Annotated in this window: 36 protein-coding genes and 1 pseudogene; 24 read left to right on the top strand and 13 right to left on the bottom strand. The window is 35.0% G+C overall.

All coding sequences use genetic code 11. The annotated features are described in order from the left end of the window. Positions 1–27: 27 nt before the first annotated feature. Complete coding sequence (locus AC1DVP_RS17075; RefSeq protein WP_477184695.1) at positions 28–390, bottom strand: hypothetical protein; 363 nt, start codon at positions 388–390, stop codon at positions 28–30. A gap of 341 nt (positions 391–731) precedes the next feature. Further along, complete coding sequence (locus tag AC1DVP_RS17070) at positions 732–1,229, bottom strand: hypothetical protein (protein ID WP_477184694.1); 498 nt, start codon at positions 1,227–1,229, stop codon at positions 732–734. A gap of 665 nt (positions 1,230–1,894) precedes the next feature. Between AC1DVP_RS17070 and trhA the strand changes: the two genes are divergently transcribed. After that, positions 1,895–2,527: a PAQR family membrane homeostasis protein TrhA gene (gene trhA, locus AC1DVP_RS17065; protein WP_477184693.1), complete on the top strand. Its 633-nt coding sequence runs from the start codon at positions 1,895–1,897 to the stop codon at positions 2,525–2,527. A gap of 194 nt (positions 2,528–2,721) precedes the next feature. Continuing rightward, positions 2,722–4,149: a C40 family peptidase gene (locus tag AC1DVP_RS17060; RefSeq protein ID WP_477184692.1), complete on the top strand. Its 1,428-nt coding sequence runs from the start codon at positions 2,722–2,724 to the stop codon at positions 4,147–4,149. A gap of 103 nt (positions 4,150–4,252) precedes the next feature. On the opposite strand, the gene AC1DVP_RS17055 is transcribed toward AC1DVP_RS17060, so the two are convergent. Beyond that, positions 4,253–5,434: a TIGR03118 family protein gene (locus AC1DVP_RS17055; RefSeq protein ID WP_477184691.1), complete on the bottom strand. Its 1,182-nt coding sequence runs from the start codon at positions 5,432–5,434 to the stop codon at positions 4,253–4,255. 577 nt (positions 5,435–6,011) lie between these two features. Here AC1DVP_RS17055 and AC1DVP_RS17050 point away from each other — a divergent pair. After that, complete coding sequence (locus tag AC1DVP_RS17050) at positions 6,012–7,421, top strand: APC family permease (RefSeq protein ID WP_477184690.1); 1,410 nt, start codon at positions 6,012–6,014, stop codon at positions 7,419–7,421. Between the two features lie 155 nt (positions 7,422–7,576). Here AC1DVP_RS17050 and ald read toward each other — a convergent pair whose 3' ends face one another. Further along, positions 7,577–8,701 carry an alanine dehydrogenase gene (gene ald, locus AC1DVP_RS17045; protein WP_477184689.1) on the bottom strand — a complete coding sequence of 375 codons (1,125 nt, stop codon included), beginning with the start codon at positions 8,699–8,701 and terminating at the stop codon, positions 7,577–7,579. A gap of 210 nt (positions 8,702–8,911) precedes the next feature. Here ald and AC1DVP_RS17040 point away from each other — a divergent pair, with 210 nt between their 5' ends. Then, positions 8,912–9,370, top strand: a complete 459-nt coding sequence (locus AC1DVP_RS17040; RefSeq protein ID WP_477184688.1) for an Lrp/AsnC family transcriptional regulator — start codon at positions 8,912–8,914, stop codon at positions 9,368–9,370. A gap of 52 nt (positions 9,371–9,422) precedes the next feature. On the opposite strand, the gene AC1DVP_RS17035 is transcribed toward AC1DVP_RS17040, so the two are convergent. The 3 genes from AC1DVP_RS17035 to AC1DVP_RS17025 form a co-directional block, all read right to left on the bottom strand. Further along, positions 9,423–9,812, bottom strand: a complete 390-nt coding sequence (locus AC1DVP_RS17035) for a DUF1801 domain-containing protein (RefSeq protein ID WP_477184687.1) — start codon at positions 9,810–9,812, stop codon at positions 9,423–9,425. A 280-nt stretch (positions 9,813–10,092) separates the two neighbouring features. Continuing rightward, positions 10,093–11,541 (bottom strand): glyceraldehyde-3-phosphate dehydrogenase, encoded by a 1,449-nt coding sequence (locus AC1DVP_RS17030; protein WP_477184686.1) that lies wholly within the window; start codon positions 11,539–11,541, stop codon positions 10,093–10,095. A gap of 189 nt (positions 11,542–11,730) precedes the next feature. Then, positions 11,731–13,131 carry a trypsin-like peptidase domain-containing protein gene (locus AC1DVP_RS17025; protein ID WP_477184685.1) on the bottom strand — a complete coding sequence of 467 codons (1,401 nt, stop codon included), beginning with the start codon at positions 13,129–13,131 and terminating at the stop codon, positions 11,731–11,733. A gap of 140 nt (positions 13,132–13,271) precedes the next feature. Between AC1DVP_RS17025 and dapF the strand changes: the two genes are divergently transcribed. From dapF to AC1DVP_RS17000, 5 genes are all read left to right on the top strand, one after another. Further along, entirely contained in the window at positions 13,272–14,054 is a 783-nt protein-coding gene (gene dapF / locus AC1DVP_RS17020) for a diaminopimelate epimerase (RefSeq protein ID WP_477184684.1), read from the top strand. Between the two features lie 36 nt (positions 14,055–14,090). Beyond that, on the top strand, positions 14,091–14,765 hold the full coding sequence (locus AC1DVP_RS17015; protein WP_477184683.1) for an SDR family NAD(P)-dependent oxidoreductase: 675 nt from the start codon (positions 14,091–14,093) through the stop codon (positions 14,763–14,765). A 66-nt stretch (positions 14,766–14,831) separates the two neighbouring features. Beyond that, positions 14,832–15,365, top strand: a complete 534-nt coding sequence (locus tag AC1DVP_RS17010; protein WP_477184682.1) for a GNAT family N-acetyltransferase — start codon at positions 14,832–14,834, stop codon at positions 15,363–15,365. 11 nt (positions 15,366–15,376) lie between these two features. Then, positions 15,377–16,417, top strand: coding sequence for an endolytic transglycosylase MltG (gene mltG / locus AC1DVP_RS17005; protein WP_477184681.1), 1,041 nt, complete (start codon positions 15,377–15,379; stop codon positions 16,415–16,417). A 582-nt stretch (positions 16,418–16,999) separates the two neighbouring features. Beyond that, entirely contained in the window at positions 17,000–17,635 is a 636-nt protein-coding gene (locus tag AC1DVP_RS17000; RefSeq protein ID WP_477184680.1) for a peptidoglycan-binding protein LysM, read from the top strand. A 59-nt stretch (positions 17,636–17,694) separates the two neighbouring features. Here the strand turns inward: AC1DVP_RS17000 and AC1DVP_RS16995 are convergent, their stop codons facing one another. From AC1DVP_RS16995 to udk, 5 genes are all read right to left on the bottom strand, one after another. Then, positions 17,695–18,228: a hypothetical protein gene (locus AC1DVP_RS16995; RefSeq protein ID WP_477184679.1), complete on the bottom strand. Its 534-nt coding sequence runs from the start codon at positions 18,226–18,228 to the stop codon at positions 17,695–17,697. A 484-nt stretch (positions 18,229–18,712) separates the two neighbouring features. Further along, positions 18,713–20,839 (bottom strand): methylmalonyl-CoA mutase, encoded by a 2,127-nt coding sequence (scpA, locus tag AC1DVP_RS16990; protein ID WP_477184678.1) that lies wholly within the window; start codon positions 20,837–20,839, stop codon positions 18,713–18,715. 85 nt (positions 20,840–20,924) lie between these two features. Beyond that, on the bottom strand, positions 20,925–22,289 hold the full coding sequence (locus AC1DVP_RS16985) for a methylmalonyl-CoA mutase subunit beta (protein ID WP_477184677.1): 1,365 nt from the start codon (positions 22,287–22,289) through the stop codon (positions 20,925–20,927). A gap of 33 nt (positions 22,290–22,322) precedes the next feature. Beyond that, positions 22,323–22,646 carry an FtsB family cell division protein gene (locus tag AC1DVP_RS16980; protein WP_100431766.1) on the bottom strand — a complete coding sequence of 108 codons (324 nt, stop codon included), beginning with the start codon at positions 22,644–22,646 and terminating at the stop codon, positions 22,323–22,325. A gap of 114 nt (positions 22,647–22,760) precedes the next feature. Continuing rightward, on the bottom strand, positions 22,761–23,369 hold the full coding sequence (udk, locus tag AC1DVP_RS16975; protein ID WP_477184676.1) for a uridine kinase: 609 nt from the start codon (positions 23,367–23,369) through the stop codon (positions 22,761–22,763). Between the two features lie 891 nt (positions 23,370–24,260). Here udk and AC1DVP_RS16970 point away from each other — a divergent pair. The 14 genes from AC1DVP_RS16970 (at position 24,261) to AC1DVP_RS16905 (ending at position 54,142) form a co-directional block, all read left to right on the top strand. Continuing rightward, positions 24,261–25,322 (top strand): cellulase family glycosylhydrolase, encoded by a 1,062-nt coding sequence (locus tag AC1DVP_RS16970; RefSeq protein ID WP_477184675.1) that lies wholly within the window; start codon positions 24,261–24,263, stop codon positions 25,320–25,322. A gap of 733 nt (positions 25,323–26,055) precedes the next feature. Next, positions 26,056–29,169, top strand: a complete 3,114-nt coding sequence (lacZ, locus tag AC1DVP_RS16965) for a beta-galactosidase, LacZ type (protein ID WP_477184674.1) — start codon at positions 26,056–26,058, stop codon at positions 29,167–29,169. A gap of 199 nt (positions 29,170–29,368) precedes the next feature. Next, positions 29,369–33,463 carry a hybrid sensor histidine kinase/response regulator transcription factor gene (locus AC1DVP_RS16960; RefSeq protein WP_477184673.1) on the top strand — a complete coding sequence of 1,365 codons (4,095 nt, stop codon included), beginning with the start codon at positions 29,369–29,371 and terminating at the stop codon, positions 33,461–33,463. A 92-nt stretch (positions 33,464–33,555) separates the two neighbouring features. Beyond that, positions 33,556–34,710, top strand: a complete 1,155-nt coding sequence (locus tag AC1DVP_RS16955) for a glycoside hydrolase family 88/105 protein (protein WP_477184672.1) — start codon at positions 33,556–33,558, stop codon at positions 34,708–34,710. Positions 34,711–35,105: 395 nt separating this feature from the next. Further along, the gene (locus tag AC1DVP_RS16950; RefSeq protein WP_477184671.1) at positions 35,106–38,432 is read left to right on the top strand and encodes a SusC/RagA family TonB-linked outer membrane protein; all 3,327 of its coding nucleotides are present in this window, start codon (positions 35,106–35,108) and stop codon (positions 38,430–38,432) included. Positions 38,433–38,443: 11 nt separating this feature from the next. Next, positions 38,444–40,426: a RagB/SusD family nutrient uptake outer membrane protein gene (locus AC1DVP_RS16945; RefSeq protein WP_477184670.1), complete on the top strand. Its 1,983-nt coding sequence runs from the start codon at positions 38,444–38,446 to the stop codon at positions 40,424–40,426. A gap of 429 nt (positions 40,427–40,855) precedes the next feature. Beyond that, positions 40,856–44,746, top strand: a complete 3,891-nt coding sequence (locus AC1DVP_RS16940; protein ID WP_477184669.1) for a glycosyl hydrolase — start codon at positions 40,856–40,858, stop codon at positions 44,744–44,746. Positions 44,747–44,881: 135 nt separating this feature from the next. Next, positions 44,882–45,733, top strand: coding sequence for a glycoside hydrolase family 16 protein (locus AC1DVP_RS16935; RefSeq protein WP_477184668.1), 852 nt, complete (start codon positions 44,882–44,884; stop codon positions 45,731–45,733). A gap of 1 nt (position 45,734) precedes the next feature. After that, positions 45,735–46,853, top strand: a complete 1,119-nt coding sequence (locus AC1DVP_RS16930; protein WP_477184667.1) for a glycoside hydrolase family 43 protein — start codon at positions 45,735–45,737, stop codon at positions 46,851–46,853. A gap of 239 nt (positions 46,854–47,092) precedes the next feature. Beyond that, positions 47,093–49,114 carry a DUF2264 domain-containing protein gene (locus AC1DVP_RS16925; protein ID WP_477184666.1) on the top strand — a complete coding sequence of 674 codons (2,022 nt, stop codon included), beginning with the start codon at positions 47,093–47,095 and terminating at the stop codon, positions 49,112–49,114. 94 nt (positions 49,115–49,208) lie between these two features. Next, entirely contained in the window at positions 49,209–50,405 is a 1,197-nt protein-coding gene (locus AC1DVP_RS16920; RefSeq protein WP_477184665.1) for a DUF4861 family protein, read from the top strand. Positions 50,406–51,001: 596 nt separating this feature from the next. Beyond that, the gene (locus AC1DVP_RS16915; RefSeq protein ID WP_477184664.1) at positions 51,002–51,670 is read left to right on the top strand and encodes a response regulator; all 669 of its coding nucleotides are present in this window, start codon (positions 51,002–51,004) and stop codon (positions 51,668–51,670) included. A gap of 363 nt (positions 51,671–52,033) precedes the next feature. After that, positions 52,034–52,660 carry a Crp/Fnr family transcriptional regulator gene (locus AC1DVP_RS16910; protein ID WP_477184663.1) on the top strand — a complete coding sequence of 209 codons (627 nt, stop codon included), beginning with the start codon at positions 52,034–52,036 and terminating at the stop codon, positions 52,658–52,660. A gap of 813 nt (positions 52,661–53,473) precedes the next feature. Further along, positions 53,474–54,142 carry a response regulator gene (locus AC1DVP_RS16905; RefSeq protein ID WP_477184662.1) on the top strand — a complete coding sequence of 223 codons (669 nt, stop codon included), beginning with the start codon at positions 53,474–53,476 and terminating at the stop codon, positions 54,140–54,142. A 375-nt stretch (positions 54,143–54,517) separates the two neighbouring features. Here the strand turns inward: AC1DVP_RS16905 and tnpA are convergent. Beyond that, positions 54,518–54,733 (bottom strand): annotated as a pseudogene (gene tnpA / locus AC1DVP_RS16900) (IS200/IS605 family transposase); the annotation flags it as partial. 698 nt (positions 54,734–55,431) lie between these two features. Between tnpA and AC1DVP_RS16895 the strand changes: the two are divergent. Then, positions 55,432–57,671, top strand: a 2,240-nt coding sequence (locus AC1DVP_RS16895) for an Ig-like domain-containing protein (protein ID WP_477184661.1), incomplete at its 3' end; no start/stop codon positions are given.

Here is a 57,671-nt window from a genome sequence, read left to right as displayed (position 1 = left end):
TGATTTTCTCACGATTTCAATTCGTTATTATTTTTTAATCAATTCCCGTAGGGTCTCCATCTGGATTTCCATTTTTTGTATGATGGCCTCTTTCTGGGCAAGTTCTTCTTTTAGGGCTTTTTCGCGAATGGTTTCAAAACGATAGGGCAGGTATTCGCCCAATTGAGCGATAAAATTGTGTTTCAATGCCAGGCTTAGTTTCCATAAAACGGCAAACTGCAGCGTATCTCTTTTGCAATAGGCTGTCAGCCCTTTGGGGCGTATGTTCAGTGCTCTGGCTACATCTGCTTTGGTTACAAGCTGCTGTGAAATGTGGTAATTGATAAAATTCCCCACCTGCGGGTACTGATCGCCCCTGTCGAGGCTGTGTTTTTTATTGTTGTCTGTCATAATAGTCTTTTTTTAAATAGTTTATACCCAATAAAAGTGACAACGCTTCCCATTATGCACCCCTATACTACCTAAAAGCAGTACCTATACTGCTATTTATGGGGTATATGGGTACTATAAAGCAGGGGTGTTACTACCTTAAAAGAGGGGATATACTCCCTAAAGGAGGTATGTTTGCACCTTATTTGTAGGAGGTTAAGGGTGTTTTTATGGGTGTACTGTTACCCTAAAACACCCCTATTGGTACTATAAAACATCCTGTATAGGTCTTTTTTTGATTCACTATTTCGGTAAAAAAAGCCCCATAGCATAATGGGGCCAGTTTAGCATGGCAACGGCTGTTATTGCACGGGTGCAGGAGGTGCTGCAATTGTTCCTGTACTGCTATTGCTTGGGAAACGTTTTTTGAGCTGATCGACTATGCTGTCGGCACCCTGAACTCCGGCATCGGCTGCCGAACCAAAGGTTTTGTACAGCGCGAGTGCCACATTGTAGGCCTCACTTCCTGCCAGCATTTTAGTGTCTTCAATGCGCTCACAAAGCTGGTTTGCCAATCCCGAGATTTCATCCAGCTGGATAAAAAGCGTTAAATCACTTTGCATATTCGCCACCGAAAGATAGGACGGAACAAGCGTGGGGTTGTTTACCGCCGCATTAATGGCATCTTCGGTAAACGCCTTGTTGCTTACATCAATAGAATTTAATGATTTTCTCTCATCGGCAGTTAAACCCACAAGAAAAGGAAGATTGGTTAGAATAGTTTGGAAAGCGGCTTTGACTGCCGTTACCTGTGCTGCCGTAGCAGTTGCGTTTACGCGATTGTTAAGCAAATTTGACATAAATGGTTGTTTTAATGGTTGTTGCAATAATAGATTGCAAACCAAAGCTAAACTATTCCTGCTTTTTTGCATAGCTTTTTTCTTTCTTTATTTCTGTATTTTGTTAAAAATATAAGTAAAGSGCTACTATGTTATTTTAAAGTTGTGGGGTTTTTATCATTGTAGTTGGGGTTGCAAGTCAAATTCTTGCAAAGACGCAAAGGCGCAAAGAAAACAGCCCTAACCTTTGCGTGTCTGCAGCTTTGCGAGAGTTTATTTCATATACAATAGCAGAGGAGAGATTTTTACCAAAAGCCAGGGCATTCGTTTTTAAATTTTTAAATACAATAGTTATCAAAATGTAAAAATGGCACACGGATGACACAGATTGAACGGATTTCACACAGATTACAACTAAATTTTTAGCAGATTTATTGAAAAAATTCGTTTTAATCTGTTTTATCCGTAAGATCTGTGGCTAATTGAATTGTTCGGCAGATGGCAAAGTAATATTTATTTTCTAAAAGCGAATGCCCTGACAAGAAGCTCGGAAAATGTATCTTACTATAAAAAAATGTATGGTGTAAACGGAACAGAATTTTAAAAAGCTTATGCCTATGTATGGTCTAAATCAAATGATGAAACCGTATCTTTAATGAAATAAAAATTATTAAATCAGAATGTAAATGAAAGGAAGAATCCAAACCCGCAATGAAGAATTAGCAAATGGAATTTCACATATAATGGGAGTGCTTTTTTGTTTAATTGGAATGCCCTTTCTCATTGCGAAAGCATCCGAACGGCACAATTTAATTACTGAATCATCCGTTATTATTTTTGGAATAGGAATGTTGTTAGTGTATTCGTTTTCATCCTTGTATCATTTGGCGCAAAAAGAGAAAACAAAGCAATTGTTTAAAATTGCAGATCACATTAGTATCTATTACCTCATTGCGGGGACTTACTCGCCATTGATGGTTATTTATTTAAAAAAAGAAACAGCTTTAGTTTTTCTTGGTATAATGTGGTTAATAGTTTTGGTGGGTACTTTTTTGAAGATTTTTTACGTTAATCGATTTAAGATTGTTTCAGTTGTGTTTTATTTATTGATGGGCTGGATGATCGTTTTTGTGATAAAGCCTTTGTTGGGAGTTATTCCTTTGTCAGTATTTTTGTGGATTCTTGCTGGCGGATTGAGTTATACAGTTGGAGTTTATTTTTATATAAGAGGAGATAGAAATTACTTTCATACTATTTGGCATTTCTTTGTGCTTTTGGGAACAGTATTTCATTATTTGGCGATTCTGGAAAGTTTGTGAATCTATAATAAAAGGTTAATATTAACGATGAAAGGGATGAAATTTTTATTTTCTTAAGAATTTTAGTTTTGATTTCTGCTTTAATAAACTATATTTGTAATTCTTCAAAATTTTTTTTGAAACACAAACTCGCAAATACAATAACCCCCTCATAAAAATGCGTGTATTGTTAAAAAATGAGGAATAAATAAAAAATGATGAAGTATTACAGATTAATTATTTTAACACTTTTTTTATGCAGTATCAGTGTTTTTTCGCAAGATAATAATATCAAACACAGCATAGTAAAAGGGGAAACAATTTCTAGTATTGCCCAAAAGTACAATGTTTCAATTGCATCTATTTACAAACTAAATCCTAAAGCAAAAAAAACATTACAGCTTAATCAGGTTTTGCTGATTCCAAATTCTGAATCAAAAAAAATGAATGATTTAGTAACTGTTGATTCTGAAAAGACAACAGAAATCGGTCACCAAGTATTACCCAAAGAAACACTCTACGGAATTACAAAACAATTCAAAACTACTGCTGAGTTACTCTATAAAGCAAATCCTAAATTAGAATCGGAAGGATTGAAAATTGGTCAGACAATTGTTATCCTTTCGAGCCTGACCCAAAAAGAAATAGCAGATTTATCCAATTCAAAGAATCAAGAGATTGTTGAGACAGCTGCAGAGCAGGCAATTCCTTTGTCACATCAAGTGAAATCTAAAGAGTCTTTGTATGTTATTGCGAAGATGTATGGTATTTCGTTAAAAGAATTACAGAAGGCCAATCCTCAAATTGGAAAGAAGGGATTGAGTATTGGACAGACGATTACAATTCCAAGTAATGGAAAGAAACCTGAAATTGAAATTGTTGCTGAAGAAATAAAGTCAGAAACAAAAGAAATTTCAATTGCAGTTTCTAAAAATAGAGAGACTATTCCTGCTATTGTTACCGAAAACACAAATAAGGAGAAAACGGATAATATAGATTCTTCAATTTCGACTTCTGAAATTATTCATGAGGTTTTACCCAAAGAAACTAAATACGGAATTGCCAAGAAGTATGGCATTACTGTTGCCGATTTAGAAAAGCAAAATCCAGTCATTGAGCAAAAATTACAGGTCGGTTCAAAGCTGAGTATTCAAATACCAAATAATACGCTGATACAGCCGCGTAAAGTAGAAATTGCAGAATCTCAAACTATAAAACCTAAGGATACCCTAAATTCATCATTAAGTATTGCAAATGTGGATTTGATTAATCTGATAATCCAATCAGCATCAGACAAAATAGGAACCAGATACAGAAGTGGCGGTACTACAACTGCCGGATTCGACTGTTCGGGTTTTATGTATTCTACTTTTGGCGCATTTGACATAAAATTGCCAAGGTCATCTATTGAACAATCTGCTATTGGTGAAAAAATTGATGATGTGAAGGCACAAAAAGGAGATTTGATTTTCTTTAAAACGAATGGAAGGCACCATATTAATCATGTCGGAATGGTTATAGAAGTTACTGAAGATGAAATAAAATTTATTCATTCTTCAACACATTCAGGAGTTATTATTTCTTCTACCAAAGAGCCTTATTATGAGCGTAACTTTGCTCAAATAAATCGTGTTGTGAAATAATCTTTTTAAAATAAAATAAAACTCCTAAGAAAAATTAGGAGTTTTTGTTTTTAGAGAAATAATAATTTTTACCGTAATAAATTCCCAAATATTATGATTTCAGCTACTTTTTTGATGCCATAATATATCCAAATAATCCGTGCTCTTCGTCATCGGGACCAGCTGTGAAATAAAGTCTGTTGCGAGATGCCTCATAAGCAGTGTTTCCTTGGGGTGGGTATGAAATTTGCCATAACCCTTCAATTTCCAGTGGAGAACCATTTTTTTGGAATTGGCCAATAAATTTTCCTTTGCCGTCATAGGCATTAATGCGTCCGTCTCCAAAATTTCCTACAAGTATTGTTACTTGTGACGGAGGCGAATCTGGAGTTGTTTCAAATCCAACGGTAAATTTCATAAGTTCAATTCCCCAAGGAGAATTAAGAGTTCCCTCTGAAGCAAATCGTTGAATAAGCTGGCCGCCAGTATCGAAAATATTAACATAACCGTTGCCAGGGCCAGCTTCATCATCTTCATTGTTCGGAGCCAGTTGTTTGGCGTAGGTAACAAATAGTTTATCTCCGATTTTTTTTATGTTAAACGGTGCAAATCCGGCAGGGATTGTAGCATCCATAAACATATTATTTCCGACGAAATTAAAATTTTGGTCGAACATATCCACTTTTCCATTGTGAAAATCGGTTGCATAAAGAAACCATGCACCATTGTTGCTTACCAGTTCTACGCCTTTGTAAACAGCTCCTTCTGCCGATCTGTCGGCAACTGTTACGGCAGTATTTCCGTTAGACCATGCAGCTACAGTTCCGTTTTCGGTAACAAAAATAAAACGGCTCACTCTTCCATTCGATGGTATGACAAAGGAAGTTGTTGAATTGAAAACTTGCCCTGTAGGATTGCCTAAGCCGGTTCCAAACGGTACAGTAACAGGAGGACGAAGAGTGTTCCCGTTCTGGTCATAAATAGTAGATACGCCGGTCTCTGCTGCTGAAACCCATACACCACCACCAGTTGAAAATGCAATACCCCACGCATTCACAAGATTTGGGTCAATCATTTGCGCATTGTATTCCTCAACATCTGAGACTAGATTTACTTGAGTGTAATTGATGTTGGTTTTGAATTTTTTTCCAGTACCATTTGTGTTTATTTCGGAATCCATATTGGATTCATAATTCTCGCATCCTGAAAATGCTAGAAACGACATAAATGTAATCAAGGCAGCGTAAATTCTGTTTTTGGAATTTATACCTACTTTGAGATCGCTTTTAGATAGTTTGTTTTCCATGTCATTGTTTTTTTAAAGTTTATAAATGGTTTTGATACTCATCCTTTAATGAAAATTTTTATTTTGGAGTGTACCTTTTATAAAGCATTAGTGCATGGAACCGTATTGTATTTCATTATAAGGTGTATAGTCTTTACTCTTTTATCAATTTGTTTCTTAAAGAATGATTAGAAAACTGTAATAATAAGATGTAAATTTCTTTTGTTAACTAAGCTCGATTTGGGGTTTTTCAAGAGTCTTTTAGTTTTCTGCTATTGTCGGTATAGCATCCGTTGAGACGGCAAATTTCAGGCTGAGTTTGTTTTTGGCTCAGTCCAGTTTTTTTTTAAATTTTGGAACATAAATTTACGAAATAATTTCAATAAATTGTTGGTTAAGTTGTTTGTTTTTAGTTGTTTACTAGTTATTTGAAGTGTTTTGATGTTTTTGTTTATTTTATGTCAGAATAGTTTTAATTGGTAAATGTTTTGTTTCTTAAGTTGATTGTTATTGATTTTTAGAATATCATCTTTTTCTCAATATTAGTCAGTTTATAAAAAAAGTATATCTTTAGCCAACCAAAACTAAACCAATAATTATGGAAGAAAACAAACCAGGAGAATTTAAAAGAGAACTCGGATTACTAGACGGAACCATGCTTGTTGTGGGATCGATGATAGGTTCTGGAATATTTATTGTGAGTGCCGATATTGCCAGGCAAGTGGGGTCAGCAGGTTGGCTAGTGTTGATATGGCTGATTTCAGGTTTGATTACAATGATAGCCGCCGTGAGTTACGGGGAGTTGAGCGCAATGTTTCCAAATGCCGGAGGACAATATGTTTATCTTAAAGAGGCTTATAATAAATTAATCGCTTTCTTGTATGGCTGGAGTTTCTTTGCTGTAATACAAACGGGTACTATTGCTGCTGTTGGTGTTGGATTCTCAAAGTTTGCAGCTTATTTATATCCGCCTTTGAGCGATGAGAATGTTTTGTATGAATTGGGGTCATTCAAATTGAATGCGGCTCAAATTGTTTCTATAATTACGATTGTCTTATTGACGTATATTAATAGCCGTGGAGTAAAGAACAGTAAAATTCTTCAGACGGTTTTGACGATAATTAAAATTTTGTCGTTGTTTGGATTGATTGTCTTTGGATTTATATTAGCAGCAAAAGCTGATATTTGGAATTCCAACTGGACTGATGCTTGGAGTTCTAGAGCTTTTGATACAGAAAGCGGTTCTTGGATGCCTATCGGAGGAACAGCTCTATTGACAGGAATCTCTGCTGCAATGGTTGGTTCTTTGTTTTCAAGCGATGCTTGGGTTGGAGTGACGTTTATTGCAGGAGAAATTAAAAATCCAAAACGAAATGTTGGCTTGAGTTTGTTCTTAGGAACATTAATTGTGACGATCATTTATATTTTGACCAACTTAATGTACCTAGCTGTAATCCCGATGCAGGAAATTGCAACGGCAAAATCAGACAGGGTTGCGGTTGTTGCTTCTCAATATACTTTTGGAGATATGGGAACCATTATCATTGCCTTGATGATTATGATTTCGACTTTTGCCTGTAATAACGGATTGATTATGGCGGGAGCGAGAGTGTATTATACGATGGCAAAAGATGGTTTGTTTTTAAAGAAAGCGGCAACTCTTAACAATGCCAGCGTACCAGAATGGGCTCTGTGGGTTCAGTGTGTTTGGGCATCGGCATTATGTTTGACTGGGAAATATGGTGATTTGTTGGATTTTGTAATTATCATCGTATTGATTTTTTATATACTTACTATTTACGGGATTTTTATTCTGAGAAAGAAAATGCCGGAAGCGGAGAGACCATATAAAGCTTTTGGATATCCATTTTTACCACTTGTATATATTATTGTAGCTATTGCAATTTGCATTGGATTATTGCTTACTAAGTTTTCGACTTGCGGCTGGGGAGTATTGATAATGCTTACAGGGATTCCAGTGTATTATTTGACTAAACCAAAAGAGTAGGAGTTCTCAGTGTTCAGTTTTTAGTGAGCAGTTGTAAAAAGTTTAAGGAAAAATTCGTCTCGATTCACGAGGCGGATTTTTTTGTTTATAAAAACAGAAAACCCGTTTTGATAAACAAAACGGGTTTTTCTAGTGTAGTAAGCACTTATTTAATATTAACAAACTGCGTTTTCTAATACTAATTCTTCATTAAAAGGAAGGTTCCAAGCATCGGCAACTCCTTTGTAAAGAATTTTTCCGTTAGCAATATTTAATCCTTTTTTTAATTCTTCGTTTTCAGCACAAGCTTTTTTCCATCCTTTATTTGCCAATTGTACAGCATAAGGCAAAGTAGCATTCGTAAGTGCTAATGTAGAAGTATATGGTACTGCACCCGGCATATTTGCCACGCAGTAATGTACGATATCGTCAATAATAAATGTTGGGTTTTCGTGTGTGGTTGGAGTACAAGTCTCAATACAGCCACCTTGATCTACAGCTACGTCAACAAGAACTGTTCCCGGACGCATTAATTTCAGCATATCACGTTTAATTAAATGCGGGGCTTTTGCACCTGGAATTAATACAGCGCCAATGATTAAATCAGTATCTAAAATTGCTTTTTTGATGTTATAGTCGTTAGACATTAAAGTTGTAACATTGGCTGGCATAATATCATCCAATTGACGTAAACGTGGCAAGCTTACATCCATGATAGTTACTTGAGCTCCTAAACCTGCTGCCATTTTTGCGGCTTGAGTTCCTACGATTCCGCCACCAAGTACTAATACTTTTGCAGGAGGAACACCCGGAACACCTCCAAGAAGAATTCCTCTTCCTTTTAATGGTTTTTCTAAGTATTTTGCACCTTCTTGAATAGACATACGGCCTGCTACTTCAGACATTGGAACAAGTAATGGCAAGCTACGGTCTGTTTTTTCAACAGTTTCGTATGCCAAACAGATAGCTTGACGTTCAATCATAGCATGAGTTAATGGCTCTGATGATGCAAAGTGGAAATAAGTAAAAAGCAATTGGTCTTTCTTGATTAAATTGTATTCAGATGCGATCGGCTCTTTTACTTTGATAATCATATCAGCAATACTATATACCTCTTCAATAGTTGGTAAGATTATAGCACCGGCTGCAGTATATTCTTCATCTGCAAAACCGCTTCCTTCACCTGCAGTTGCTTGAACATAAACGCTATGGCCGTTGTTTTTCATCTCTTCAACACCTGCTGGAGTAAGAGCAACACGATTTTCGTTATTCTTAATTTCTTTTGGTACACCGATTATCATAACTGTTGTATTTAGTGATTGACTTAAATTCAATTACAAATTTAGGGGATAAAGAAAAAATTTGTTCATACTAAATTAAAATAGGAAAAAATTGTTTTTATTTGTTAATTTAGCACAAAATAATTCTTTATTTCAAGTATTTTTGATTTCAAAAGAGAAAATTAATCGGATTTATTTGTTATAAATAAATTTATTTAACTGCATTTTGTTATGATTTTAGATGAAAACGACAGAAAAATATTGCGTCTCCTGCAGGAGGATGCTCATTTGACTTTAAAAGACATTTCGAATAAAATAAATCTTTCGCTCACACCAGTTCATGATCGTGTTAAACGACTTGAAAAAGAGGGTATTATAGAACGATATGTCTCTATTTTGAATAAAAAAAAGCTAGGGAAAAACCTCACTGTTTATTGTCAGGTGACTTTGGTAAAACAAACTTTTGATATTTCGGATAGCTTCAATAGGGCAATATTGAGTTTGCCTGAAGTGGTGGAGTGTAATTTTGTTTCGGGAAGTTTTGATTACATGCTCAAAATCGTACTGCCAGACATGGAAAGTTACCATCATTTTCACCAAATGAAATTGTCTATTTTGCCCGAAGTATCTTTGATTAATAGTTTTTTTATTATTTCGGAAGTGAAGAGTACAACGGTTTTGCCTATTTAAAAGGTTTGAATGCAATGAAGTTTGAGATTTTGAGAAGTTTTTTGCTAATCTTTTATTTTAATCGTTCAAGCTGTCCTTTGCGCTTTACTATGTTTTTATAATCCCATTGAATTTCTCTTGATTTTTTTAGCCAACGGGACAAATCGGTCAGATCGATTTGATCAGCCGAAGTATAGCGAATATCAGCTGCTTTAAATTTTCCTTCTTTTTGAAGATTTTTTTCTTCAAAAGTTTCTCCGCTCCAAAATAAAAGGCGTATGCTGTCTTTGAGTTTTCCGTAACCTACAATTGGATTGCCATCTAAAAACCAAACAGGGATAGCGTGCCAAATTTTGTTTTCCGCTTCGGTTAATTCGCTGTTGATTGCCGATGCAAGCAGGTCACAAATTGCTTTGTCTGCTGAAGCTTGTTTGTCGTTATATGTTTGTATTTCTGGGTTCATTTTTTGTCGGTAAAATATAGATGGAACGTAAACGAAGTTAAGAAAAATAGTAATTCCATTTTAATAAAAATACTGTAAATATTTCAAAATGTGAGTGTTATGTTTTTTTTTGTATTCACAGTTTGATTTTTATGTGAATAGATACATAAATATTATATACAAAAAAACTGCCAAGTTGCTGGAACGAGGCAGCTTTATGCATTCAGGCTGGGATGATTTTATTATCTAAAAAACTAAAATTAAAACTAAAAGAGCATTTCCCAACCTGTAAGATATTATGCTAGTAATACGTAAAACGTCTTACTTTGGCAATGTATTTGGCAAGGCGAATCACTTGGTGGCTATAGCCGTATTCGTTGTCGTACCAAATGTAAAGTACTATGTTTTTTCCGTCTTTGGAAACGATTGTTGCGTTGCTGTCGTAAATGGAAGGAGCAGAGGTTCCCACAATATCAGAAGAAACCAATTCATTATTTAAGGAATATTTGATTTGCTCTACCAATTCTCCTTCTAGCGCATATTTTTTCATGATGGTATTGATGGCTTCTACTGAAGTTACTGTGTTTACTTCCAGATTGAGCACAACCAATGAGCCATTTGGAACTGGGACGCGTATTGCATTGGAAGTTAATTTGCCTTCCAATGATGGCAATGCTTTAGCTACTGCGATGCCTGCACCTGTTTCGGTGATGACCATGTTGAGTGCCGCTGCTCTTCCGCGGCGGTATTTGCTGTGCATGTTATCGACCAGATTTTGATCATTGGTATAGGCATGAATGGTTTCTAAGTGTCCTTTTACAACACCCAAAGTGTCTTCAATGGCTTTTAGGATTGGAGTAATCGCATTGGTAGTGCAGGAAGCAGCCGAGAAAATGTCTATTTCGTCTGGATTATATTCTTTTTGATTGACTCCATGAACGATGTTTGGAACTCCTTTTCCAGGAGCAGTAAGCAAGACTTTGCTTGTTCCTTTTGAAACTAAGTGACGGCTCAAGGCTTCTTTGGTAGTGAAAGCACCTGTGTTGTCAATGACAAGGGCGTTTTCAATTCCGAATTTAGTATAGTTGATTTCTTCGGGAGTGCTGGCGGTGATGATATGAACGGTAGTGCCATTGATGATTAAGGCATTGTTGGCAGCATCGACAACAACCGATCCTTGAAAATCTCCGTGTATGGAATCGTAACGCAATAAAGAAGCTCTTTTCTCTAAACTGGAAGCATCGTTTTCATCTCTAGTCACGATGGCTCTCAAGCGCATTTGATCTCCTTTGCCTGTTTTGGACATTAGCTCTCGTGCTAATAATCGTCCAATACGGCCAAATCCATAAAGCACAACATCTTTAGGCTTAATTTCTTTGGATGATTTAGCTTTTTTTAATTTATGCAAAACAAAATGCCTTACATCTGGATATTTTTCGTCTTCTAGTCGGTATTCATAAGTCAGTTTGCCGATATCTAATTTTGATGGAGGCAAATCTAAAGTTAAAATAACATTGGCAATTTCTACTGAGTCTGAAACTGAAATTGGCTTGCCTACAAATTTGGCTGCGTATTCGTGCAAGTTGATAATCTCACTTACATTTCGGTCTATTAACTGATTGCGGAACAAAACCAGCTCGATGGATTTGTCATACCATAAATCGCTGATGATTTTAATTAATTCTACACCTGAACGTCTTCTGTCGGCTTGAAACGAAACCTCTTTTTCGTATAAATCCATTTTAGTCATGTTGAAAATTTGTATTGTTAGACCAGTTTTTTTTAAAATAACAAAAACATTATTAATTGTTATTAATTTTTAAAATTTGGTGCAAAAATACTTATTTCAATCGATTTCGTAACTTTTTTTAATCTTTTTTTGAATAAAAAAAGCCGGTATGCAATTGCAAGCCGGCTTTAGGTTTCGTGTTTTAACGTTTTAGATAATTATTCGAATAACTTCTCCATTTTTATTTATCATTTCGATACGAGTACTTTGTTTTTCGTCTTTATTATTCAAAAGTTTAGAAACCGTTTCTATATTCGTTGCTTTGACATTATCAATGCTCAAAATGATATTTCCGGTAAGTTCGTCACTATATTGTGCTAAGTTTTCATTGTTTATGGATTTGATTTTCACACCATAATCAATTTTGAATTTCTTTTTGTCATCAGCGTCAATATTTTCAACTTCAATCCCTTTGAATTCAGTTGTAAAAGATTCATTTTTACTCAATACAACAGGCACAACTAAATTTTTTCCATCTCTAATGATAGTAACCTGTACTTTATCGTTTGGTCTTTTGGTATTTACATAACCCGAAAGATCTGCAAAAGTGGTAATATCCTGATTGTCTAATTTGATGATGATGTCTCCTTTTTGCAATTTGGCTTTTTCGGCACCTGAGTTTTTGGATACTTTCTTAATGTAAAAACCTTGTGTTTGTGCAACTCCCAGTTCTTTGGATGCTGTACTGTTTAATTCACCGCCTTCGACTCCTAGAATTCCTCTTTGTACATTTCCGAATTCCATTATGTCCTCGATTATTTTTCGGGCATTATTGGAAGGAATGGCAAAAGAATAGCCAACATAAGAACCTGTCATTGACGAAATCATTGTGTTGATTCCTATCAATTCTCCACGGGTGTTTACCAATGCGCCTCCGCTGTTGCCTGGGTTTACAGCAGCGTCAGTCTGTATGAAAGACTGAATTCCTCTAGCATCCAGATTTCTTGCTTTGGCCGAAACAATTCCTGCTGTTACGGTTGATGTCAGGTTGTATGGATTTCCTACGGCCAGTACCCATTCGCCTATCTTAACCGAATCAGAATTGGCAAATGTGGAATAAGGCAGTTTTTCATCCGCATTAATTTTTAGCAGGGCAATGTCCATTTTTGAATCGGTTCCAATGAGTTTTGCCTTGTAGGTTTGCTTATTGTTCAAAGTGATTTCAATATCGGTAGCATCTTTTACTACATGATTGTTGGTCACAATATAACCATCTTCAGAAATAATAACGCCCGATCCGGTTCCAACTTGTTCCTGCTGTTGTTGTCCTCCATATCCGTAAAAGAATTCCATTATGGGATTTGAAATGGTTCTTACCGATACATTTTTTACGTGCACTACCGTGTGGATGGTTTTTTCTGCCGCAATAGTAAAATCGGTATTTTCGGGAGTTAAACCAACTGTCCTTCCGTAAGATTCAGGAGCAAGAGTAGTAATACCATGTTTGTTGGACGAAAAATAACCATTGTTGTCAAATAATAATTTGTATGCGCCAAGGGTTGTTGCGCCACTCAACAAGGATACCAAGAATAATTTTGAAATTTGTTTCATAATAAAAACATGTTTTATTTAGTTATTTGATAACGAATTTAGCAGAATTTTTTTTTCGAACAATATGGTTTAACGCTCTTTAACAATGATTAACAATTCATTAATAGTTTGTACTTTTGTGTGATAAAATGGAAATAAAAATGCAATTAGAATTTTACAAATACCAAGGTGCTGGAAACGATTTTGTTATGATTGACAATCGTTCTGGATTTTTCCCAAAAGAGAATACACAGCTGATTGCCCATTTGTGCGACAGACGTTTTGGGATAGGAGGTGACGGACTTATTTTGCTAGAAAACGACTCGGAAACTGATTTTAAAATGGTGTATTACAACTCCGATGGAAATCAAAGTTCAATGTGTGGGAATGGAGGTCGTTGTTTGGTCGCTTTCGCCAAAGATATGGAAGTGATTGAAAACGAAACTACTTTCATTGCGACAGATGGTTTGCATCATGCTTCATTTGAAGATAATGGATTGGTTTCATTGCAGATGATTGATGTCTCCGCAATAGATATTAAAAAGGATTATTCGTTCCTGAACACCGGTTCACCTCATCATGTGCAAATGGTTGAAGATTTGGAACATTATAATGTAAAAGAAAATGGTGCATCGATTCGTTATGGCGAATTATATGGTAAGCCGGGGAGTAACGTTAATTTTGTAAAAAAAATAGACGATACCACCTTTAGGCTTCGTACCTATGAAAGAGGGGTTGAAGATGAAACATTAGCTTGCGGAACTGGAGCCACTGCAGTCGCAATAGCTATGAATGCTACTGGTCAAACCGAAGCCACTTCCATTAATGTAAATGTTGAGGGAGGCAAACTGGTCGTTTCATTTGATAAAAATGAAAATGGTTTTACAAATGTTTTCCTAAAAGGCCCTGCAGAATTTGTATTTAAGGGGATGATTGAGGTTTAAGATTTCTATATTTTAAATTTAAAGGCTTAACCATAAATGACAAAAAATCAAAAAACAGTTTTAATAACTGGTGCGAATTCAGGTATTGGAAATGCATTGGCACAAAAACTAATAGAAGAAGGGTATTTTGTTATTGGAACTTCCCGCAGCGGTAAAATTGAGAATATAAATTCAGAAAATATTTTTGTAGTTGAACTGGATGTTACAAAAGAGGAATCCATTATTAATGCTAATTCGGTAATTAGAAGTAAATTTAAAACAGTTGATATTTTAGTAAATAATGCTGGAATTGCACTAGATTTGGATACTGCTTCCGTAAATATGGATTTTTTAAAAGCAACTTTTGAAACTAATGTTTTCGGGCTGGTGAATTTTACCGAAACGATTTTGGACTGCTTAAGCGATGGCGGGCAAATTATTAATATTTCTTCTATTATGGGGACTTTGGATAGAGCTGCTAAAACTGATGCTACAGCCTACAGAATGTCCAAAACTGCTGTGAATATGTACACGAAGACGCTCTCGGCACGATTATCAAATCGGATAAAAGTGGTTTCGATTCATCCGGGTTGGGTGAAAACCAAATTAACAACTGATTCTGCACCATTAACTCCTGAGTTTTCAGCTGAAGGAATTTTTTCTTTATTGGAAAAAGATCTGCCAACTGGAACTTTTTGGAATGCCGAAACGCAAGAGGTAATGGTTTGGTAGTTTTAAATAAACTAACTTTTATTACTTCAATCTCTATATTCAATAATTTTAATTTATATTTTCTAAATGAAAACATTAAAAGGTGAGACTATTTATCTCCGAGCACTTGAGCCCAATGATTTGGAGTTTGTTTATGCCATGGAGAATGATCAGAGTATTTGGGAGGTGAGTAATACCCAAACGCCCTATAGCCGTTTTTTGGTGAAGCAGTATTTAGAAAATGCACATCAGGATATTTATGAAGCTAAACAGCTGAGATTGGCAATTTGTCAAGATGAAGATTTTCCGGCTTTGGGGTTAATTGATCTTTTTGATTTTGATCCAAAGAATAATAGGGCAGGTATTGGGATTGTGATTCAGGGCGAAGAGAATAGAAATCAGAACATTGGATCTGAAGCATTGGACTTGCTCATTAGGTATGCTTTTTATAATCTTAATTTACATCAATTATATGCAAATATTGGAACAGAAAATAAGGCAAGTATCGCTCTTTTTACTAAATTTGGTTTCCAAAAAATAGGCGTAAAGAAAGATTGGACTTTGCTAAACGGAATCTACAAGGACGAAGCGGTTTTTCAATTAATTAATAATCAATTTTAAATTTTTTTATTTTGAATCTAAAGAAAATAGTATCATTAGTATCTGTTGTATTAATATCATTGTTAATTGTTTACGGGTTTGTTTTGATGTATCAGATTTTTAGCAGTAACACAAAGTTTGAAGAAAAAGAGCTGTATGTCTATGTGCCTACGGGTTCCAATTATGAGCAGGCAAAACAAATAATCAGTCCCTATGTAAAAGATATCAGCCGTTTTGAAATGGTCGCTGAGAAAACCAGTTATCCTGAGAATGTAAAACCTGGCCGTTTTTTACTTAAAAAAGGGATGAATAGTTATGAGTTGGTCAAAGCGATGAAATTTAATGATCCAGTGAGTTTAGCTTTTAATAATCAGGAGCGCTTGGAGAATTTTGCTGGACGAGTTGGTTCTCAAATTGAACCGGACAGCTTGGAATTATTAAATACGTTTAAAGATTCTGTCTTTTTGAAAGAAAATGGTTTTACCGATGAAAATGTATTGGTTATGTTTATTCCTAACACTTATGAAATTTATTGGAATACTTCGGCAGTGAAGTTTCGTGATAAAATGATCAAGGAATACAATAATTTTTGGAATAAGGAAAGAACGGCCAAAGCAGCTGCGCAAGGCTTAACACCTATTCAAGCTACTATTTTGGCTTCAATCGTTCATAAAGAATCGGTTAAGAAAGATGAAAGACCTAGAATTGCCGGTGTTTATTTGAACCGATTAAAATTAGATATGCCATTGCAGGCTGATCCAACGGTTATTTTTGCAATGAAAAAGAAATCTAATGATTTTAATCAAGTAATAAAAAGAGTTTTCTATAATGATTTGATTATGAAATCGCCTTATAATACGTATGTTACTATTGGACTTCCTCCAGGGCCAATTGCAATGCCCGATATTACGGCACTTGAAGCTGTATTAAATCCTGAAAAGAATAATTATATTTATTTCTGTGCCAGTGTTGACCGCTTTGGGTATCATGAATTTGCAGCGACTTTAGCCGAACATAATGCTAATGCAAAAAAATATTCGGATTGGATTAACAGCCAGGGTGTACAGCGTTAGGGTTCATAACCTTAAAAGTATATTTAGAAAAGCTTCAAAATTGTTTGTGACAGTTTTGAAGCTTTTTTTCTTCTAAATCCCCCTTTTGCGAAATTTTATTTTACCAAAAATACAGTTGTGAAATCAGTATTGTATAATGGACGGAACCGGCCTCTTTTGATTTAGAAAAACAAGACTTTTTTTGCCTTAATTTTTGTTGATTCCGAACGTAAATTGTCAGCTGTGACCTTTGCAGCCATGCCTTAAAATGGATTAATTAATTGAAAATTCTTGCTTTTTTAGCTAAAACGATATCGTAAAATTAAAAATTAGTACTAATTTGTGCCTAATTTTGTGTTTTCAAGACGTTTTTGCTTTTTATAAGCAAGAATAAACTGATTTAATTTGACTGATTTTTTGATGTTTTAATGCTTTTTTTGAAATTTTGTTAACAGCAGAACGACCGCAGACTTAGTTACTTACGGGGTTTTTGTAAGAGCAGTTGATAAGTTTAAAGGATTGATTTTCAGCTTTGTTTTTTTAAGTCGTATCTTTGGGCATAGAAATTTCAATAACGTGACAGGTTTTGAAGAAAACTACTTTATGATAAAAAAATGGTATTTTTACACAACTTTAATTGTTGTAGTAGCTTTTTTAAGCTTAGGTTTTAAACCATCCAAATTAGAATCTACCCCATGGTTTCTAATTAACGAATCAGATGATACATCCTACTTGCTACCATCATTAAATGTGACAGATTATACCAATTCTGAAATTCCCTATACTGGAACTTTCTTTATTGGTTATAAAGAAGCAATCGGCTTCAAAGAGTCACAGGGAAAATACAGAAAAATCAATTCTCTTGGTTATTTAGGAAAATACCAATTTGGTATTGAAACTTTAAAATCTATCGGTATTCACGATAGCACAGCTTTCATTAACAGTCCCAAAATGCAGGAAAAAGCTTTTATAGCTTTGCTGTCTAAAAACAAATGGGAACTTAGGTACATTATTGAAAGATACGAGGGAACCGTTTTGAATGGAATCCGTATTACTGAGTCTGGAATTTTGGCGGCAGCACACCTTGCAGGTGCGGGCACTGTTAAAAAGTTTTTCAGATACAAAGGGAAACGTTGTTTTAGAGATGCTTATGGAACTTCATTGAGAAGTTATCTGAGAAAATTTGGAGGTTATGACACTTCTTTTATTGAGGCAGATAGTACAGCAAGTGTTGAGTAAATTCCCGTAATTGCAATTAATAGGCGGTTTGAAATGAATTTCAAACCGCCTATTAAATTTTAATTTGCAATAATTTCGCCATTAGAATGTACTTTTAATTTAATAACTTCATTGTTCTTTTTGAGTTTTAAATTATACTCTTTTTTTGTAATATCTCCGTTTTCCTGTGTGTAGAGATATTTGTCGTTTACAATCTGCCAGCCAGGATATGCTTTGTAAACTGAATAAATAACAGGAGGGGGAAGCATTGTGTTGTTGTATTTTTCAACCACACTAGTGAGTTTTCCTTTGGAATCATAAGTGGCGGTCAAGATACCTTTTTTTATTTCCAGTATAACAAGATAGCGATCAAAACCTTCGAAGTCTTTACCTAAATTGTAGGCAATAAATTCACTTTGAAGCTTTCTGACACTTGGATCCGGATTTTTGTCTGGGAGATAATACGAAAAATCTTTTCCTGCATTTTTGATTACAATTTCGGGAAGATCTATCGTATTTATAATCCCTTCATTGTTATCTCCAGTCATCTTATTTTGAGAATAGATGGGGGTGTATATTCCCAAAATGAGTGCTATAATAATGAGTGTTTTCATAATACTTTTTTTAATTAAAATTATATTTGAAAATTGCGTTGCAAAACAAACAGTAAGGCTTCTTCAGTATTACTTCCCCTTTTTATTTTTTCAAATCCTAACTTTAAAAGTAATTTAATTATAAAGTACTGATTGTTAATTATTTAATTAATATATGTTAATTTGTAACTGTTTTTTATTCAGATTGATACTTCTAAATTTTAAAGGTAAAGCCATATATCTCTGTTTTTTACATTATTCCATTAAAGTAGGATTATTTGGGATTATAATATGGAGCAATAATTAGCGAGCTTTGACTGATGCAGATTGTTTTAAATTTAAACCATTGCCCAACTATTTTTTGGAACAATAAAATTTGAACTTTTGGGTATATGAATGTTCTGATCTTCACTTTTCAAAAGGGAAATCACAAAAAGGCACAAGGATTTAAAGTCAATTTTTCTGAATCTTGCAGTTTGCTTTTGTGCCATCTAGCGAAATAGCTTTAATCGATTAGGATTTCTAATATTTTGATAGCCGCTTCACTAATTTTGGTACCAGGCCCAAAAACAGCTACTGCTCCAGCATCAAATAAAAATTGGTAATCTTGTGCTGGGATTACTCCTCCAACGATGACCATAATGTCTTCTCTGCCGTATTTTTTTAATTCTTCGATTACTTGAGGAACTAATGTTTTATGTCCAGCGGCCAGTGAGGACACGCCAAGAATATGCACATCGTTTTCGACGGCTTGTTTGGCCGCTTCAGCTGGGGTTTGAAATAGCGGACCTATATCCACGTCAAAACCGACATCGGCATAGCCTGTTGCAACTACTTTGGCTCCGCGGTCATGGCCATCCTGTCCCATTTTGGCAATCATTATTCTAGGACGGCGTCCTTCCTGTTTGGCAAAAAGATCTGCCAGCTGTTTTGCTTTTTCAAAGCTTTTGTCGTCTTTCATTTCTTTGCTATATACGCCGCTAAAAGATTTAATCTGTGCTTTATACCTTCCAAAAACAGTTTCCAGAGCATGGCTGATTTCTCCTAATGTACAGCGGTTTCTGGCGGCTTCAACAGCAATTTCCAATAAATTTCCTTGGGCTGTTTGAGCACAGGCGATTAATTTTTGGAGGGATTCCTGAACTTTGCTTGAGTCCCTAGTCGTTTTTATTTGGTCTAATTGTTCCAGTTGCTGCTGTCGAACCATTTGGTTGTCTACATCCAGAATCTGTAATGGGTCTTCTTTTTCTAATCGGTATTTGTTCACTCCAACGATGATATCCTGACCACTGTCTATTCTGGCTTGTTTGCGTGCAGCGGCTTCTTCAATTCGGATTTTAGGAATGCCCGTTTCAATGGCTTTGGTCATTCCGCCTAATTCTTCCACTTCTTCAATAAGTTTCCAGGCTTTTTCGACAATTTCATTGGTCAAGCTTTCTACATAATAACTTCCTGCCCAAGGATCTACTGTTTTGGTGATTTTGGTTTCTTCCTGCAGATAGATTTGGGTATTTCGGGCAATCCTTGCCGAGAAGTCGGTAGGCAAGGCAATTGCTTCGTCTAGTGCATTGGTATGTAAAGATTGTGTTCCTCCAAATACTGCAGCAGTGGCTTCAATGCATGTTCGAGCTACATTATTGAAAGGATCTTGTTCTGTTAAGCTCCAGCCCGATGTTTGGCAATGGGTTCTAAGTACCAATGATTTTTCATCTTTTGGGTTAAATTGTTTTAACAGCTTTGCCCAAATCATTCTCCCTGCTCTCATTTTTGCAATTTCCATGAAATGGTTCATTCCAACTGCCCAAAAGAAGGATAGGCGAGGAGCAAAATCATCAATTTTCATTCCCGTTGCCAATCCTGTTCTAATGTATTCCAATCCATCTGCCAATGTGTAGGCTAATTCGATATCAGCCGTTGCTCCAGCTTCCTGCATGTGGTAGCCAGAGATGGAAATAGAATTGAATTTTGGCATTTTATCGCTGGTAAATTCAAATATATCAGCAATGATTTTCATCGAAGGAGCTGGAGGATAGATGTAAGTGTTGCGCACCATGAATTCTTTTAGAATATCATTCTGAATGGTTCCGGAAAGCTGCTCGGGCATAACACCTTGTTCTTCTGCGGCAACAATATAAAAAGCCATAATTGGCAACACAGCACCATTCATCGTCATAGAAACTGACATCTCGTCCAATGGAATCTGGTCGAACAATACTTTCATGTCTTCAACAGAGTCTATAGCTACTCCCGCTTTTCCAACATCGCCAACTACACGGTCGTGATCAGAATCATACCCTCTATGAGTTGGCAGATCAAAAGCGATGGAAAGCCCTTTTTGTCCAGCTGCAAGATTCCGTCTGTAAAAAGCATTGCTTTCCTGTGCTGTAGAAAATCCTGCATATTGACGGATTGTCCAAGGTTTTCGAACATACATAGATGCGTAAGGACCGCGTAAATTGGGTGCAAAGCCAGCTGCAAAATCAAGGTGCTCGAGAGTTTCTATATCTTTTTGAGAATAAGTCTTTTGAAGCTCAATTCCTTCAGCAGTTAGGAAATTCTCAGTCTGCAGTCTGCAGTCTGCAGTCTGAAAATCTTCTTTAAGCGTTATATGTTGTAAATCTTTTCTTTTCATTTTTTTGACTTTCATCGTTTCAGTCAGAAACCAAATTGATTTTTATTGTTTATTGAAAAACTGAATATTGAATGCATGAATTTTATTACTCATTTGCTAGACGCTCCTGTTCCAATTTTTCTGCCAATCGTTTTTCAATAATTGGTGTAATCAATGTTTTTCGGGGTTTGATTTTTACAAAAGGAAATAATTCTAAATCCTGTTTCATTTTGTCATTTTTGTTGGGATATTTATTGGTACCCAACAGCGTTTCTTTGCCTGAATCAAAAAGAGCTTGTTCTGCATCAGCACTTTCTTGGATTTTTCTTTTGATAACGCCGTCATTCAGCTGTTTCAGGAATCCGCCTTTGGCTTCAATATCTTTAAATAATACCAATGCTTTTTCTGCCAATTGATTAGTTAAGCTTTCAATATAATAACTGCCCTCTGCCGGATTATCTACTTTGTCAAAATAACTTTCGTTTTTTAGAATCAACAATTGATTTCGGGCAATTCTGTCTCCAAATTCATTGTCTTTGTGGTATAATGCATCATAAGGCAGATTTGCAATAGCATCGGCACCGCCAAGAATCGCGCTCATGCATTCTGTTGTGGTGCGAAGCATATTGACATTATAATCGTAAATGGTTTTGTTGCGTTTTGTGGGAGTCACTATTATGTGGCAATCTAAATTGTGATCATATTCATCAGCTATTTTTTTAAACAGTATTCGGAATGCTCTCAATTTTGCGATTTCAAAGAAATAGTTGGTTCCTACTGCTATTTGAAAAACAATAGGCTGGCTAATTGTATCTATTCGGTTGAAATATTCATTCGCGTGAGCAAGGCTGTAAGCAATCTGCTGTACTATATTTGCTCCAGCATTTTGGTACAAACCGCTATTAATGCTGATAAATGAAAGCGATGAAGTTTCTTTGGCAAGTATATTTAGTGTTTCAAAGTTGTTTTTTTCTGGTGTATGAAACCAATTTCCGTCTTTGGCTAATTGCCCTATTGGATCTAACAGGCAAAAGACAGCTGCTTTTTTATCTTTTGCAAATGCATCAATTTTTTTAACGAAATCGATTGAAATGAATTGGAAATAAAAGTAAACGGCAATTTCTTCCAAAGGAAGTCTTTCTAATAATTTTGCAATGTTTATATTTTTATCTGGAATGGTAAAACGAAGGCTTTCGGCTCCACGATTAATGGCATCCAGAGCTTTTTCAATGGATTTATCAAGATCAAAAACAAATATATTTTGGCAAATTCTGAATTGAGATGCTTTTGTAGAAACGGCATGCTTTTTAGTGAAATCTTCTTTATCATAAAATGGCTTCACTTTGATGTCTTCAGGAGAATTCCAGATTAAGGTTTCATTATAATCGGCTCCTTTGAGTTCAAATTGAATTTTTTGTTTCCAAAGTTTTGCAGAAACCGGGCTGAAATCATCGAATAAATTCTTGGCCATTTTAAGTGTAATTAGATTTAATATGCGGCAGGATTATTTTTTATTCACGGTATCACCGTCAAATTGGATGATATAAATATCTTCACTATCTTTTTTCATATAGTATTTTTCACGAGCATATTTCTCTATCTGCAAGGGATTTTTTAACTGTTTGATGTTTTCTTCATCTTTCCTGATTTCTTCTTGATAATAAGTAGCATTATCCTCCAGTTCGTCAATTTGCTTGTCTAAAAAGCGATGCTCAAAATAGGAGTAATTATCAAGGAAAACCATCCAGACTAAAAATGATAATGAGACCCAAACGTACTTGTTGCTCAAAATTTTAAACCAATAGCTGTTTTTAAAAGGGTTCTTCATTGGGTTTTTTGCCTAATTTTAATAGAAAATCGAGATTTTGTTTCGGATTACTTTAATTTTTACTAAAAAGTAAAAATCTGTTGCGTTTTAATCTGCAATAAAATTACAATAAAATTATAAAATACGCTGATTAATTACAGCACGAACCACATCGATTGCTACAGTGTTAAATTTATCATTTGGAATAATAATATCGGCAAAAGCTTTTGTAGGTTCTATGAATTGTTCATGCATAGGTTTTAGGGTGCTTTGATAGCGGTTCAGAACTTCATTCATATCCCTTCCGCGTTCGGCAATGTCTCTTTTCATACGGCGGATTAAGCGTTCGTCAGAGTCAGCGTGAACAAATATTTTTATGTCAAAAAGGTTTCTTAATTCGGGATTGGTCAAAATTAATATGCCTTCCACAATCATTACTTTTCTTGGATGCGTAACAACGATATCATCTGTTCTGTTGTGCTGTACAAAAGAATATACTGGCTGGTTGATTGTGTTTCCGGCCTTTAATTCTTTGAGATGCGCTACCAGCAATTCAAAATCAATAGCTCTTGGATGGTCAAAATTGATATGGGATCGGTCTTCGTAACTCAGATCGTGAGTTTGTTTGTAGTAGGAGTCTTGAGCAATAATACCAACTTCGGCTTCGGGCAGTTCATTCATGATTTGATGTACTACTGTTGTCTTTCCAGACCCTGTTCCTCCTGCGATTCCTATGATGAGCATAACTAAATTGTTTGTTTATGCTGCAAAAATAGAAATAATTATATTGATATGAGAATAGTTTTTAGTCATTCGTTTTTTGGTTTCGGGTTTTATCAGTTAGAGTCGATAATAAGTAACTTTTTTTTAGTTTTTAAAAGGGCATTGCTAAATTTCTTTATTTTCTAGGTTTTTTCGAGCAGTTGAGTTAATCAGACCACCAAATTTGTTCCCTTCAAAAACGGTCTAAATTTTAATAATTTAAGTTTTTGGAATGGTTCTCTTTCCCATGTGAAAATTAATATTTTAACGAGTATAAATTTTCTTTTTTGAAATTTTAGTGATGTTGATTATATTGTGTATTAATATAATTATTATATATTGACTGTTAAAATGTATAATTTTTTATGTATTGTGTTTTTTTATTGATAAAAAAATATAAAATTACCAATATGACCTTCTTTTTTTTCCAATTTGCCCCTGATGAATCATTTCGGTTAAACATTACTTTGTATTTGCAATTATGACTAATGCTGTATTGTTATTATAGGGTTGGCTAAATTGCTTTTTTTGCCGAAAAACCATCAATAACGAGCATTATTTTAACTGATGTATGGAGTATTAACAGATTCTTAGTATTTGGCTGCAGCTACAATTCTATCGATAATTTTTAACCAAAATAATACAGCCTATGAATAGACCTTATGATTAATTGAAAAAATGCATTATACTATAGGGAGTCTTTTTAGCTAATTTTTGAAAAAGAAATTACAAATGAAAAAAGAGTCTGAATATTTTAATGCATTATTTAAACTCTTATGCTAATACTATTAAAAATAGATTTTTACGGTATTGATATAGGAGATTGTACAGGATACAGAATATTAATTTAACAATTTAAACTATTTTATGTCAATGAAAAAAAAATATGTACTTATGTTAGGCATCATTTTATGTGCCTGCTCAAAAGATGAGGTTGTGGAAGCTAATCAGGCAAATGCAGCAGACAATACACTTGAAATTGAGAATACGGCCGTAAGCAGTCATTCTTTAACTGCCAAGGTTGGAGCTGCATCGATTGCAGGGTTAAATTGGGCTGACGGGCGTGATAATTTTGTGGATGGCTGGGTTATTATCTCGGGATTGGAAGCAGGAGACACTTATGCTACAGTTGTTGCCAAAACAGATGCTGTTTTAAATGGTTTTACAAGTAAAATAAGTGGAGTTAATACGATACGCATCCCAATTAATCCACCATCAGTTGCAGAGAGTTGGTGGGCTAGTTATCAAGGAGTAATAGATAAAGCGACAAGTAAAGGCTGGAAAGTTATTATTGCCTGTTGGGAGTCTTCATCCTCAAAGGATGGCATCATTGACAATACAACAGCTTTTTGGAGTATGTGGAATACAGTAATAACTAAATATCAAAGCAACGGGAATGTATATTTTGAACCATTCAACGAGCCTCATGGCTATACTTTATCCCAGCTAACAGGTATTTATGCTCAATTTCTTTCTAATTATTCAGCTGTTCCAAAAGGAAGAATAATCTTGGATGGAATAGGATACTCTGAGAATGTTACGGGAGTCGGAGCAGATAGCCGTTTTAATGGCTGTTTACTTGGACTGCATAATTATGCCTATTGGGCCACCAGATCTGTCACTCAATGGAGAGCGGATTGGCGCAGTCGAATAGGAAGTTATGGCAGCCGCACAGTGATTACTGAATTTGGTGCCACGATGAACTCAGGTAAAGATTATCAAAATGGAAGTCAGTCCGATAATGAAATTGCTTATATAGTGGCAACCAGCGATGTATGCAGAACTGATAATATTGCCAGTGTTTATTGGCCAGGTTTAAGAGATGGTGACTCCTATAGCTTATTTAACAGAGGTGGCAGCGGAACCAACATTTCCATTAACACAGTTAACAGTTCCGGCGTATTCCGCGTAAGATACGGTTGGGGTGAGAATTAATTAAAAATTTATAATGGAAGAAGGTCAGTGATGACCTTCTTTTTTATATCCGATCCCTGTGAGAACGAGCGGGGAATTTCAAAGAAATGCACAACATAATACAACAAATAAAATCAGGAATACGAACGATTCAAACACATGTAAATCGAGGGCATCTACAAAAGTATTCAGATGAATGCTTTTTCTGCTTGAATCGTTCTTATCCATATGGAAAGGTAGTGTATCACTAATTGTGTAAGGAAAAAAGTTATTTCTGAAAAATATTTTTGAGTTATGAGAGGCTCAAATATTTTTCGAAATAACTTTTTTCCTTTTTTATACATTACGCAGTTATGATTGACAAAGACGAATTATCAAATAACAGCACTCTAAAATCAAGCTGCCCACAAAAAGATATACACTATTTGGGGCTTTTACTCGTCGTAGACGAGTACCAGATTCTGTATATGAAATAATTTTTTCTTTGCTCATTTTTGAATTTAAGAATTTTAAAACAATGTAAATTTCACCGTTTTACGGTGCTTTTTTGCGCTTGATATTGATATACCCCTTTTATTTTATTGTAAAGCCCCTCATATCTTATGTGATGTTATCTAAATTTGTATGGCAGTTTTTATTTTGGATTTTACTTGTTTTCATTTGAGGGAATATATTTCTAATAATTATGGATCAAGTTAATTTGGAATAAAATCTGAGCATTAAATTTTAAAACCCGATTTTTAAAAATAATTAAATGAAAAAAATTGTATTAGCACTTGCTTTGTTTTTAAGTCTCCAAAATAATTTTGCCCAGAATAACGAATGGGAAAATCCTCAAATTTTGGACAGAGGAAAAGAAGCGGGCAGAAGCTCTTTTCTTTTATTCAGTAATGAAGCTGAGTTGAAAGGCAATAATCCTCAAAAATCAGAACTGTATCAGAGTTTGAACGGAAACTGGAAATTTAATATTGTTAAAAATCCATCTCAAAGACCAATGGAATTTTTTGCCGCAAATTTGGATGATAAGAACTGGAAAAACATTCAAGTGCCTTCTAATTGGGAAATGCAGGGTTATGACATTCCAATTTATACCAATATTACTTATCCATTTCCTAAAAATCCTCCTTTTATAAATGGCGATTATAATCCTGTTGGGACTTACAGACGCACTTTTGAAGTAGCAGATTCATGGAAGGACAAAGAAATTATACTTCATTTTGCTTCTATTTCAGGTTATGCCAGAGTATTCCTGAACGGAAAAGAAGTGGGAATGACAAAGGCATCTAAAACGCCAGCCGAATTTAATATTACTTCTTTTTTGCAAAAAGGAAATAATTTGATTGCTGTACAGGTATTCCGCTGGCATGACGGAAGTTACTTAGAAGATCAGGATTTTTGGAGATTAAGCGGGATTGAGCGCGATGTTTATTTGCAGGCAATGCCTAAAACTGCAATTTGGGATTATTTTGTAAAGAGCGAATTAGATAATCTATATAAAAACGGGATTTTTAATCTTGATGTTACTTTAAAGTATTTCGAAAACAATAAAATTAAAAATCCGGCTGTAAAGGTTGAATTGTTTGACAATGAAGGAAACACTGTTTTCTCAGAAAATAAAAAAGTAAACGCAAAAGAACAAAAAATCAGTTTTGAAAAAACAATCGAAAATGTAAAACAATGGAATGCCGAAATACCAAATTTGTACCGATATACCATTACATTACTGGACAATAAAGGAAAAATTCTGGAAATTATTTCTAAAAAAACAGGTTTTAGAAAAGTTGAAATCAAAGATGCCAGATTGTTAGTGAATGGCAAGGCGGTTATGGTAAAAGGAGTTAATATTCATGAGCATGATGATGAAAAAGGGCATGTTCCAAATGAAAAACTTACGATGAAAGATCTTCAGTTAATGAAAGAACATAATATTAACGCTATCAGAATGAGCCATTATCCGCATGATACTCATATTTATGATTTATGTGATGAATATGGTTTTTATGTGGTGGATGAAGCTAATATCGAGAGTCACGCAATGGGTGCTGAGTGGCAAAACAGGTTTGATAAAACAAAACATCCGTCTTATTTACCGGAATGGGCGCCGGCGCATCTAGACCGTATCCATAGAATGTTTGCAATAGATAAAAATCATCCGTCAATTATCATCTGGTCTTTAGGAAACGAGTGCGGAAACGGTCCTGTTTTTTATGATGCCTACGATTGGTTGAAAAAAGAAGATACTACTCGTCCGGTTCAGTTTGAGCAGGCTGGAGAGAATAGAAATACTGATATTGTAGCTCCTATGTATCCAGGAATTAAAAGCATGAAGGATTACGCTGATTCTGATAAAACTCGTCCTTATATAATGTGCGAGTATGCACATGCTATGGGAAACAGCAGTGGGAATTTTCAGGAATATTGGGATATTATCAATAGCAGTAAACGTATGCAGGGCGGTTTTATCTGGGATTGGGTAGATCAGGGAATTAAAACTAAAAATGACAAAGGGGAAGTTTTTTGGGCATACGGAGGCGATTTGGGAGGTGCTGATCTGCAAAATGACGAAAATGGCTGTGCTGACGGACTTATATTTTCGGACAGAACTCCAAAACCAGCTTTAGAGGAAGTGAAAAAAGTATATCAAAACATTCAATTTCAGCTGAATAATGAAACTGATTTAGTGGTAACCAATCATTTTAATTTTACCAACCTTTCTAATTATACATTTAAATGGGAATTGATTAAAAACGGGTCAAAAGCCAAGTCTGGTGAATTTAGTTTAGATGTGAACCCGGAAGAAAGCAAAAATGCTGTTTTGGATATAGGACAGCTTGATGATAATTCAGAATATTTTTTAAATGTTTTCGCAGTTTCAAAATATGATGCTCCTTTGGTTGCGAAGGGATTTGAGTTTGCCAGAGCACAATTTTCAATAGGAAAAGGGAATTATTTTATAAATAATACCATAGCAAAAAGTGGGTCTAAATTAAAATATTCCGTTAAAAACAATGTAATTTCTTTTGAAACGGAGGGTATTGCAGGAGAATTTGATCTGCAAAAAGGAGTAATATTGAAATATAGTTTGAAAAATGGGACTGCTATTTTTACCAATTTTCCAACACCGTATTTCTGGCGCGCGCCAACGGATAATGATTTTGGAAACGAAATGCCGAAAAAATTAGCGATTTGGAAAGAAGCAACAAAAAATGTAGCTGTTGTAAGTGTTAATTTGGATAAAAATACTGCCGAAGGGTTACTTATAAAAGTGGCTTATAAGTTAGCCGAAGCTGATGTTCCTTACACTGTAGATTATTTGATTCAGAATAATGGTTCCATAAAAGTTGTTGCAGCTATTGATTTAACTGGAAAAGATTTACCTGAACTGCCTCGTTTCGGAATGCGCGCAAAATTAAGCGGAGCGTTTGAAAATTTAAATTATTACGGAAGAGGACCTTGGGAAAATTATTCGGATAGAAATTCGGCTTCATTTATTGGAGAATATTCAGATAAAGTAATGAATCAGTATGCCAGAAATTATATCCGCCCTCAGGAGTCAGGTTATAAAACAGATATTCGCTGGCTGACTTTAAAAAATGCAAATGGGCAAGGTTTAAAAATTGAAGGACTGCAGCCGATTGGTTTTAGTGCATTGAACATTTCGACAGAAGATTTGGATCCGGGAAAAAATAAGGCGCAGCGTCATCCTTCAGATTTAAATTTAAACTCAAAAGAAGCAGTTTACCTGCATGTAGATTACAAACAAAGAGGTCTTGGCGGAGATGACAGCTGGGGAAGACCACCTCATGATCCTTATCGATTATTGGATAAGAAGTATTCTTATTCTTATATAATTTCTTTAGTTAATTAGTTACTGGTTTTTGTGTGTTTTTAAAAACCTATGATCTTCTTCATAGGTTTTTTCTAATTTCAGAGGTTAATTTTATAAGAGCAATTTGAGCCTCGATTAATAGCGGATTTAGTAATATCTTAGCCGTTTTAGACTTTTAAAAAAATTAAAAGAATAGATTTATAAAAAACTTTATATTCAATCGCAAACACAATATATTTTGAAAAATAGAATCCTTTTATTTTTAATACTTTTTGTTTGTTTTTCGGCCAAACCTCAGGCTTCAGGTTCATCTATTTCTAAATATGGACAAAAAAAATATGATGTTGGATACATTGGTATTAAGGATGGACTTGCTAATAATGCCGTTACTTCTGTTTACAAAGACAAACGGGGTTTGATGTGGTTTGGCACTTATGACGGAATAAGCAGGTACGATGGATATAGTTTTTTAAGTTTCAGAAATGAGCCTAATGATGCCAATTCGTTAATTAATAACAGGGTTGTAAGTATTTGTGGGACTCAAAATGAAATTTGGATTGGCACAAAAGGAGGAATAAGCGTTTATAATTATTTGAGCAATCGGTTTACCACAAAGCATTATATAGATGCTAAAACCTCTAAAAGTGAACTGATAGATTTTGTTGTCAATGAAATTATAGATTACAAAACAGATATGTATATCGCCACTGCAGGCAGAGGGTTACTTTATTATGCTGGAAAAGAAGATAAAACCATACAGATTCCGCTTTATATAAAAGGAAAATTACGATGGGATTACCATGTTCAGGGAATGGATTTTGATAAATCCGGTCAATTATGGTGTTCAGTTCCAGGAGCTGGACTTGTGACTCTGGATGCATCAGCAAAAAAACTTTCTGTAGTGTTTTCTGAAGTTACAGGGAGTGGCTGTGTTTTATATGACAGCTATTCAAATGTTTGGGTTGGGATTGAAGAAGGCTTGCTAAAATACAATACCGTAAATAAAACACATCGTGTGTACACGAATCAGGAAATTATGTACCCTATTTCTGATATGATGTGTAAGTCCGATACAAAAGAACTTTGGATTGCTACAAATGGCAACGGCATCGTTAAATACAATTATAAATCGGATACTTTTTCTTTACTAAATGCGGGTTTGGAGGAAGAAAAACTCAATAGTAATGCAATTTCATCTTTATGTTTAGATGATAAAAACAGAGTTTGGATTGGAACCTTACGAGGTGGTGTTAATAAGATTGAGGAAAGAAAAAGCCCTTTTACGACAGTTTCTAAAAATGAAAAAATAAAAAATACTTTGCCAAGCGATTTTATTCTTTCGTTATCTGAGCAGGATAATGAGCATCTTTGGATAGGAACAGACGGAGGAGGTGCAAGTTTATGGAACAGAAAGAATAATACATTTACAAATTATTCTTATGATGCCAAAAATCCAAATTCGCTGTCTAATAATTTTGTGACTGCAATTATAAAAGACAGTAAAGGAACTTGGTTTGGAACTTATGGAGGAGGAATTTGCTTTTTTAGCTCTCAGTCCCATAGTTTTAAAAAATACAATCTTTTTAATCCTAAAACCAATGTAATTCAAAAGAATATTTGGGTATTGTTTCGGGCTAAAGACAATGTTTTATGGGTGGCTTCTCCAGATGAAGAAGGGTTGTACCGCTATAATGAAACAAGCGACAAATTCGATTTTGTGGATGCAAAAATCAGAGGAATTATTTCGATGGCAGAAGACAAGGATGGAAATCTTTGGATAGGAAATTTTACAAAACTGATTCAATTCAATCCGGTAACAATGAAACGGAAAGAGATTGATGCAAAATATCCTGTGAGGTCTATTGTTTCTCATTCGAGTGCAAAAATGCTCGTGGGTACCGAGGGAGGAGGTTTGATGATTTTTAATCCGCAGACTTTTGAGAAAAAAATCCTGACCCAAAGCAATGGCATTTCAAATAACTCAGTTTTAAATATTGTTAAAGATAATCAGGGAGCTTACTGGTGCAGTACCTATAACGGAATATTTGTATATAATGCCGATAGCGGAAAAATCACAAGTTATAATGATGCTGACGGACTTCAAAGCAATCAGTTTAATTACAATGCAGCGCTGAAACTCTCTTCGGGAGAAATAGTTTTTGGAGGAATTAAAGGCTTTAATATTATTGATACAAAAATAAACAGCCAAATTCATGATTTTCCAAAGCTAATCATCACTTCCATAAAAGTAAATAACAAAGTTTTTGATCAATCGGGTTTAGCAGCTTTTGGAATTGACAAACTAGAATTGCCTTATGAGGAATCGATGCTGAATATCGAATTTGCTGCTTTAGAATACAGTTTGCCTGAAAAAATATCCTATGCCTATTTTTTAGAGGGATGGGATTCGCAATGGCATTATGTTGATAATATTAGAAATGCAAATTATTCCAGAATAACAGAAGGGGATTATGTGCTGAAAATTAAATCTACAAATACAGAGGGAGTTTGGAATACAAAATCTGCTTCATTGCCAATAACTATATTACCGCCATGGTACAGAAGCGGTTTAGCCTATTTCTTATATTTTCTGGTTATTGCTTTTATTATTTATGTAGTTAACAAATACCAGCGTCAGCAGGCACAGCTTAAATATGAGGTAAGACTTTCCCAGGATTTGGCTAAACAGGAGAAGGAATTGAATGAGAAAAAAATAACTTTTTTTACTAATATTTCTCATGAGTTCAGATCGCCTTTAACAATGATTATCAATCCTTTAAAAGATATAATCTATGGTGCTGATCAGCAAATAGATCCTGGAGCCATAGAGATGGTATATAGTAATTCCAGAAGATTACTGAGTTTAGTAGACCAGTTGCTTCTTTTTAGAAAAACAGAAACAGAAACGGGAAAACTTAAAGTTGGCCAAATTGATATTGTAGAACTTTGCAAAGAGGTGTTCAGCTGTTTTGTACATTATGCCAAAACAAAAAAAATAGATTACAGTTTTAGTATTTCCGAAGAAAAATTATTCGTATATATCGATAGGGAAAAAATAGAAATGGCTTTGTTTAATCTGATTTCGAATGCTTTAAAGTTTACGGAAAAAGAAAAAGGAACAGTTACGGTTAACCTTCGCTGCGTAGATAATGAAGTCATTATAAATGTGGTTGATAATGGAGAAGGAGTTTCGGATGCGGATAAAGACAAAATATTTAATTTGTTCTATCAATCAAACAGAAATATCAAAAATAACCGTAAAGGATTCGGTATTGGTCTTTATCTGGTGAAACAGTTTGTTGATCAGCATTATGGTGAAGTGAGCTGTCGCGATAATGAAAAGGGAGGAGCAATTTTTGAAATTAAATTACTTCTGGGAAAAGAACATTTTGGAGATATAGAAATTCGGGAAGACTTAAATGAGAGAACCTTGTTCTTGGAAGAAGCTTTGGAAGCAACAGAGATACACGAAAATGTATTGCAAACAGCTGAAGAACCTGAAAATATTGATGATTTAGTAAAGAATGCAAAAAGTATTTTGGTTGTTGATGATAATGCCCAAATACGAAACTATTTAAAGCAGATACTAACTTCAAAATACCATATTACTGTAGCTGAAAGTGCAGAAGCAGCTTTAGCCATAATAAAGAAAATACAGCCCGATTTAATTATTTCTGATGTGGTTATGGGAGAAATGAATGGAGTGGCTTTTTGCAAACACATAAAAAATGATGAAGAGTTAAAGCATATTCCGGTAATATTACTCACAGGAGGAACTTCAGAAGAGGTAAAACTGAAAGGCGCCGAAGTAGGTGCGGATGATTACATTACCAAACCATTTGATAACGAATATTTATTAGCAAGAATCAGCGGAATATTAGCAAGAAGGGACAGTGAACAGAATTACCTGCTTAATTCTGTTACAAAAAAAGGGGCGGGTTTAAAGTTATCCGACGAGGATAAAAAACTGATTGACAAAATCGTTGATATAATTGATGCCAATTTAGATACCGATAATTTTAATGTAAATGATTTGGCAGAGTACTTAGGCATGAGTTATTCATTGGTTTATAAAAAAATTAAAAAAATTACAGGTAAATCGGTTTCTGAATTTACCCGTGATGTCCGTTTACGAAAAGTAGCAACATTATTAATTACTACCGATTTGCAGATAAGTCAGGCCGCTTCAATTGCGGGTTTTGGCGATATTAAATATTTCAGGAAACATTTTCAGCAGTTTTATAATTTAAATCCTTCTGAGTTTAAGAAGAAGTATCAAAACGTTAAGGACAATAAATATATACTGAATGAGAGTTTTTGGAAATCTGCCTGATTCAGTCTTGACCCGAAGAAATAAAAACGATTACAATGCGGGCTTAAATAGAGCCATGCGTAATTATTTAAAATTTAATCTAAAAAATAATTATGAATTTTAAAAACTCATTTTTTATCCTAATGGCTTCTGTTTCTTTAGCGGTTATTAGTTGTAAAAGCGGTGCAGTAAAGCAGGGAACAGCAATAAAGCAATCAAAAAAAGAAGTTATATCTATTATTGATAAAGTAAATAGCCGCTGGCAAGAGGCACATCCTGAACTGGGCAATGCTTTTTGGAATGTTGCCGCTTATCATACCGGAAATATGGAGGCTTATAAAGTGACCCAAAATAAAAAATATTTGGATTATTCTATGGCTTGGGCAGAAAAAAATCAATGGATGGGAGCCAAATCGGCTGACAAGTCGGAATGGAAATACAATTATGGGGAAAACGATAAGCATGTGCTTTTTGGAGACTGGCAGATTTGTTTCCAAACCTATATAGATTTGTACAACTTTACAGGAAAAAATGATCCCCGAAAAATTGCCCGTGCCCAGGAAGTTATGGAATATGAAATGAGTACCGAGGCTAATGATTATTGGTGGTGGATAGACGGATTGTATATGGTAATGCCTGTAATGACTAAATTATATAAGCTTACCGGGAACGAAATGTATTTAGAAAAACTGCATTCTTATTTAACGCATGCCAATAGTATTATGTATGACAATGAGTCAAAACTGTATTTTCGTGATGCAAAATATGTATATCCAAAACACAAAAGTGCAAATGGGAAAAAAGACTTTTGGGCTAGAGGAGACGGGTGGATTTTTGCTGGCTATGCCAAAATTATTCAAGATTTACCAAATGCTGCCAAACATAAAAAAGAATACATCAGCCGTTTTAAAGATATGGCAAAAGCTTTGGCAAATGCCCAGCAAAAAGAGGGTTACTGGACAAGAAGTATTTTGGATCCCGAACATGCTCCCGGGCCAGAAACAAGCGGCACGGCTTTTTTTACCTATGGTTTTTTATGGGGAATCAATAATGGTATCTTGGATAAAGAAACCTATTTGCCAGTGGTGGAAAAATCATGGAATTATTTAATCACTTTTGCTCTTCAGGCGGATGGTACAGTTGGATATATTCAGCCTATAGGCGAAAAAGCCATTCCTGGGCAGGTAGTCGATAAAAACTCTACAGCCGATTTTGGTGTTGGCGCATTTTTATTGGCTGCATCAGAAATGAGCCGTTTTGTAGAATAATATAATTAGAATTTATAACCTTAAAGAGCGGTTGTGTTTAACATTAAAACACAGCCGCTTTTTTATGCAAAAAAACAATATTCAGTGTTTCATTTCATTTGTTTTGGATTCCTTTTTTATGCATTGTATATTTTTATTCTTGTTTTTTTATCATTGGTATAAAAATATCCTCTTTTATATAGAATAATGCTGATTTACCCCTTTTTTAATCTTGTAATCACCCCCTCTGAAGCATTAGTGTTACGCTACATTTACAATGTGAATTATATGTTAATGTTGGGTATATTAATCTTAAAGAAGACTTAAAAATAGCTTGAGGTGATTTTAATTATATCTGATGATACTGTGATTTGCAAACTAACAAATTATTAATTAACCAAAAATCACAACCAAAAATGACAAATTTTATTAGGATTAAAAAAGGTCCTGATTGTGTATCTGGATTTAATTTGAAAAAGAAACTTATCATGTTTTGTGTATTAGTTTCTTTATCTCAAGTTCATGCATACGCTATTAGTAACAAAAGTGCAAAAGTACTGCAAAATGTACAGAAGGAAAAAAGTATAAACGGACAAGTTAATGACGAAAATGGGATTCCATTAGCGGGTGCGACAGTTACGGTAAAAGGAACTAAACTGGCTGTTACAACAGATTTTGATGGAAAATTTACTTTAAAAGCTGATGAGAATTCAGTATTAATAGTGTCCTTTACGGGTTTTACAACTAAGGAGGTCGCTTTAAAAGGGAACACTACAATTATAGTGAAATTGGTAAGTGAGGTATCTACATTAAATGAAGTGGTAGTGGTAGGTTATGGCAAAATGAAGAAGAAGGATTTAACCGGATCAATTGTTCAGGTCAAAGCCGAAGCTTTAGCAAATCAAAATCCGCAGACAGTTCAAGATCTTTTGCGAGGTGTTCCTGGTCTAAAAGTTGGTTATTCGGCTGATGCAAAAGGAGGAGGTTCTTTGCAGATTCGCGGGCAGACTTCTGTTTATTCTGATGGTGGTCATAACTCACCGCTTATTATTTTAGACGGAATGCAGTTCTACGGAGAGCTTTCAGAAATTAACCCTGATGATATTGGTCAGGTAGATATTTTAAAAGACGCATCGGCGACAGCTGTATATGGATCTAAAGCGGCTGCAGGGGTTATTGTTATTTCAACCAAAAAAGGGAAGAATGGCAAGCCTATTATTAATGTTACCACAAACACGACAATTACCAATAAAAGCGCCTATCGCAATGTGTATTCTCCAGAGGGATATGTAAAATATCGTGAAGATTGGGAGACTGCCAAAACGTATGGTTCAAATACAGCAACTGGAAATTACGAGGCATGGGTGACTGGGACAGCTGCTGGCAAAGCTGGGTATTACTCAAACCCTAACCAATTAGATAAGTATGGAATATCTCAAGCTCAATGGCTAGCCTATCAGCCAGCTGCACAAATACAAGGGAAGAGTCTGAATGAAGTATGGGGATTGAGATTGGGTATTACTGACGCTGTGCTTTTAAAGAATTTTACTTCAGGAACAACACACGACTGGTATGACAGCACTTTTAGAACAGGAATCAATCATGACAATAATTTAAGCGTTTCCGGAGCTGGAGATAAAGTAAATTATTATATGTCTTTGGGTTATTTAACGGCAGAAGGAGCTATTCAGGGTAATGATTATTCTGCAGTTCGTGCAAATATGAAAGTGGATGCTAAAATTACGGACTGGCTTGAATTTGGAGCAAACGTTAATTTTCAAGATCGTTCAGATGGAGATATATCTGTTGGTACCGGTACTAATTACTGGGACGCAAATATGTTAAGAAACAGTCCGTTTTCTAACTTTAAAGAAGCAAACGGCGATTATGCAAGACAGCCAATGGGACCAACTATTGGAGGATATAATTACTACTACGACAGACAGTATATGGAGCTTGAGAAAGGGTATACCGTGCTGAATACCATTTTTAATACAAAGGTAACTTTACCTGCAGGTATCACGTATTCATTTAATGCTGCTCCGCGCTATGAATTCTTTTACAATCGTTATTTTCAGTCATCAGGTAATAAAAACTGGAATCCTGTTAATATAGGAGTAGATAGAGGTAGTGGTAAAAAATTTACTTGGAACTTGAATAATACATTAGCATGGGATCATACATTTGCTGGGAAACACCATATCGTAGCCACTTTTGTTCAGGAAGCTGAAGATCTAAAAACATGGTCGGATATTACTTATGCACGTAATATTCAGCCGTCAGATGCTCTAGGGTTTCACAATACGGCAAATGCAACGCTTTTAAACAGCTCTTTTTCTACAACCGATACGCATCAAACAGCCGATGCATTAATGGCGAGACTTTTCTATTCGTTTGATAATCGTTATATGATAACAGGAACTGTACGCCGAGATGGATATTCAGCATTTGGAGCTTCGTATCCTTATGCAACTTTTCCTTCCGTTGCATTTGGATGGAACTTTAATAAAGAAAACTGGTTTAAATGGGAGCCTATGAGTACCGGTAAATTGCGTTTGTCTTGGGGGAAAAACGGAAACAGATCACTTGCTGATCCATATATAGCATTGGCAAACTTAGGTTCTGGAACTGGAGCAACGATGGGATATATAGATGGTTCAGGAAATATTGTTGATACTAAGTATTTAGCAATTGACCGTATGGCGAATCCAAATCTGCAATGGGAAAAAACAACGGCATCAAATATTGGTCTTGATCTTGGATTCTTAAATGACCGCATTACAAGTACAATAGACGTTTACAGAATGGTTACCAATGATATGATTATGAGTCAGCGTCTGCCTGGTTTCTCAGGATTTGGATCAATTGCTACCAATCTTGGAGAAGTTGAGAACAGAGGGATTGAAGTAAGTCTTAATACTATAAATATCAAAAAACCAAATTTTGAATGGACTACCATGGTTGGCTTTTCATATAATAAAAATACCATAAATGCATTGTATGGTAATATGGAAGATGTTAAGGATGCCAATGGTAATGTTATTGGGAAGAAAGAGTCTGATGATAAAACTAACGGTTGGTTTATTGGCAGACCAATCTCTCAAATCTGGGATTATAAAGTAATTGGAATCTGGCAAAAAGAGGAGGCTGCAGAAGCTGCAAAATACGGTCAGCGTCCTGGTGATCCAAAAGTTGAAAACAGTTACACTGCCGATGATGTGAATGGGAAGCCAACTTATAATGAAAAAGACAAACAGTTTTTAGGGGAAACAGCTCCACCGATTAACTGGTCGCTGCGCAATGAATTTAAAATTTATAAAAATTGGGACTTGGCAATTAATATGTATTCCTATATGGGGCATAAATCACTTGACGGCCGTTATATGAATACTTATAATGACGGCAGTTTGTATACAAACAACTACAACCCGTTTGTAAATCCATATTGGACAATTGATAATCCAACTAATGACTGGGCGCGTCTTGATGCCAGAGGACCTGCAGGAGCTGGAACAGCAAAATTATATGACCGCAGTTTTATTCGTTTAGATAATATTTCGCTGGCTTATTCTCTTCCTAAAGATCTTTTAGACCGTCTGCATGTTAGAAACTTCAAAATTTATACTTCAGTTCAGAACGCTGCAACGTGGGCTGCTTCCGGCGAATGGAAATATTATGGAGACCCGGAAACAGGGGGATTGGCTACACGAATGTTTAATTTAGGTTTTAACGTTTCACTTTAATAATTACGATGATGAAAAGATATATAAAAAATAAAATCTCAATACTTGTACCTTTAGCGGTAGCAACTGCTCTTTTGGTTTCTTGTTCAAAAGATTTTCTGGAGCCGGATCCGCTTTCGTTTTACGAACCAGAAACTACATTTACTACAGAATCTGGATTGCAGGCAGTTTTAGCAATTGCTGATAAAGGACTACGTAATAATTATATTCATTATAATGCTGCCGGTAATAGTGTGCCTATCGGTACGGAATATGTTTTCTCTGATATGGCAAAATATGGGAAAACAGATAATAGCAGTACTATTTCTGATTTTGCTAATACTATAGTTCCTACCGGAAGCTTTAAAACAGCAACAAATGATGATTTTTATCTTGGATTTTACTGGGATGAAGGTTATAATGGTATTAAGTATGCCAATACCGTATTGACATACATTGATAATGTAACAAGTTTAACTGAAGAAGTTAAGCGTAAATATATTGGCCAGGCCTATTTTCATAGAGCATACCGTTATCTTAATCTAGTATATCAATTTGGAGATATTCCGTTAATTACTAAAATTTTGGAGGTTCCAAAGCAGAGTTATTATTCTACCAAAAAAGAAGCGATCATCGAAATGATTACAGCAGATATGGAAAAGGCGGTAGAATGGGTGCCAGAACAGTCAAAACTAGCTTATGTTGGTTTAGTTAATAAAGGCGCATGCCGTCAGTTATTGATTAAGTGTTATTTAGCATCTGGCAGATTTGCAGAAGCAGAAGCACAGGCCAATATTTTGATTAATCAATCGGGTTATTCTTTAATGCAAAGCAATTTTGGAACTTTTGATCCAGGAGGAAATCCAACAACATGGACTATTAACAGAAATGTGATCTGGGATTTACACAGGCCTGAAAATAAGGTTATTGCTGGTAATAAAGAAGCTATCATGGTAATGCCAAACGGAGGAGTACAGTCGTTTTTACCGTTTGCCTCGATGAGAATTTTTGGGCCAAACTGGAATTCTGGTACGCTTACTACCCCTGATGGAAAACAGGCAGCAGGCCGTTTTGCCTCAAACAATGCTAATTACCAAGCTAAATATGATTATGCAAGAGCACTGGGACGCGGTATTGCTACTATTAGCGCTTCCTATTATTCACAGCATCCTATGTGGGTAGTAAACGGTATTGAGGATAAGACTGATCTTAGACATAACAGCACTGTTGGCAACTGGGTGAATATGGAAGATCTTAAATACAGTGATAAGACTTCTGCGTACTACCAGCAAAATTTTAGAATGAAAAATGGCACTACGCTGTTGTCAAAAGACACTCTTCGTGAGTGGTTTGATTTTCCGTTGTATAAAATCTATCTGCATGATGTTGTGAATGAAACCAATCCAAATGCAACTGATTTTCAAGGAGCTAGCACCGGAAGTAAAGCGCATTGGTACTTATATCGTTTAGCTGAAACTTATCTGTTAAGAGCAGAAGCACGTTTCTATCAAGGCAATACTGCCGGTGCAGCTCAGGATGTGAATGTTATAAGAGCTAGAGCTGGAGCCACACAAATGTATACCCAAGTAACTATTGGTGATATTTGTGCAGAAAGAGGAAGAGAACTTTATCTGGAAGAATGGAGGAATGTGGAGCTAAAACGTATCTCGCACTGTCTCGCCCTTAGCGGAAAACCAGATGAGTGGGGTCAGACATACAGTAAAACGGATTGGGATAAACAATCTGGAGTAGGTTCATCTGGAGGTAGTTATTGGTATCAGCGTATTGTACATTATACACTTTACAACAAATATCCAGCCGGTATTGTTGTTCCAAATGGCACTAAGTTTTATACCATGGACAAACGTAATAACTATTGGCCCATTCCAAACAGCGCCATAACGGCTAATATTAAAGGACAGTTAAGTCAGAACTTTGGTTATGACGGTTACAATGCTAACGTTAAAGTCTGGGATAAATGGCAGGATGCTGTTGCAGATGAAACTAAACTTTAATCAGCTGTTTAATTATTATAAAAATATCTAAACTGCAGTAATTCGAATTGTTCTCTTGTACTGCAGTTTATTTATCCTGCAAAGATTTTTAAACTTAAAAAAACTCTTAAATAGTAGTTTTTATAAATGTTGACTGTTAAAGCATTATCTCTGGTCATAAGGGATAATGCCGGCAGTCATTCATAAAATCCGCATGAATAAATATATTGTGAGCGTATGATTTAAAAGAAGAATTACGGATTCAGCAATGTATAATGATAACTATAAATTTCAATAAAATTTTGCCTGTTAATAATAGCGAAAGGAATAATCTGGTTCTGTTTTAATCTTATAAACCGAAGTATTGAAGTTTCTTAAGCAAATAATTTTGTCAGTTACCAATGAAAGCATACAAAAATTTTAAAATAATTTTTAAAACAAATATTTCATATGAAAAAATTATACACATTTTTATTATTCTGGTTATCGGTTTTTGTATTCAATATACATGCACAAGCTCCTAATCTGCCTGTTAAAGCAAGTTTAGATACAACATTAAATGGTCCTAAGACTTTTACAAATGCTGTGAATTCAGACATTATATCATTTCCATTATCTAATCAAACTGAATTTACTTTAGAAGTAAAAGCCAAAGTTAATGCGGCTGTTGGCAGAGGATTAGATGTTGAGGTTAAAAATACAAGCGGACTCGGATTTAGAACATCTTTAGATAAAACTACTTTTAATAATACAACAATTTTGTCATTGCCAGATAATTTAAGTACTTCTGTAGATAATGCTCAGGAGCAAACTTATAGATATGCAATAAAAGACGGCGTTGCCAATATTTATCAGGACGGACATTATTTAACTTCGAAAACGCTTGATCTTTTAAATGATAATTCAGGAGCAGTAATAGCATATGGCACTGATAATCTACTAGGAAGATGGGCAGGAGTTACAGGGAATAATTCTGGAAAACCAAATGATTATGGCTGGGCTAATACTTCTGCAAGCCTTCCTTGGAATACTGCTAATTCAACCAGTGGCGTTAGATATCTGGATGTAACTTCGGGGCATACTTTTGAATCAGATAATTCGGTTTACAGCGGAAGAATAATGTACATTCGTTGGGACAACGCAAGTTATTCAGCTTCGACTTATAGTTTTCCTGTTAAGCTGGAACAGGGTTTGCGATATGAATTTTCATGGATTTATGAATACATATCGAATGCTGCTCCTGGCGCCAAACTGAATGTTGCAATATCGTCGGGCGCTGATGGATCTGGGGTTTTAACTTCTAAATCATTTACAACCGGTAATGCTAACAAATTAAGAAAAGGGGATTTATCTTTTATTTCGAATTTTACGGGTAATTACTACGTGACAATTACTGGTGATTACGGACTTATGGCTATTGCCGATTTAAAACTAAAATCTTCCAATTTAATTAATAGCTGGGACGGATTTTTTAATGATAATGCGGGAACTCCAGCTGCTTATGGATGGACTAATGTTGCTTCTCCATCTATTTTTAATACAGCAAACAGTACTAGCGGCGTACGATTTATGGATGTAACTTCTGGTCATACTTTTGAATCAGATAGTTCAGTTTACAGCGGAAGGTTAATGTATATCAGATGGGATAGTACTACGCTTCAAAATTCAGTTTACTCTTTACCAGTGCAGTTAGAAGCCTCCAAAGGATATCAGTTTTCATGGATATATGAGTATATTTCGAATTTAAGTCCGGGTTCTCAAATGAGTGTATCTGTTTCCACAGCTGCAAATGGCGGAGGGATAGTTTTGGCATCTAAAAGTTTTGTAACTGGAGCTGCTAATAAATTAAGAACAGGAGATTTGTCATTTCAATCGCAGACCGCAGGTACTTACTACATTAATGTAACTGGAGCCAATGCACTTTTTGGAATCGGTGATTTAAAGGTTCAGGGACAGCAGACAGCCAATATTGTTATTGGAAAAAATTATGCAGCTGGTGCTGTTGATATGGCAATTACTTCTGTGACTTTTGAAAATACAGCTTACGCACCGGTGAAAGTTATCAGCCCTTCACTGCAGACTGCAAATATTTCAAGCAATACGAGTACTGCGGCTTATACAAAATCAAATGTTGTGTTAAGCGGAACTGCTTCTTTATATCTTAAAAACGGAAACAATCCTTTAATTAATTCGACAGTAAACTTAAGTTCGGCAGATAACCGTCTGTATTTTGAAAATATTAAACCAAGTGAAGTAATTAGTTCGCAGCTACAGTATGTTTCAATAAACGGTACTGCGGCAGTCAATGGTACTAATGTAAATGTTACAAATTATGGATCAGGAGCAGTTGTCTCACCATATTCTGTAGATTATCAGCCATTGCAAGTTTTTACAGAAGAAAATTTTGCAGGAACATCTCAGCAATATGTTACCATAACACCATTTGACAATTTAGGAACATTTGATAATGTGATTAAATCATTTAAATTAAAAAAAGGTTATATGGCAACTTTTGCTACAAGTGCAGATGGATCAGGATACAGCAGAGTTTATATAGCAGAAAATGAAGATCTTGAAATTCCGGTTTTACCCATTAATTTAAAAGGAACAATTTCATTTATCAGAACAATGAAATGGCACCAAGTCACCAAAAAAGGACTTGCGGGCGGGAGTACAGAAGCTATAAATGCAACAAATATTACATGGTATTACAATTGGAATACAGGAATGAATACCACACCAAACGTGGAATATGTTCCGATAAGACAAACACAATATTGGCCTTCATTTACACCTGCATATACTAAAGATGGGTATACACATTTATTAGGGTTTAATGAACCAGATCGTCCAGATCAATCAAATATGACTGTTGAGGCTGCGATAAGTTCTTGGCCGGGTCTTCTCAAATCAGGCTTAAGAGTGGGTTCGCCAGCTACATCAGATCCTTTTAATCCGTGGATGGCTAATTTTATGACTAAGGCAGAGGCTAATAATTATCGAGTTGATTATGTTGCGCTGCACTGTTACTGGTATAAAACTGCAGCTCAATGGAAAAGTGATTTACAGTACATATATGATAAATACCACAGACCAATTTGGATTACAGAATGGAATATTGGTGCAAACTGGACAGCTAATAATTTTCCGGATGATGTTAATACGCTTACGGATGCTAATGCTACGAAGAACAAAAATGATTTGGCGGCGGTATTAGCGGTCCTTGAAAGTGCCGATTATGTAGAGCGCTATTCGATATACAATTGGGTACAAGATGCCAGAGCAATGTATGTTACCATCAATGATGCGTTTAAAACAAGAAATCCAAACTGGCAGAATTATGTTTGGCTGCAAACAGCACCAGTGATTTCCAGCACATCAACTGATTATACGGTTTTAACTCCAGCAGGACAATATTATGCTAAAAATGCATCGGCGAAAGCCTATAATTCAGCTAAGGAATACATCCCTCTATGGAAAACAAAAGTGGAAACCTTGAGTTATACCCTTTCATCAGATTATAAAAATATTAGAGTAAAATGGACAGGAACTAATCAGGAATTAGTAAATAAATATGTTCTTGAAAGAAAGCTAAGCGGTGAAAGCGCATTTTCAGTTTTCTATGAATCAACAAATTATAATGTTCTTGAACAAATTGATCAGGTTCGTACACATGCCGAATATAGAATTAAAGTTATTGGTAAAGACAATGCTGAGTCAGCATACTCAGCGATATTGGTTTATGATCAGCCTGCCATTCCGGCGATTCCAGCAAACTTTCAGGGTGAGGCATTATCGGCATCAGTGATCAATTTAAAATGGTCGCCTGCAGCAGGAGCAGAATCTTATAAAATTAAAAGATCAGTTGCTATAGATGGTACTTACGAAATTTTAGCAGCTTATGTAAAAGACAGCATTTTTGGCGACACAAATTTAGCATCGAATACAGATTACTTCTATAAAATTGCATCAGAGAATGCTGGAGGAGAAAGTCAGTATTCTGCAGCTTTGCAGGTTAAAACATTATCACAGACAACTCAAAAAGGAGCGGCTGCTAAAACAGAAAAGGCTTTGGCTCTGAATACATTGGAAGAAAAATCTGTTGATGCAATTAGCGCGTTTCCCAATCCTACGACAGGTCAATTCGATATTATTTTACCAGCGAATGAGGATTTAGCTGCAATTGCAATTTATACTTTGGATGGTAAATTAATTTCAACATTGAATTATTTAAGTGAAAACGGTAAAGTTCATTTGAATATTGAAAATCAGCCTCCGGGAATTTATCTGGTAAAGATTCAATCGCATCCAGATAAAATACTCCAAGTTATTAAAAAATAAAAAATTGCAGACGAAAGAGAATATTATTATTGTTTTTTTACTTTAGTATTGATGAGGGATCTTTCGGGATCCCTTGTTTAAATAGTGCAGTCTTAGAATGGCTCATAATTAATTTTGATTTAAAATATATTTAAAATGAGATTTATTGGTAAGTTTTTGGTATTAGGAATTGTCCTGACGTTAATTTTTAGTTTTGTCAAGCACAAACAAAGTCTTTCAGAACCTGATGATTATAAGTTAGTCTGGACAGACGAATTTAATACAAACGGGCCTCCAAATAAAAAGAATTGGAATTATGAAGAAGGTTTTGTCAGAAACAATGAAAATCAATGGTATCAAAGGGAAAATGCCTATTGCCAAAACGGATTTCTTGTAATTGAAGCCAAAAAAGAAAGGAGAATAAACCCTGATTTTGTCTCTTATAATCATAAAGACTGGCGAAAAAACCGAGATTCGATAAAAGTAACTTCGTCCTGTTTAATTACGCGTGGAAAACATTCCTGGCAATATGGACGATTTGAAATGCGGGCTAAGATTCCAGTTGGAAAAGGAATGTGGCCAGCCTTTTGGACATTGGGCGTAAAAGGAAATTGGCCTGCGAACGGCGAGATTGATATCATGGAATATTATACGGGAAAAATACTGGCCAATACGGCATGGAAATTAAATACAGGAGCTACGGCCTGGGACAGTAAAACGATTCCGTTGACTGATTTTAAAAAAGACTGGGCTGATAAATTTCATATTTGGAGAATGGATTGGGATGTCCATTCGATTAAATTATATGCTGATGATCAATTGATAAATGAGACTAATGTATCAGAAACAATTCAAAACGAAAATCAAAAAATACTTCCATTTCAGCAGCCTCATTATTTATTAGTAAATCTGGCGGTAGGAGGAATTAATGGAGGAGAATATGCAGCTGCTAGTTTTCCATCAAAATACATCATAGATTATATAAGGGTTTATCAAAAAAAGAAGTAAAATGAAATTAAAATATTCGATAATTATAAGTTTTGTATGTTCTTTTGTCTTCAGCCAGAGCAATTATTTTGTTCCGGGAAAAGAATGGAAAGATACTAATGGAGTACATATTAATGCCCATGGAGGCGGTGTTATTTTTGCTGATGGGACTTATTATTGGTATGGAGAGTATAAGACTGCGGGACGTGGAGGGAAYACATCATTGAAAGGAATCAGCTGTTATGCTTCAAAAGATTTGTACAACTGGAAAAATGAGGGTATTGTCCTAAAGGTTGAACAAGATCTTAATTCTGAAATAACAAAAGGCTGTATTATGGAGCGTCCAAAAGTAGTTTTTAATAAAAAAACAGGTAAATACATTATGTGGTTTCATTTGGAGCTCAAAGGACAAGGTTATGATGCCGCCAGAGCTGCTGTTGCTATAAGTGACAGTCCCAAAGGACCTTTTAAATACAAAAAATCATACCGCCCTAATAAAGGTGTGTGGCCAATGAATTTCAATGATAACTTTAAGTCTGCTTCAATTAATGAAAATGCACTAAAGTCTTGGACTCCAGAATGGCTGGAAGCAATCAAAAACGGAATGCAGGTTCGAAGAGATTTTGAAAAAGGACAGATGTCCAGAGATATGACTGTCTATGTTGATGATGACGATAAAGCTTATCTTGTGCATGCGTCAGAAGATAATCTGACACTCCATATTTCAGAGCTTACGGACGATTATTCGGATTTTACAGATAGATGGACAAGAATGGAACCTACAGGGCATAATGAAGCACCGGCAGTTTTAAAAAAAGACGGGGTTTATTATATGATAACTTCTGGCTGTACAGGCTGGGATCCTAATGAGGCGCGCTCGTTTAAATCCAGATCTATATGGGGGCCATGGCAGTCTCTAGGGAATCCATGTGCTGGAAAAGATGCATCACTTACATTTCATTCGCAAAGCACTTATATTTTGCCAGTAGAAGGGAAAAAAGGTCAATTTATTTTTATGGCTGACCGATGGAAGCCTGATAATCCTATAGATGGCAGTTATATTTGGTTACCAATAACGATCACAGATGAGAAACCAATTCTGAAATGGTTTGATAAATGGAATCTAACAGATTTTAAATAAAATCAATAAAACTAAAAATAGGATTTAACGCTGGAGGATTACCAAATCCGCAGGTAAACGAAGCTATTAAAAGATACCTTAAATTTTTTAAAAAACAGCAATTTATGAGTATATAGTTTTATATTTGAATAGTGTTGTTTTACGCTTATGTGTTGTGGTTTCTATATTATTAAAGGTACTTCGCCGGGATAAATAAAAAAGTAATTGTAAATACCAATAATTGCAAAATTATTTCAAAAATGAATAAAATTAAAAAAATGCTGTTTTTAGCTAGTATTTTCAGCGTGTCTTTATTTTCACAGCAAAAAGAAAATGTCACTGCTATTTTTCAGATAAAAAAACCTAATTACAGTCTCAGTCCCTATACAGGAATGACAAAACAACATTGGAAAGACGCCGCACTTTATTTATTAGAAGGAGCCTTTAGTTATGTTCATACTCTTGATGATCCAATGAAGTTTCCAAAACAGCCTGGAAAAAGTTATCCTCAAGATGAAAATAAAGTGCCTACAGAGAAATTAGAGGGTTTGAGCAGGACTTTATTTATTGCCTCTCCGCTTCTAAAGGAAAATCCTGGTTTAGTGATTAATAATATCAATGTAGCGGAGTATTACAGGCATCAATTCAGCAAATTAATCGATTCTAATAGTCCTTCTTATATTGTTCCCCGATCCAAAAATGGGGGGCCAAGTCAGAATTTGGTCGAATATGGAGCCATAGCAATATCGATGCTGACTAATCCTGAGGTGCTTTGGAAACCGTTGCCTCAAGATCAAAAAGATGCATTGGCCAAATCCATGCTGAGTTATGGTGATGGTCCTACGGTACCTTCTAATTGGAAGTTTTTTAACATTTTTGTATTGAGTTTTTTCAAAGATCAGGGTTATCCGGTTAATGAAAAATTGTTAGAGGAATATCTGCAAAAATCTTTAAGCGATTATAGAGGCGATGGATGGTACAATGATAATCCAGCTTATGATTATTACAGTATGTGGGGCTATCAATTGTATGGAGCATTGTGGTCCGAATATTTTGGAAATAAATATTATCCTGAATATGCCTCAAAGTTTAGAAGCAATTTTAAAGATCTCAATTCCAATTATCCCTTAATGTTTAGCCGTAACGGGGAGATGATTATGTTTGGACGCAGTATTAGTTACAGGATTGCTACCATTGCCGCTTTTCCTTTTATGGGATTAGAAAATGATTCAGCTGTAAATAATGGCTGGTTACGAAGAATTTCATCTGGAGTTTTGAAACAATTTCTAGAGCACCCGGAATTTATGAAAGACAATGTGCCCACACTTGGTTTTTATGGAGCATTTGAGCCCGCCGTACAAGTGTATAGCTGCAGAGGAAGCGTATATTGGATGGGGAAAGCTTTTCTGGGGCTTTTATTGCCTGATGATAATCCTTTTTGGACAGCAAAAGAAAATGAAGGAGACTGGGAAACCAAATTCCGTAAAGATCAGGCCTATACTAATTTTCAAGAAGGTTCGAAGATTTTAATTACAGATTATCCTGCCATTGGAGCTTCTGAGGTAAGAGCTTGGTGCCATGAAAAGAAAAAAGACGATTGGCAGGGATTCCGATCAACAGAAAATTACAACCGCCTTTCTTATAATAGTGCTTTTCCTTGGCAGGCAGATGGTGCAAACGGGGAAGTTGCAATGAACTATGTTTTTAAAAATGAAAAACAGGAATGGGAACCGTTACGGTTATTTACGTTCAAAAAGTTTGAAGATGGTATTTATTATCGTGATGCCGTTTTGGAAACTAATGAACAAATTAAAATGAATTTGGCAGATATTCCTTTGCCAAACGGAATTTTAAGAATAGATAAAAACAGTAGCACAGTTCCAGTTGCTATGCGATTAGGGCATTATGCCTTGCCACAAATTGGCAAAGAAATTACAACTGTAACAAGAAAAATAGAAGGGAAAACAGTTACTATTATTGATAATGGAAAATACCAATTGGCTATGATCCCGCTTTTGGGCTGGGATGCGGCAGAAGTGGTTACGGCCAAAGGACTGCACCCGGAAAGTGAAACCAGTAAGGTGATTGATGTTGCTGCTGCTTTTAATCCAGACAATAAGGAATCCAATGTTTATGCAACAGTTATGCTTTGGAAAAAATCTGGTGAAAAATGGAGTAAAAAGGAGCTGGTTCCTGTAAAAAGCCTTGAGCAAAAAGAGGGTAACATTATAATTCAGCTTAATAACGGTACGCAGAAGTTAGTTGATTTTAATAAAAAATAGCCACTTTGGATTTGGTTGAGGTTTTAAGGCGTTTGTGTATAGATTTGCAGAAGGCACTAACAGCAGTAGTATATAAAGTATAATAATAACAAGTATGAAATTAAATTTAAAAATCAGTATTTCTTATATAGGAATCATTGGTTTGTTTTCGGGTTTTGATAACGCTGATGGATTCAGCAGAAAAATTTTCATTGAAAATACGCTCCCTTTTGACCGTACGGCAGAAATTGTTTCAATAGACCTTCATAAAGCTAAAGTTTTTTCTTCGATTAAGAATTATGATGATTTACTGGTGAAAGATGAAAAAGGAAATCAATTGGTAACTCAATTGATTGATTCAGATCTTGACGGCAGACCAGATGAGTTGCTGTTTCAGGCCACGGTTGCTGCTTTGTCTAAAACTGTTTATACAATTTTTACTGATGAAAATGCAAGTAAAAACAGGCCTGCTGTGAAACTTACTACTTATGCACGCTTTGTTCCGGAGCGGATAGATGATTTTGCTTGGGAGAATGACAGGGTGGCTTTCCGAACTTACGGTCCAGAAGCACAGCGTCTGGTTGATCAGGGAAAAGCAGGCGGAGTGCTTTCCAGCGGAATAGATATCTGGCTTAAAAAGGTGGATTATCCAATTATTGATTCTTGGTATGCTAAGAATGCTGCAGTTTCAGGCTATTATCATATTGACCATGGAGAAGGATATGATCCATATCAGGTTGGCTACAGCCGAGGAAATGGAGGAACTGGAATTTGGGAAAAAGACAGTTTGTACACTTCTAAAAATTTTCAGAAATATAAAGTAATTGCAAAAGGCCCGCTACGCGCTGTCTTTGAATTGGAGTATCCTGCGTGGAGCAAGTATGGCGTTAAAGAGACGAAAAGAATATCTCTTGATTTTGGTTCTAACTTTTCAAAGTTTGAAAACAGAATCAGTTCAGCAGTAAAGATTCCTAATTATACTTTAGGAATTACACTGCATAAGGAAAAGGGATCAGTACATATAGATTCCAGAAAAGGAATTTTTCGCCATTGGGAACCAATTGATGATTCTTTTGTGGGAGAAGGAATTTTGATTGATCCAAAAGTGGTGTCAGAGGCATTTGATCACCGTTCTAAAGCTGTTGATCAAAGTCAGATTTTAATTGTGACACATCCTAAAAATAATTTATCGGTTTACTATGCGGGTTTTGCATGGCTTAAAAGCGGTCAGGTGCATTCTGTCGAAGATTGGGATGCTCTTTTGGAGAAGCAGTCGAAAATAATTCAAAATCCATTAAAAGTTAAACTATAATTGTTTTTATGCACCCGAAAAACATGAAGTATAGCTGAGGTATAATTTATTTTTGACAGGCTGATACTTATGTGATAATAATTTAAAATAGAATGTCTCCTTTTTTCGGTTGTGCCAAATTTCAATATGTTCAAAGATTTGCAGTTTCATTTGTTTTTTAGAAATCAGCTTGTTCCATAAATCAATTCAGTTTTCAAAGATTTAAAGAAGCTTTCAGCTACAGTATTATCCCAGCAATCTCCTTTACGACTCATACTTCGGGCTATTTTTTTATATGACTGTCCGCAAAGAAGTACCATGTATATTTTTTTGCCGCTGATTACACTGATTCTCACAGATTTCATTACACTTTTTGAAAAAATCTGTGTAAATCTTTTTAATCTGTGGCTAATTCTATCTGTTTGGTATTAGTTACGGATAGTCATATTTTTTTAAAAAAGCGATTGCGAATTTACCCCCTTAATTTTACTGATTTATCCCTATTCATACTTCCTTACTTAACATTACTTTGCAGCTATTATACTAATTGAATATCAGTATAGTAGTTGGGAATAACTTGAGTTTTTAATTTAGTAACAATAATCCATTTATAAAGTATGAATTATGAAATTTTGATCGTAGATGATATTCCAATAATTGTGGACGGCTATATTAATCTATTATCAGAAACTGATTTTCAAAAAAGAAAGCCAAATTTTATAAAKAGCCATAATTGTGAAGATGCCTACAACAAAATATTTTTAAATCTAAAACAACAAGTAAACATTAATTTAGCTTTATTAGATATTAGTCTTCCTTCCTATAAAGAGTTTAATATTAATGATGGTGTAGATTTGGCTTTACTAATTAGAGAAAAGTTTACAGATTGTAAAATAATAATTCTTACAATGCATAGTGAACCCTTAACCGTAGATAGAATCATAAAAAAAATTAAACCTGAAGGATTCTTTTCTAAAAATGATATAACCTCTGAATCATTCCTATCTATTTCCAAAAAAATTATAGATGGGAATATATACCAAAGTAAAGCAATCATAGAATCACAAAGAGATATATTTAAAAAAAATATAAATTGGGATATTTATGACAATGAGATATTAATCTTAATTTCTAAAGGAGTTAAAACTACTGATCTCCCAAACTACATTCCTCTTTCTATGAGTGCTATAGAAAAAAGAAAAGCTAACATAAAAGATCAGCTTTTAGAAAGCAAAGGCAGTGATAAAGACCTGGTTAGTAAAGCTAAAATAATAGGACTGCTGTGAATTCAAGCTGCTTGAAACATCAAGAGTCAAATAAGAAAGAAATAATAGATTTAGATTTTGTCAAAAAAGCAAATAAAAATACAGGTTTTCTTTGTTTTATATTGTTAAAAAATTAATTATACCAACGAGTTAAATTAACTAGTTACAAAAAAAATCTAGCTTAACTTTTTTTCTACTTTTTGTTTACAGATTCAGAGTAGGAAATACAGTATTTACATGAGTTGTAAGTATTGGAATAGAGATAGTTGCATTTTATTTGTTTTGAACTATATTCTTTGGGTTTTGTTTTTCTTTATCCTGAACAATTATATTTGCCTAATAAAAATGCCCCAAATAAACCAATAGATTTTTTTTAATCGGATTATGAATAATTTGAATTTACAGCCTTGCCATAGTACTCCCGAAGAAGCCGCTACACTTTTATACGTTCTCAATAGTGTTTATCCTATCAGTGAGGGTTCTCAAAAATTCCTTACCGAAAATAGTTACCCGATAAAGTTAAGAAAAGGTAAAAAAATGCATAAATCAGGTGAGATTTGCGATATGATTTATTTTGTGAATAAAGGGGCAATTCGAGGTTACGTGAAAGATTGTAATAGGGAAATTACCACTTGGATTACAGTCGAAAATGAGTTGGTGGCGTCTATTTATAGTTTTATATTTCAAATACCAAGTGAAGAAAATATGGAAGCAATCGAAGATTCGGATCTTTTAGGGATGAAATATTCAGACTTACAACATTTGTACGATATTGAACCGGAATTTAATATAACAGCACGACGGTTTTACGAAGTACACTATGCTCAGGCCGAAATCAGAGCTTTAGTGGGACGACTAAGTAAAGCCGAAATCAAATACGAATATTTTCTAAAAACTTATAAACATCTTTCTAATCGAATTCCGTTAAAATACATTGCCTCCTTTTTGGGCATTAATCTTGAAACGTTAAGCCGTGTTCGCAGCCAAATTCGTAACACATCTGAAAAATAAAGTTTGACAATTATCAAATAATCACATCCCTGTTTTTTAAAAATTTTCATTTTTTTAAATTATTAAAAACAAGGTTTTTATCTTTTTTTTTAATATTTTAATTTCACTTCTGCTCTTTAGTTCATATCTATAATCATCTTTCTAGCCAAGTTACTTTTAGTTGTATTGTCTTCTTTTGCTTATTAATTTGTAGACTTTAAATTAGTTTTGTAGGTAAATTCGTGGTGCATCTGAAAAATAAAGTTTGACATTTGTCAAATAATCACTCCTCGTTTTTTTTAGACTTTCTGTTTATTTTATTTAAATATCTATAAATGAGTTGTTTGCGAATTTATTTTTAACATCCGAAATTTTGTTATTCTTCTTAGAGTGTATTTGTACTACCGAACTGTTAAAATTTTAACTATACTTTTGTCCTACAAAATCCAATTATTGTAGCTCCAAAAGAATAGTTTTATGAGAAAACTTTACACTTTACTACTTTTTTTATTTGTCATTGTTCAGATTCAGATCCAGACGCTTTTATTACCACCAGGGAAACCGATAATGCAGGTTCTTTCAATAGTCTTCGATTACTATTCCAACGACAAGAACAGGATGCAAACCTAGTATGTCAGCAATGTTATTGATTTGAACTAGATGACTTTACAGTAATAATTTTTAATTAATGTAACCAAAATAAATGGAATTTTTCTTGTAAAACCCAATTGACATGCGAGCAAAAATGGAGTCTGAGCTATGAAAAACTACCTTAAGTGTTATTCCACTTTTTATTAGTATTTCTATTATTAACAATAAAACACTTTATAAAGTATGAATTATGAAATTTTGATTGTAGATAATCTTCCGATAATTGTAGACGGCTATATTAATCTATTATCAAAAACTGATTTTCAAGAAAACAAACCGAATTTTATAAAAAGCCATAATTGTGAAGATGCCTACAACAAAATATTTTTAAATCTAAAACGGCAAGTAAATATTAATTTAGCTTTATTAGATGTTAGTCTTCCTCCTTATAAAGATTTTAATATTAATAATGGTGTAGATTTGGCGCTATTAATTAAAGAAAAGTTTACAGATTGTAAAATAATAATTATTACAATGAAAAGTGAATCCTTAACCTTAGATAGAATCATAAAAAAAATTAAACCTGAAGGACTTTTTTCTAAAAATGATATAACCTCTGAATCATTCCCATCTATTTTCAAAAAAATTACCGATGGAAGTATATATCAAAGTAAAACAGTCATAGAATCCCAAAGAGAATTATTTAAAAAAAATGTAAATTGGGATATTTATGATAACGAGATATTAGTCTTAATTTCTCAGGGAGTTAAAACTATTAATCTCCCAAACTACATCCCTCTTTCTATGAGTGCTATAGAAAAAAGAAAAGCTAACATAAAAGATCAACTTTTAGAGGGAAAAGGCAGCGATAAGGATCTAGTTAGTAAAGCTAAAAAAATAGGATTGCTGTAAATTCAAGTTGCTTGAAACATTAAGCTGGATGAAATAATAATTTAAAAAAAACGGCAGCAATATTTTATTCCTGGAATTTTGAAACTAAACGACTCTGTACTCAAAGTGCAGCCGTTTGTTTTACGAAAGACTAAAATCCCAATGTCATTAACTTAAGGATATAAAGTCATCGTTTTGTCATTCCGAAGAATGAGGAATCTCACTAGTGAATCACGTTATGCGATTTGCTTCGCCTATTCGCTATCGCTCGAGTCTCCTTCGTCGAAATGACATGAAACGCTTCACTTAATGACATTGACTAAAATCCTTCTTTTCATTTCAGTCGAGAATGAAATTAGAATCTTTAAAGCTTTTTAAAATTGAAGGCACATTTTACTTTGGTGCATATTCGATATGTATAAGAACATGATCTGAACTTACAACTTCTTTTGAGATCTCTATTCTTTCTGCTTCACATATTTGTATCAAAACTGCACGACAGCGCTTTTAAATTCCTTGCTTCAGAACTTTAAATCTATACTTGGTAACCCAAACAGCATGACATGTTAATCGACTTACGGTATGCGAACCTTTTCTTAAATCTGTACTCATAAGATAAAGATAAAGATTTTTTCGTATCACTAAAAGTTCTGCAATAAAATACAGGGTTTTAAGTCCAAACTGAGACCAATAAAACTATTCTATAATTATAAAATTAAAGGAAGATAATAAATTATATCATCACTAAAAACGAGTGCGATGCACAAGTAATGAATAAAAAGCAGCCATTCAGTACTCAATTTCTAAAAAAAATATATTAATAATCTGTTGTGATTTAGTTTGATAAAAATGAGCGATGTATGAACATTGGTTGATTTGTAATTTCCTGTTCACTGTGCTTTAGGTCTGTTTTTTTTTTTGCCCAGCTTGGCAGGTTTTAGCCTTTAAATAATTGTTTAAAATGAGATTATTATTTGAGAATTGCAGATTTGGAGATTGCATTTTTTATTTCGATTGAATTATTAGAGGCAACTTATATGTCCTAAATATAAGTCCGTAATTTTTATCAAAAAAGTCCGTAATCTTTAGAAAAATATTACTGTTATTTTCGCTCAAAATCGTTTATTGTTAAAATCAATACAAGGTATATAGTACCATTTAGAAATATAAAATAGTTTTTTTGTTTTTTATCGCCCCAACCCTCTCCAAAGCAGAGGGAGATAAAAAATTGGATTATTTTATATTTCTAAATGGCATATATCAAATTATTGAATTGGTGTAACAGCTAAATGAATCAAAAAGATTAATTTATGAAAAAAAAATACTTTCCTACTAAGTACTTATTGTTTCTTACGTTATTTATAATACAGACCTCAGGATTAGCACAATCGGCTTCGAAGGCTACAACTGGAACAGGTTTGTATAAAGAAAAAATTTTTTGGATTAATTGGGATTTAAATTCTAATTCATTGCAAAATGATCTTATTACAAACGGTATTGTAAGAACTTTTACAAGCCCTTCTGGAATAGTATATAGGGCTACTATATCTAATATTGTTCAAACAGTTTCACCGGGTACTTTTTCAAGTGCAAATATTGATAGTTTTGGTGGAAACAATATGCCATCTGGTTATGGTGGTTTTAGTTCTAATAGTACAAAAATTATTGGTCTCTCAAATAAGATAATTGGAGGAGCAGGATCTGGTAACAAGGTAAATTTTAGAATTACAGTTACTGCAACATTGCCATCAGGCGCTGTAATTAATGCTGCTGGATTAGCTATTGCGGGTTCGGAAAGTATGTCAGGTCCTACTGAGTATTATCAATTGTCAGTGCCGATTGCTTCACCAGTGTTACGTTATTTGGACAAGTTTATTAAAAATAATACTTGGACAAATATGATTACTAGATTAATTGTATCTAATTCGGGAAGAACTATTAAAGCAACTAATCCTGGCAGTGGTGATAGTAAAGGTGATGCACTTTTATTTGCGGAAGATGTACCTTATATTGATGTAGAATTAGCCGCTAGCGGTGGCGGACAGAATGTTGCAATTGGTATTTTTGAAGAAATAGATTTTTCTGATGCACCAGTTTCTTATGGTTCAGCCTACCATATTGTTAATTCAGCCTTTACAGGTGGAAATTTTGCAGCTGGAAATAAAGATTTAAGCACAACAACCAATGTTTTAGATACGGACAGGGCTACATTAGTAGATCCGTTATTATTAATTGGTACTGATGTAGATACAGAGAATGCAGGTAATAATGCCACATCAGGAACAATCCCAAATGGCGATGATCTTGATGGTAGTGATGATGAAGATGGTATTGTAAATTTTACTTGGTCAACTTGTTCTGCAACAATTAATGTTAAAAACACAACTACCTCAATAGCTAAATTATATTTATGGATTGATGCAAATAGAAATGGTGTGTTTGACACCAATGAGTTAGCAACTTCAACTGTGCCTATAGGAACTAATGGTAATGTAGTAGTTCCATTATCATCGATTGTTGGTTTAAATAAAGGCACAAATTATTATGCCCGTATTAGATTATCTACTGATTTGTCACTTACTTCAACAGGGCTTGCAATTGATGGTGAGGTTGAGGATCACTGGGTTGATGTCACGCAGTCAGTTATTGCATCAGCAACAACTCCAGTTTGTCAAGGTAGTACAGTGTCGTTAAGTGGTGTTAATGGAGCATCTACATATGCTTGGACTGGTCCAAATGGATTTACGTCGTCTCTACAATCTCCAATCATTTCAAATGCTCAAGTTGTTAATGCAGGCATATATTCTTTAACAATTACTACTGGAAGTGGATGTACATTTACCGAAAGTGTAACTATTGCTGTAACTGCTACGCCAACAGCCCCAACAGCATCGGCACAAACATTCTGTTTGGCAGATGGTAAAAAAGTAAGCGACCTGTCGGCATCGGGCACAGGGATCAAATGGTATTCAGCTMCAGCAGGCGGGACTTTATATGCCGGCACCGAGACGCTTGTTACGGGAACCTATTATGCCAGCCAGACGGTRAACGGCTGTGAGAGYGCGMGRGCTTCGGTATCGGTAACGATCACGGCMAGCCCTTCAGCCCCGACAGCAACTGCCCAGATATTCTGCTCTGCGGAGGCTAAAAAAGTAAGCGACYTAGCCGTGTCAGGAGCAGGGATCAAATGGTATTCTGCTCCAGCAGGCGGGACTTTATATGCCGGCACCGAGACGCTTGTTACGGGAACCTATTATGCCAGCSAGACGGTAAACGGCTGCGAGAGCGCGAGAGCTTCGGTATCGGTAACGATCACGGCCAGCCCTTCAGCCCCGACAGCTTCGGCTCAGACCTACTGCTCTGCGGAAGCYAAAAAAGTAAGCGACCTAGCCGTGTCAGGMRCAGGGATCAAATGGTATTCAGCTACAGCAGGCGGGACTTTATATGCCGGCACCGAGACGCTGGCTACGGGAACCTATTATGCCAGCCAGACGGTGAACGGCTGTGAGAGCGCGAGAGCTTCGATATCGGTAACGATCACGGCCAGCCC

Source organism: Flavobacterium sp. P3_A6, from assembly GCF_056403035.1.
Note: the sequence above shows the minus strand (reverse complement) of the source record. Positions and strands in the feature narration are given on the sequence as shown.

Excerpts from the sequence above, each read along its gene's own strand:
- AC1DVP_RS17075 (WP_477184695.1), bottom strand. The coding sequence starts at position 390 with ATGACAGACAACAATAAAAAACACAGCCTCGACAGGGGCGATCAGTAC.
- AC1DVP_RS17070 (WP_477184694.1), bottom strand. The coding sequence starts at position 1,229 with ATGTCAAATTTGCTTAACAATCGCGTAAACGCAACTGCTACGGCAGCA.
- trhA (WP_477184693.1), top strand. The coding sequence starts at position 1,895 with ATGAAAGGAAGAATCCAAACCCGCAATGAAGAATTAGCAAATGGAATT.
- AC1DVP_RS17060 (WP_477184692.1), top strand. The coding sequence starts at position 2,722 with ATGATGAAGTATTACAGATTAATTATTTTAACACTTTTTTTATGCAGT.
- AC1DVP_RS17055 (WP_477184691.1), bottom strand. The coding sequence starts at position 5,434 with ATGGAAAACAAACTATCTAAAAGCGATCTCAAAGTAGGTATAAATTCC.
- AC1DVP_RS17050 (WP_477184690.1), top strand. The coding sequence starts at position 6,012 with ATGGAAGAAAACAAACCAGGAGAATTTAAAAGAGAACTCGGATTACTA.
- ald (WP_477184689.1), bottom strand. The coding sequence starts at position 8,701 with ATGATAATCGGTGTACCAAAAGAAATTAAGAATAACGAAAATCGTGTT.
- AC1DVP_RS17040 (WP_477184688.1), top strand. The coding sequence starts at position 8,912 with ATGATTTTAGATGAAAACGACAGAAAAATATTGCGTCTCCTGCAGGAG.
- AC1DVP_RS17035 (WP_477184687.1), bottom strand. The coding sequence starts at position 9,812 with ATGAACCCAGAAATACAAACATATAACGACAAACAAGCTTCAGCAGAC.
- AC1DVP_RS17030 (WP_477184686.1), bottom strand. The coding sequence starts at position 11,541 with ATGACTAAAATGGATTTATACGAAAAAGAGGTTTCGTTTCAAGCCGAC.
- AC1DVP_RS17025 (WP_477184685.1), bottom strand. The coding sequence starts at position 13,131 with ATGAAACAAATTTCAAAATTATTCTTGGTATCCTTGTTGAGTGGCGCA.
- dapF (WP_477184684.1), top strand. The coding sequence starts at position 13,272 with ATGCAATTAGAATTTTACAAATACCAAGGTGCTGGAAACGATTTTGTT.
- AC1DVP_RS17015 (WP_477184683.1), top strand. The coding sequence starts at position 14,091 with ATGACAAAAAATCAAAAAACAGTTTTAATAACTGGTGCGAATTCAGGT.
- AC1DVP_RS17010 (WP_477184682.1), top strand. The coding sequence starts at position 14,832 with ATGAAAACATTAAAAGGTGAGACTATTTATCTCCGAGCACTTGAGCCC.
- AC1DVP_RS17000 (WP_477184680.1), top strand. The coding sequence starts at position 17,000 with ATGATAAAAAAATGGTATTTTTACACAACTTTAATTGTTGTAGTAGCT.
- AC1DVP_RS16995 (WP_477184679.1), bottom strand. The coding sequence starts at position 18,228 with ATGAAAACACTCATTATTATAGCACTCATTTTGGGAATATACACCCCC.
- scpA (WP_477184678.1), bottom strand. The coding sequence starts at position 20,839 with ATGAAAAGAAAAGATTTACAACATATAACGCTTAAAGAAGATTTTCAG.
- AC1DVP_RS16985 (WP_477184677.1), bottom strand. The coding sequence starts at position 22,289 with ATGGCCAAGAATTTATTCGATGATTTCAGCCCGGTTTCTGCAAAACTT.
- AC1DVP_RS16980 (WP_100431766.1), bottom strand. The coding sequence starts at position 22,646 with ATGAAGAACCCTTTTAAAAACAGCTATTGGTTTAAAATTTTGAGCAAC.
- udk (WP_477184676.1), bottom strand. The coding sequence starts at position 23,369 with ATGCTCATCATAGGAATCGCAGGAGGAACAGGGTCTGGAAAGACAACA.
- AC1DVP_RS16970 (WP_477184675.1), top strand. The coding sequence starts at position 24,261 with ATGAAAAAAAAATATGTACTTATGTTAGGCATCATTTTATGTGCCTGC.
- lacZ (WP_477184674.1), top strand. The coding sequence starts at position 26,056 with ATGAAAAAAATTGTATTAGCACTTGCTTTGTTTTTAAGTCTCCAAAAT.
- AC1DVP_RS16955 (WP_477184672.1), top strand. The coding sequence starts at position 33,556 with ATGAATTTTAAAAACTCATTTTTTATCCTAATGGCTTCTGTTTCTTTA.
- AC1DVP_RS16950 (WP_477184671.1), top strand. The coding sequence starts at position 35,106 with ATGACAAATTTTATTAGGATTAAAAAAGGTCCTGATTGTGTATCTGGA.
- AC1DVP_RS16945 (WP_477184670.1), top strand. The coding sequence starts at position 38,444 with ATGAAAAGATATATAAAAAATAAAATCTCAATACTTGTACCTTTAGCG.
- AC1DVP_RS16940 (WP_477184669.1), top strand. The coding sequence starts at position 40,856 with ATGAAAAAATTATACACATTTTTATTATTCTGGTTATCGGTTTTTGTA.
- AC1DVP_RS16935 (WP_477184668.1), top strand. The coding sequence starts at position 44,882 with ATGAGATTTATTGGTAAGTTTTTGGTATTAGGAATTGTCCTGACGTTA.
- AC1DVP_RS16925 (WP_477184666.1), top strand. The coding sequence starts at position 47,093 with ATGAATAAAATTAAAAAAATGCTGTTTTTAGCTAGTATTTTCAGCGTG.
- AC1DVP_RS16920 (WP_477184665.1), top strand. The coding sequence starts at position 49,209 with ATGAAATTAAATTTAAAAATCAGTATTTCTTATATAGGAATCATTGGT.
- AC1DVP_RS16910 (WP_477184663.1), top strand. The coding sequence starts at position 52,034 with ATGAATAATTTGAATTTACAGCCTTGCCATAGTACTCCCGAAGAAGCC.
- AC1DVP_RS16905 (WP_477184662.1), top strand. The coding sequence starts at position 53,474 with ATGAATTATGAAATTTTGATTGTAGATAATCTTCCGATAATTGTAGAC.